The organism is Vibrio sp. 10N.222.52.C3 (assembly GCF_041474195.1).
Classification (GTDB): domain Bacteria; phylum Pseudomonadota; class Gammaproteobacteria; order Enterobacterales; family Vibrionaceae; genus Vibrio; species Vibrio crassostreae_C.
Map to the genome: position 1 here is coordinate 1 of NZ_JBFRTQ010000035.1, position 57,671 is coordinate 57,671.

A 57,671-nucleotide genomic window follows, 5' to 3' on the forward strand; every position below is an offset into this window, starting at 1 on the left:
TTTTTACTTTAATTGGTATGACGTGCTCTTCCCTTTTTTGTATTTAAAACAATGACGACTAGTCCGCTAAATATTTCCCTTCTGCAACTTGCCAGAACGCTCGAATTAGAGGGTTATCTAGCTGTGCTCGCTTACAACATACGCCTAACTCAAATGGCTTGATAGGTTCTATCTTTAAGCGGCTAACTTTATCTCTTACTGGACTGTTGTTTATGACCACATCAGGTGCGATGCCAACTCCACATCCTAGTGCCACCATACTTACAATCGCCTCATGGCCAGAAACTTGCGCGTATATGTTGGGTTTTATCTTCATCTTTTTAAACCATGCATTGGCTCGTTCACGCGCTGTTCCTGCTTCTGGGATGATAAAGGGCACTTCATTCCAGTTTGGCTTATCGGATTGCAGTTGTTGGCTAAAGCTACTCACACCAGATGGAATGATGACTGACAGTGGAATATCGCTGATGGTTTCGAATTCTAACCTTGAAGGAAGGATGTCTGGCTTTGCTGAAATCGCGATATCCGCTTCATCGTTTAAGATCTTGTCGATGGATTGAGCTGGATCACCAGTAGAGAGCTTAAATTCAATATACGGATGAATAGCCCTAAATTCGGTTATGAGTTCAGGTAGGTGACTGTAGCTAGCCGTTACTGAACAAAATATACGGATCTCACCTTTAAGTTCTTGCTCTCCGCCCTTCAGGTGAAGGTTATATTGCTGCCACTCTCCAACAATGCTCAATGCAACAGGTAATAGGTGTTTGCCTGCTGGGGTGAGATCAACGCTGCGGTTGTCTCTGATAAGCAATTCTTGCCCCGTCTCCTCTTCTAGTTTTTGTACCTGACGACTCAGCGCTGAAGGACTGACGTGCATAGCAGCAGCGGTTTTGCTGAAACTCTTGCTATCACATAAATGTATAAATAATTGTAGAGATTTTATGTTCATGTTCTGCGATCGTTTCCATGTTGCATTTATTGCAATAACTAATTGTGAATATATCACTTTCAGCAACGGAGTGTCTGTTTTAGTATGAAGTCATTCGATAGAGAGATATCGACCTTACGGACTTATTTTTAAAGGAGTGCCCTAGAATGGCTAACTATTTCAATACATTAAACCTTCGTGAACAACTTGACCAATTGGGTCGTTGCCGCTTTATGGATCGTGAAGAATTCGCGACAGAAGCTGAATACCTTGAAGGTAAGAAAATCGTAATTGTTGGTTGTGGTGCTCAAGGCCTAAACCAAGGTCTAAATATGCGTGATTCTGGTCTAGACGTATCTTACGCTCTACGCCAAGCGGCAATTGATGAAAAGCGTCAATCATTCAAAAATGCTGATGAAAACGGCTTTGTTGTGGGTAGCTACGAAACGCTAATCCCTCAAGCAGACCTAGTAATCAACCTTACTCCTGATAAGCAACACACAAACGTTGTTGAAACAGTAATGCCTCTAATGAAGCAAGGCGCTGCTCTTGGTTACTCTCACGGCTTCAACGTTGTGGAAGAAGGCATGCAATTACGTGCTGACCTTACTGTAGTAATGGTTGCACCTAAGTGTCCAGGCTCTGAAGTTCGCGAAGAGTACAAACGTGGCTTCGGTGTACCAACACTTATCGCTGTTCACCCAGAAAACGACCCTAAAGGCGAAGGTTGGGATATCGCTAAAGCTTGGGCTGCAGGTACTGGTGGTCACCGTGCAGGTTGCCTAGAGTCTTCTTTCGTAGCAGAAGTTAAATCTGACCTGATGGGTGAGCAAACTATCCTTTGTGGCATGCTACAAGCGGGTTCTATCGTATCTTACGAGAAGATGATTGCTGATGGCATCGAACCTGGCTACGCAGGCAAGCTTCTACAATACGGTTGGGAAACGATTACTGAAGCACTTAAGTTTGGTGGCGTAACTCACATGATGGATCGCCTATCTAACCCGGCTAAAGTTAAAGCGTTTGAGCTTTCTGAAGAGCTTAAAGACCTAATGCGTCCGCTTTACAACAAGCACATGGATGACATCATCTCTGGTCACTTCTCTAGCACAATGATGGCTGACTGGGCGAACGATGACGTGAACCTACTAGGCTGGCGTGAAGAGACAGGCGAAACTGCATTCGAAAACTACCCAGCTTCTGACGTAGAAATCTCAGAGCAAGAGTACTTCGACAACGGTATCCTAATGGTTGCTATGGTTCGTGCCGGTGTTGAGCTAGCATTCGAAGCTATGACGGCATCAGGCATCATTGATGAGTCTGCTTACTACGAATCTCTACATGAGCTTCCACTAATCGCAAACACAGTTGCTCGTAAGCGCCTTTACGAAATGAACGTTGTAATCTCTGATACTGCTGAGTACGGTAACTACCTATTCGCTAACGTAGCAACACCGCTACTACGTGAGAAGTTCATGCCTTCAGTAGCAACGGACGTCATCGGCCGTGGTCTAGGTGAGACATCTAACCAAGTTGATAACGCTAAGCTAATTGAAGTAAACGAAGCTATCCGTAACCACCCTGTAGAATACATTGGTGAAGAGCTACGTAGCTACATGAGCGACATGAAGCGTATCGCTGTTGGCGGTTAATCTTCCAGTTCATCACTGAATAAAAATAGCCCTGAACATTTGTTCGGGGCTTTTTTATGCTTGCAACTATTTTACCGGTGAAGGCTTGATAGATTGAGGAAAAAATAAAGGCTTACCCGAAGGTAAGCCTTTATTCGAACTTGAACTGATTGAAAAAAATGACTATTTGTCTGAAAGCTTTGCTTCTAGTTCAGCCAGTTTTTGTTCCATTTCAGTGAGCTTCTGGCGAGTGCGAAGCAGTACTTGTGTTTGAACATCAAACTCTTCACGGCTCACAACGTCTAGCTTGTTGAGTTGGCCTTGGATAACTTGGCGAACTTTTTGGTCTACGTCTGAACCAAGCTCTTTTACTGGTTGAGGCATAGAATCGTGGATCTGCTTAGCAATTTGCTCTAGTTTTTTTGGATCAAACATATCAATTAAAACTCCTGAATATTTATCACTATTCTATTTAATCACATCAAAGATGTCGCCTATGGCGTACAAAAAAAGGCCACCGAAGTAGCCTTTTTATTGTTAATACGACAGGGAAATTACTTATTGTTAGCTAATTCTCTGTGCGCCGCTTTTGCTTCATCAACACGGGCCAGCTTCTCGAGATCTTTATCTTCGAGGAAAACTGGAATTGGTTTATGTTTTTCGGCTAAGTAGCTATAAATAACCGGCAGAACAAACAGCGTAAACAGCGTACCAATCGCCAGACCAGCAACGATAACAATACCGATACTAAAGCGCTGAGCTGCACCTGCACCCGTGGCGTACATCAATGGGATCAGGCCTGCAATCATCGCCGCTGTTGTCATTAGGATTGGACGTAGACGTACCCTTGCCGCCTCCATAACCGCCTCTTTGCGTGATAATTTATTATGCAGCTGCTCTTCTTTTGCTACCTCACAGATCAAGATACCGTGCTTGGTAATCAGACCAACCAAGGTAATCAGCCCCACTTGCGAGTAGATGTTCATCGTCGCTGCGCCCCAAGCGAGCGCAATCAATGCACCACATATTGCGAGTGGCACCGACACCATGATAACCAATGGATCTTTTAACGACTCAAATTGAATCGCCAGAACCAAGAAGATGATCGCCAGTGCTAAACCGAACGTCACATACAGTGCGCTGCCTTCTGTTACAAACTGACGCGACTCACCCATGTAGTCATGGTTATAGCCTGCAGGTAATTTGGTTTGGGCAATGTTTTCAAACCAGTTTACCGCATCACCCATCGCCGCGCCCGGCATAGGAACCGCACCGACCGTCGCTGAGTTCAACTGGTTGAAGTGAGGAAGAGAGCGAGGCTCTGCCACCACATCAATTGTTACCAAGCTACCGAGAGGAACAGCATCACCATTGCTGGCTCGAACGTAGTAATGATTCATTGACTCTGGGTTTAAGCGGAACTTACGCTCAACCTGAGGGATCACTTCATAAGAACGACCGTTGAGGTCAATACGGTTAACGTAACCATCCGACATCATGGTGCTTAGGGTGACACCGATATCTTGCATCGTTACCCCATAAGCGCCCGCCATATCTTTATCAATTTGAATCTTCATCGTTGCTGAATCGTAGTTCAAATCAAGGTCAGAGTAGACAAAGAGAGGGCTATCTTTCACATCCGTTAAAATATCGGTTGCGATAGCGAATAAGCTCTCAAAGCTGCTTGGTGTGGTAATCACAAACTGGAGTGGTAGACCAGAACCGGCACCCGGCAACTCTGGCATTTGGAACGCGGTTACTGCCATGCCTGGGATATCTTGTAGCAATCCACTGATACGGTTCGTTACCTCAGATTGGCTAGCCGTGCGCTCACTCCATGGCACCATTGAGGCAATACCAAATGCTTGGTTTGAGTTTGGTACACCAGTGAAGGATTGAGCGTATTGGATTTCAGGCTGGGTCACCAAGATACCGCTCACGTCATCCATCGTGTTACTTAGGTAGTCTAGGTTAGCCGTTGATTGACCAGTACCAATCATCATCACCACCCCTTTATCTTCTGCAGGGGCAAGTTCACTTGGGATGAATTTAAACAGCATCGGCAAGCTTAAAAATACAATGACCGCAAAGCCAATGATAACCGGACGATGATCCATGATCGCATGCAGCATCTTAGAGTAACGGCCTGTCATACGATCAAGTACGCTGTGTACCTTCAGTTCAAACTTACTCGGCTGTGCATTTTCTTTTAGCAGCTTTGAACACATCATTGGAGACAGTGTTAAAGCGATGATTCCAGAAACAAATACCGCGCCAGCGAGGGTTAATGCGAACTCTTTAAACAGCGAGCCTGTGATACCACCCATCATTGCGATAGGGGCATAAACCGCGCCCAATGTCAGTGTCATTGCAATAACCGGTACTGCAATTTCACGGGTACCAATGATGGCAGCCCTGAAAGGAGATTCCCCCAATTTGACGTGTCGATCGACGTTTTCCAGTACTACGATTGCATCATCAACCACTAGACCGATTGCTAATACCATCGCCAGTAGCGTCATTAAGTTCCATGAGAAACCCATGACTTGCATCACCATCGCAACACCAACCAGCGATAAAGGGATGGTTACGATAGGAATGATAACCGCACGCAATGAGCCTAAGAATAGCGTGATAACCACTAATACAATCAGCGCGGCTTCAACAATCGTGTGTATAACCTCTTGAATGGATTCATTAATCGCAATGGTTGAGTCATACATGATATTCATGCTGATATTGCTTGGTAGGTTTCGCTCCAACTCAGGATACAGCTGCATAACATCAGCAGCAATGTTGATCGGGTTAGCACTTGGCGCTGCATTGATGGCGGTTACAACCGTTTGTTTGCCATTAGCACTTGCGCGAACCACATCGTGGCTTTTTTCTAGTGAAACCTTAGCAATATCACCTAAGCGAACAATAGAACCGCCATTTTGACTGGTTTTGACCACCAACCTTTCTAATTCATCGGTATTGGTTACTTGGGTATTGGCACTGCCGTTGTACAGCATAAACTCACCAATTGCTTGGCCAGTTGCTGATTGGTAGTTGTTTGCATTAAGCACCGTCATCACGTCAGTGGCTGTCAGGTTTAATGCTGCCATTTTGGAAGGATCAAGCCATACACGTAATGCGTATTTGATCCCGCCGTACAAGTCGACCTTTGATACGCCATTAACGGTAAACAGTTGTGGGTTAACCACTCGCTCAAGGTAGTCGGTAATTTGGCTTGCAGAGAGTTCATCACTCGTAAAACCAATGTAGAGTACCGCCGTTGTTGAACCGGTAGACATAGTTACGGTTGGATCTTCGGCTTCTTTAGGAAGCTGAGAACGTACCGAGTTAGTCTTGGCCAGTATGTCAGACAGCGCGGCATTCGGGTCGGTATTGAGCTTCATATTGACCGTAATAGTCGAGCTACCGAGTACGGACTGCGACGTCATATAATCAATATTATCGGCTTGAGCGATCGCTTGTTCTAATGGCTGAGTTATAAAGCCTTGGATCAGATCGGCACTGGCACCGTAATAGCTCGTCGTGACCGTCACGATCGTATTTGTCATGTCTGGGTATTCACGAACCTGCATTTTGAAGATTGCTTGGAAGCCAAGCAATGCGATCAAAAAGCTGATTGAAATAGCCAGAACTGGACGTTTAATAAAAACATCAGTAAAGCGCATGATTCCTCCAATTACAGCATTGGTGTTTCAGCTGGCGGCGTCGTTGCATCACTTTCTACAACTCGAACTTTAGCATTGTTACTTAAACGAACTTGACCCGTTGTCACGACAACATCGCCAGGCTCTACGCCTTCCAGTATGTGAGCAATACTTTCTGTACGTTCACCTACTTTCACCACTTGTTGTTTCACACGCTGCACACCATCTTCTTCACGTAAAATATAAACATTGTCACCGTAAAGTGTGAAAGTGATGGCCGTCTGAGGCAGTGTCACTTGGTTTGCTAGTTTAGGTAGAATGATGTTAGCGCGCGCAAACATACCGCTACGTAACTTACCATCGTTGTTTGGGATATCGGCTTGTACTTGGATAAGACCACTTTGGATGCTAACCGCAGGCTCAATGGCACTAATAGAACCTTTAAACGGTTTTTCTGGGTATGCATCAACGAAGATGTCGATCGCCTGACCAACCTCAATACGAGAGATGTCATTTTGAGAAATAGTGAAGCGTAGGCGCATAACACTGGTGTCTTCTAGGCGAACGATGTCAGTGCCAGATTGTAGGTATTGGCCTAGATACACATTACGAATACCGACAGTGCCGTCAAACGGAGCGCGGATCTCGCGACGGGCAATCGATGCTTTAAGGCTTTCAATATCAGCCGCTAACGATAAGAAATTAGCTTCTGCTTCATCGAAGGCTTCCTTAGAGATAGAGCCTTTCTTGAATAGCCCTTGGTAGCGCTTGTATTTAGCTTCAGCAGCCGGTAAGCGTGCCTCAGAGCTTTTTAGATTGGCTTTCTCTACATCAGAATCAAGGCGGATCAGTTGTTGGTCATTTTTAACCTCAGTACCTGATTCGAAAGAAATTTGATCGATAACACCGCTGGTTTCGTTCGCTAGTGTCACACCTTGGTTAGGTTCGATGAAGCCGATAGCTTCAATCACTGGAACCCAGTCGATCGGCTGAACTTCAGTTACCGTTACTGGAAACTCTGGTTCAGGGCGGTTGGCCATATACTCAGCAATTTTTTGTTGTTTGAACATGTTAAACCCAATAACGCTGCCGAAAAGTAGTACAGCGATGAGTAACATGAAGAAAGTCCACTTTTTCATTATGGTCAAAACTCCGATCTAGTGTTTAATTATTGCGTCCCAACTGGCTTCGATTGCAGATTCTAGTTCTGCCTCATCAAGTTGGTAAAATCCTAAAGAATGCTTGCGTGCTAGAGAAACACTAGCCGCCAAGCTCAATCCACCTAATACTTCATTGTTAAGTGGTTTAAACAATCCTTGTTCTTTCCCCTCATTAAATAGCAGCTCAACTTGGGCAAACATTTTACGTTCTAGTTCCCTGAAGTTTAGGCTATTTGTGATGGGTAGAGAGTCATACTGAACCCGATTTTTTATTGCGGCTAAATTCGTTCCTGCTAAGTTCCATATGTTCAACCACATAGTACGGTAGCGTTGTTTAATTGGATCCGAATCATTAACCCCTTGTTGAACAGCATCAGCTACTCTTTGAGTCACGAGCATTCGAACATCTTCTATCAAATGCTCTTTATCATCGAAGTAGCGATAGATAGTGCCTGCAGCCACTCCCGCTTCTTTGGCTAATTTTTGCATTGAAAGGCCTTGGAAACCGACCTCTGCAATTAGCTTTTCAGCTGCAGAAAGTATTTGCTGGCGTTTATCCCGAGGTGCATGAGTTGTCATATTTCAACCACCAATGAATGAACGTTCATTCATTATAGCCTAATAACCACACACATGTGCAACAAAGTTTTACATAATCAGCGTAAAAATCTTGTATAAGAGAACGTAGCATTCGTGTTGTTGCAGCATTATTATAGGCGCGCAATTGAATTCGCCCCTCTAGACCAAACTGAGAATCAAATGAAACTGAACCCAAGACAAGATGAAGCCGTGAAATATGTTTCGGGCCCCTGCTTAGTATTAGCGGGCGCTGGATCCGGTAAAACACGTGTTATCACCAATAAAATTGCTTATCTGGTTCAGGAATGTGGCTATAAGGCGCGTAATATTGCGGCGGTGACCTTTACTAATAAAGCGGCACGCGAGATGAAAGAGCGTGTTGGGCAAACTCTAGGTAAGGGCGAATCGAAAGGGCTGATTGTTTCGACTTTTCATACCATGGGCTTAACCATCATTCGCCGTGAATACAAAGCGCTGGGTTTGAAAGCGGGTTTCTCTCTGTTTGATGACCAAGACCAGTTAGCTTTGTTAAAAGAGTTAACAGAGAGACAGATCGATGGTGATAAGGATTTGCTACGCGCTTTAATGAGCACCATTTCGAATTGGAAAAATGACATGCTGACGCCAGATCAGGCGAAAGCACGTGCTCAAGGCGAACAAGAGCAGTTGTTTGCATTCTGTTTTGAGATGTACCAGAAACAGATGAAGGCATACAACGCACTCGATTTTGATGATCTGATCGCGATGCCTGTATTACTACTGAAAACCAATCAAGAGGTGCGTGAGCGCTGGCAGTCGCGTATCCGCTATTTACTGGTCGATGAATACCAAGATACCAACACCAGCCAATATGAGTTGGTTCGTTTACTGGTGGGAGAGCGTGGTCGCTTGACAGTAGTAGGTGACGATGACCAATCTATCTATTCATGGCGTGGTGCAAAACCGCAAAACTTGGTGTTGCTGGGTGAGGACTATCCGAATCTTCGTTTGATCAAACTCGAGCAAAACTATCGTTCAACCAGTCGAATCTTACGTGCGGCGAACATCTTGATCGCCAACAACCCACACGTTTATGAAAAGTCACTGTTCTCAGAGATCCCAGACGGTGAAAAGCTCAAGGTACTGAATGCTAAGAATGAAGAGCATGAAGCAGAGCGTATTACCGGCGAGATCATCGCCCACAAGTTTTTGAACCGTACTGAGTACAAAGATTACGCGGTGCTTTACCGTGGTAACCACCAATCGCGCTTAATTGAAAAAGCGCTGATGCAGAACCGCGTGCCTTACAAGATCTCTGGCGGTACCTCTTTCTTCGCGAGAGCCGAGATTAAAGACATCATGGCTTACCTGCGTGTGTTGGTGAACCCTGATGATGACAACGCCTTCCTACGTATTGTAAACACACCGCGCCGAGAGATTGGTCCGGTGACGCTTGAGAAGTTAGGCAGCTACGCCAATATGCGTGGCAAGAGCTTGTTTGAAGCCAGCTTTGAGATGGGCTTAGAGCAGACACTGACGGGGCGTGGTTTAGAAAATTTGCGCCGCTTCGGTGACTGGATTGTTCGTATCTCAGACAATGCCGAGCGTGGTAATACGGTTGAAGCCGTTCGTTCTTTGGTTCGTGACATCAACTACGAAGATTGGTTGTACGAAACCTCAGCGAGCCCGAAAGCCGCTGAAATGCGAATGAAGAACGTCTCTGATCTGTATAGCTGGATTGTGGCCGATCTTGAGGGTGACAACTACGATAAAGAAGAGAAAACCCTGCGCGAGGTGGTTCAACGTTTAACGCTGCGCGATATGATGGAGCGTGGTGAGGATGATGACGATGCAGATCAAGTCCAATTAATGACATTGCATGCATCGAAAGGTCTAGAGTTCCCATATGTATTCCTGATGGGTGCAGAAGAGGGCATCTTGCCGCACCAAACCAGTGTCGATGAAGGCAACGTAGAAGAAGAACGTCGTCTTATGTATGTGGGGATTACTCGAGCGCAGAAAGAGCTGACTTTTACTAAGTGTCGTGAACGTCGTCAATATGGTGAATTAATAAAGCCAACACAAAGCCGCTTCCTCGATGAGCTGCCGCACGATGATGTGGAGTGGGAAAGCGTTAAGAAGCCTCAATCCGCTGAAGAAAGAATGGAAAAAGGGCAGGCGCACATTGCGAATATTCGAGCGATGTTCAACAAGAAGTAATGCCCTACTTTAATCGCACTATATAGAAGCCAATAAAAAAGGTGACCATGAGGTCACCTTTTCTGAATCTGGCATTTTTAATTACAGACCGGCAATCATGTGCTCGATAGCATCTTTGATTTCGTCGTCTGAACAATCCATACATGAACCTTTCGCTGGCATCGCATTGAAGCCGTTGATTGCGTGGTCAGCTAGAATGTCGCGACCTTGAGCAATGCGAGGACCCCAGTCACCAGCATCACCTGTTTTAGGTGCGCCACTTACGCCAGATGCGTGACAAGCGATACAAAAGGTACCGTAAACTGCTGCGCCATCACGAGGGCCTGTTGGTTCTGCGGCTACTGGTTCGCTGCCGACTAGGTAAACTTGACCAACTGGTTTGATGCGTTCAGCAATTGCATCTTGCTCTGCTTCGCTAAGGCCTGAAGCCATTGCGCCAGTTGAAAAGGTTAAAACTGCGATGACAACGCTTAAAATTCGACGAGACATATCCATTAAACTCACTTTACATTCCCAAGGTAAGTACGTGCTTACCAATTTATAGTGTTGGAGGGTGTTTTGGCTTCACCAGCAAAGAGCAACTGTTAAACCAATGTAAATAATGGGTGATTATATCCCGATAAGTTGTTGCAATAAACAACAACTTATAAGCTGTGGCGGGTTGTAGTACTCAAATAAGGGGTTTATCACATATTAACTGTCGAAAAAGAGACCAAACAGAAAAAAAAGTTAAAAAAGTACTAGACGGCATTGGGTGATATACGTATTATTCCACTCCGCCGACAGGGCATGCGCCTGTAGCTCAGCTGGATAGAGCGTTGGCCTCCGGAGCCAAAGGCCGAAGGTTCGAATCCTTTCAGGCGCGCCATCCGGTCTCTTACTTCGGTAAGTGAGAAATTGGCAAAAAAGAAATAATGGTGGCTATAGCTCAGTTGGTAGAGCCCTGGATTGTGATTCCGGTGGTCGCGAGTTCGAATCTCGTTAGCCACCCCATTCTTTCTTTACAAAATATCGGTAGCTTCGGCTTCCAGTGTTGATTCATTATTCCCAAGAGTCGATACAAAATTAGTCGGTGAATAGCGCAGCTTGGTAGCGCATCTGGTTTGGGACCAGAGGGTCGGGGGTTCGAATCCCTCTTCACCGACCACTATTTCAATAATCGCTTGTTAAGCGGTTATATAAAAAATTAGTGGTGGCTATAGCTCAGTTGGTAGAGCCCTGGATTGTGATTCCGGTGGTCGCGAGTTCGAATCTCGTTAGCCACCCCATTAATTTTGGTAGCTTCTTTGAAGTTCCCAGTTTGAGAAATCAAACGAAACGTCTCGGTGAATAGCGCAGCTTGGTAGCGCATCTGGTTTGGGACCAGAGGGTCGGGGGTTCGAATCCCTCTTCACCGACCACCTTAAGAAGCCTCGTCAGAAATGACGGGGCTTTTTTACGTCTGAAACTTAGATAACTTGAACAGAGTGGGGTTCGCCTGATGTTCAAAGAATGTCTCTTCACTGATCACTTAAGAAGCCTCAACTAGCCGTCCGCGTCAGAAATGACGGGGCTTCTTACATCTATCTCCCCTTCTTATATAAGACAGATTCCTAACGATCTGCTTGATAATGGTGCTGCTACAGAGTTGCTTTCTTTATCAAATGTACAGTTCTATATCTAATTTTATATAAATGGAGTGCTCAATAATTCGACATATTAATGGGTTTGGTCTAAAGACTTTTATGAAAAGTGAAACCTGACCCTAAATTTGCTCACTAAGGCCTGAATTTGACAGCTTTGTACGCATTTGGTCGTTCAAAAACTCCTCTGATTTATTAGGCCTTTCGTTTGTCTGTTTTGTATTTACCAAAATAATACAGATGGTTAAATGTATGGCTAATTAACGTTTATCTGGTTGTTTTGTTTGTTCAAATTAACAAAATTAGCGTTTGTTTCTATAGTGTTAATTGTTTTTTGGAATAATTATTTGTTTTTAGTGACTGGTAGTGAGATCTGCTTTGAAGCACGGCTTTAACTCTACAAGTAAGTAGTGGTAAGGAGTTTGTGAGTATTTCTTGCCGATAATATAATGTTGATTTTTCTTACTATATGCTCTTTTGGTGAATAGTTATGTGGCACTTTTGCTTGCTAAGCGTTTAATGTCGACTTTTTATCCTATTTTTGTTGCTTTTCTGTGAATTATTTGCCAAATTGTCAACCGTATAAAATATCAGAACAATATTCTGGTAAGAATGGATTCAATTTTGCAGACAGGGCAGAAAGCTGCCAAAGCAGTAGAGGTCTGGTAATGTCACTTTTAGAAGTAAAAAATCTTCGTATCGAATACCCATCTCGTCATGGAGTTCACGCCGCAGTTAAATCACTTTCGTTCAACATTGAACGTGGTGAGATTGTTGGTGTTGTAGGCGAGTCTGGTGCAGGTAAATCAACAGTAGGTAATGCTGTGATCGATTTGCTGAGCCCTCCTGGCCGCATTGCTAGCGGCGAGGTATTTCTGGATGGCGAAAAAGTCTCTGGTTTATCTCCTGAACAGATGCGTTCTGTTCGCGGCTCAAAGATTGGTTTTATCTTCCAAGACCCAATGACTTCTCTTAACCCTCTATTCACAGTAGAACAGCAGTTAAAAGAGACGATTCATGCCAACATGAAGGTTTCGGATCAAGAAGCCTACCAGCGCTCATTAGACTTGATGAACCAAGTGGGTATCCCACAACCAGAAAACCGTTTAAAGCAGTACCCTCACCAATTCTCTGGCGGTATGCGTCAGCGTGTGGTTATCGCGATCGCATTGGCAGGTGAACCTGACCTAATCATCGCAGATGAACCAACAACAGCACTGGATGTTTCTATCCAAGACCAGATCTTGGGTTTGATTCGCGACCTATGTATTAAGAAGAACGTAGGTTGCATGTTGGTCACGCACGACATGGGCGTGGTATCTAACGTTACCGACCGCGTAGCCGTTATGTATCGTGGTGACTTAGTTGAGTTTGGCCCAACAGCGAAAGTTCTGGGTACTCCTGAGCACCCATATACACACAGTCTTATCTCTGCGGTTCCTCGTTCGGATCGTAAACTCGATCGTTTCCCTCTTGTTAGCTACATAGAAGAAGCACAAGAGATGGAACCATTGGATGTGAAGAATCACTGGTTAGGTCAAAGCCAAGATCACCGTGATTACACTGGTCCACTGTTGAATGTTGAGAACGTAAACTTGCGCTTTACCACCAAAGATTCTTTCTTTGAGAGCCGTCGTGAGTACGTTCAAGCATCAAACAACGTGAGCTTTGAAGTGCATGAGGGTGAGACGTTTGGTTTAGTAGGTGAATCAGGTTCAGGTAAATCAACGATTGCTCGTGTGATTGCTGGCTTGTACGCACCAAACTCAGGCAAGGTAACGTTTGAAGGCGTTGATCTTACTGGTCTGAAATCTGAAAAAGAACGTCGCCCTATGCGTCGTCAAATGCAGATGGTTTTCCAAAACCCTTACACATCAATGAACCCTCGAATGAAGATATTCGACATCATTGCTGAACCTATCCGATTCCATCAGCTTACTCGCAACGAAAATGAAACTCGTCAGATCGTGAACGACCTGCTAGAGCACGTGGGTTTAGGCAAAATGGCTGGGGTGAAGTACCCACACGAATTCTCAGGTGGTCAACGTCAGCGTATTTCTATCGCTCGCGCTTTGGCGACTCGCCCACGTCTTTTGATTTGTGATGAACCAACATCGGCACTGGACGTGTCGGTACAGGCTCAGATTCTTAACCTACTAAAAGACTTACAAGACGAGCTAAACCTAACCATGCTGTTCATCAGTCACGATCTACCGGTTATTCGCCAAATGTGTGACCGTGTTGGTGTGATGCAGATGGGGACATTATTGGAGGTTGCGCCAACGGAGCAGCTGTTCCAATCACCTCAGCATGAATACAGCAAACAACTGATTTCTTTAATGCCTGAATTTACAGGCTTAAGAGAAGAAAAAGCAGTGGCACAAGCCGCGGTATAAAAATCAGCAGGCTGGAGTTTAGCTTGCTAACAACAATAAACAGACGCAAATACAACAACTAGGGATCTGGATTCCCGCATGAAGGAGTTATGCAATGAAAACCATGAAAAGCAAATTAGCAGTAGCTTTAATGGCAGCTGGCCTAAGCTTTAGTGCAGCAGCAGCAGATATTACCGTTGGCTACGCAGCTGACCCAGTATCACTTGACCCGCACGAGCAGCTGTCTGGTGGCACACTGCAAATGTCTCACATGGTGTTTGACCCTCTAGTACGTTTCACTCAAGATATGGATTTTGAAGGCCGCCTAGCATCTAGCTGGGAGCGTGTTGATGAAACGACTTTCCGCTTCAACCTACGTAAAGGTGTGAAATTCCACTCTGGTAACGAACTGACTGCTGATGATGTTGTGTGGACTTTTGAACGTCTACAAGCTTCTCCAGACTTTAAGTCTATCTTCACGCCATACGAAAAAATGGTAAAAGTGGATGACTACACAGTTGAGCTAGTATCAAAAGCGGCTTACCCACTAGTACTACAAACAGCAACTTACATCTTCCCAATGGACAGCAAGTTCTACTCTGGCCAAACAGCGGAAGGTAAAGACAAGTCTGAGCTAGTTAAGCACGGTAACTCGTTTGCTTCGACTAACGTTTCAGGTACTGGTCCATTTATCGTAACGCAGCGTGAGCAAGGCGTTAAAGTAACGTTCGAGCGTTTCAACGATTACTGGGACACAGAAACTGAAGGCAACGTAGACAAGCTAACACTTGTGCCAATCAAAGAAGACGCGACACGTGTTGCAGCACTTCTTTCTGGCGACGTTGATATGATTCACCCAGTAGCACCAAACGATCACAAGCGTGTTAAAAACGCTAAGAACATCGATCTAGTGACGCTACCTGGTACTCGTATCATCACGTTCCAAATGAACCAAAACAGCAACGAAGCACTTAAAGATGTTCGCGTTCGTCAGGCGATTGTTCACGCAATCAACAACGAAGGTATCGTTAAGAAGATCATGAAAGGCTTCGCAACAGCAGCTGGTCAGCAAAGCCCAACAGGCTACGCGGGTCACAACGAAGACCTAGTTCCTCGTTACGATCTGAAAAAAGCGAAAGAGCTGATGAAAGAAGCGGGCTACGAAGATGGCTTTACGCTAACTATGATGGCTCCAAACAACCGTTACGTGAACGATGCGAAAGTAGCGCAAGCGTCTGCGGCAATGCTGTCTAAGATTGGTATCAAAGTTGATCTTAAAACTATGCCTAAAGCACAGTACTGGCCTGAGTTTGACCTATGTTCAGCAGACATGATGATGATCGGCTGGCACTCAGATACAGAAGATTCAGCTAACTTCAACGAGTTCCTAACTATGACTCGTAACGAAGAGACTGGCCGTGGTCAATACAACTGTTCTGGCTACTCAAACCCAGAAATGGATGCGATCGTAGAAGCTTCTAACACTGAAACTGACCCAGTTAAGCGTGCTGAAATGCTGAAAGGCGTTGAAGCAACACTTTACAACGACGCAGCATTCGTACCGCTACACTGGCAAAGTGAAGCGTGGGGCGCGAAGTCTAACGTAGGTGCAGCAGACGTAGTAAACCCAATGGTTATGCCTTACTTCGGCGACCTAGTTGTAAAATAATCTAGCTTGCTAGAATCGAGAGCCTGAAGCTTTTCAGGCTCTCAAATTATTAAGATATAGATTTAAGTTTCGGTATTTGGTCTTCCTTCAGTCTGGCTAAATACCTTTTTTAAGACTGAATTTTGTTATCTAGTCGCGGATTTCGACTAGATAGTCATGGATAGATAAGGGGCAAGGAATGGTTACGTTTCTGGTCAAGCGCCTGTTTCAGGCACTGATAGTGATGTTTGTGATCAGTTTGGTGGCGTTTGCCATTCAGGATAACCTGGGCGACCCGTTGCGTGAGTTAGTCGGTCAATCTGTTTCAGAATCGGAGCGTCAAGCGCTGCGTGATGAACTCGGCTTAAATGATCCCTTCATTACAAAATACACTCGCTTTGTGGGCGCAGCTCTACAAGGTGATCTTGGTACTTCATATTTCTTTAAACGCCCAGCTGTGGACGTAATCTTAGATAAACTAGTCGCAACGCTTGAGCTTGTGTTCGGCGCTTCTCTGATCATTGTTTGTCTGTCGATTCCACTTGGCGTTTATTCTGCAATACACCCAAAAAGCTTCTTCACTAAACTGGTGATGGCGGGCAGTAGTATCGGCATTTCTGTGCCTGTTTTCTTAACCGCAATCATGTTGATGTATGTATTCTCTATTGAGTTAGGTTGGCTGCCGTCGTTTGGACGTGGTGAGACCGCAAACTGGTTTGGCTGGGAGTCTGGTTTCTTAACGCTCGATGGCCTTGCACACTTAGTGCTGCCGAGTATTGCTCTAGCATCTATCATGCTGCCTCTGTTCATTCGTCTAGTACGCTCTGAAATGCTAGAGGTTCTTAGCTCTGAATATATCAAGTTTGGTAAAGCAAAAGGCCTAGCGCTGAACAAGATTTACTACCAACACGCTTTGAAAAACACAATGCTGCCAGTACTAACGGTAGGCGGTGTTCAAATCGGTACTATGGTGGCTTACACCATTCTTACTGAAACTGTATTCCAGTGGCCGGGTACCGGCTTCCTATTCCTTGAAGCGATTAACCGAGTGGATACACCACTGATTACCGCATACGTTATCTTCGTTGGCCTGATCTTCGTAGTAACTAACACCATTGTTGACCTGCTATACGGCATCATTAACCCAACAGTGAACATCACAGGGAAAGGAGCATAATCATGGAACAAACAACAACAGCTCCATCTCGTTGGGAGCGATTCAAGCAGTCAGACATTCTGTACTACTTCTTACGTGACAAAGTGGCAATGGTGAGCTTCGCTATCTTTGCAGCTTTCCTTGTTATGGCATTAGCGGCACCTATTCTAGCGCCAACAGACCCGTATGACGTGACGTCTATCGACATCATGGATTCTGAGTTGCCACCATCTTGGATGGAAGACGGCGAAGAACGCTTCCTACTGGGTACTGATGAGCAGGGTCGTGACATCTTATCTACGATGCTTTACGGCTCGCGTCTGTCATTGACGATCGGTTTCCTAGCGGTAGGTCTTCAGCTGACTCTCGGTATCATCATTGGCTTGTCTGCAGGTTACTTCGGTGGTCGTATTGATAGCTTCCTGATGCGTTTTGCCGATGTTCAGCTTTCGTTCTCAACCATGATGGTTGCGATCATTGTCTCGGCCATCTTTAAGGCGAGTTTCGGTAGTGACTTCTACGCGCAATATGCGGTTGTTATGCTGGTGGTGATCATCGGTATTGCTGAATGGCCGCAGTATGCTCGTACGATTCGTGCATCGGTATTGGCAGAGAAGAAGAAAGAGTACGTAGAAGCGGCACGTGTGATGGGCTTTAGAGCGCCTCGCATCATGTTCCGCCATATTCTGCCTAACTGTTTATCACCGATTTTGGTTATCTCTACGGTACAGGTGGCAAATGCCATCATGTCAGAAGCGGCACTTTCTTTCCTCGGTTTAGGTCTTCCGGTAGACCAACCGTCACTCGGTGCCCTGATCAGTACTGGTTTTAACTACATTTTCTCAGGAGCATGGTGGATCACAGCATTCCCAGGTGTGCTTTTGGTAACATTGGTTCTCGTTATTAACCTATTAGGCGACTGGTTACGTGACGTGTTTAACCCGAAAATTTATAAAGGGTGATAGCCCGGTTTGATTTTTAGTAAAAAAAGTCACTAAATTAAGAGCCGTAAGCAATTACGGCTCTTTTTTTGCTTAATGGATCTGGAACTTAGTATTATTGACAGTGTCAATAATAGTTAAAATGGAATTCATGTTTTATCGACATAGATTCGGTAATAATTAGCCCGCAAGGGTTTAAGTGGTGGTTATGAAATTGACAATGAATGCTGTATGTCGTGCTGTGACGAGAAATTATCGTATGGGACTTATCGCTGCATCTCTTTTGGTATCGAGCCAAGTGAATGCAGAGTCGGTTCTATGTGATGCAACTCAGGCAAGCACCAACCAATTACCACAGCTAGATCAATCATGTCCGATCGGTAAGGGCGTGTGGGGCAGTAAAGCACCAAAACGTCATTCAGATAACGAACTGTTTTGGGTTCAATGTGGCCTGCTGAACAAGCCTTTGTCACTGAGCCGAGCAAAGCCTCTGTATGAGAAGATCTCGACCAACGTTTGGATGAAGCCGGAAGGCGGAGACTACCGTTGCTTAATCGGACCTTATTCTACCTTCTCTGATGCGAGAAAAGACCTAGCTCAGGTGCGTAAGGTTTCTGGTTACGGTGAAGCCTTTATTCGTATGGTCGATAAGTCGAAAACCTCATCACAGCCTATTGTGGCAAAACCAGCAGAGCCAAAAGCGGTGACGCACAAGGCTCCTGCAAAAGTAGAAGCTAAGCCTGCACCGAAACCTGTGGCTACTAAGCAAGTGGCGGCGGTAGCGAGCGCTGCAGCAATTCAGACGCTACCAAGCGGTAACGCGAGTTCAGACAATGATCTAGAGATCGAGATTCGCGTGAAAGCAGACATTGCGGGTAGCCAATATGCTATTCCTTACCTTCTAGATCATCAACAACAGTTCTACATGGAGCAAGGTAAGCCTTGGAGCCGCCTAGATTACGATAGCGCTGAATTGGTGTGTAATCAGGTCAACATGAAGCTGATGAGTGAGAAGCAATGGCAAAGCATCTTGAGCTCAAAGGTTATGGAAAAACAGAACTGGCCAATGCATCTCCCTTATTGGGGCGCAGATAAGAAAGGTCTGTTTACCAACGGTAACGTCAACCAGTTGAAAGGTTCTTCATTGCTTAATGTGATGTGCGTTAAGTAACGACGACCGTTACCAAACCAAATAAGCCTCAGCCATTGCTGGGGCTTTGTTGTTTATACGCCTCTCTTTTTCGACATCGGTTCGACTTTTAGACACTCGTTCTTCAAGACGAATTTGATTAAAAATCGTTAAAAATTGTTCAAATAGCGCGGCTGATGCGTAGAAAACCATAACTCAAGCAATAAGGTGATTGAGATTATGAGTTTAAAAAAACGATTAGAAGACGTGGCTCCACGCTTTGAAGCCGGTGGTAAGTACGAAAAGCTCTACCCAGTGTATGAAGCTTTCGCGACAATATTCTATACACCCGGCAACGTAAACCGCGGCATAACCCATGTTCGAGACAGTATAGATCTTAAACGCATCATGATTCTGGTGTGGCTAGCAACTTTCCCCGCAATGTTCTGGGGGATGTATAACGTCGGACACCAAAGCGTTCTCTCACTAACCTCCAGCTATCAACTCAACGAACTTGCCTCTGTTATAGAAAGCAGCTGGCGTCTGTCTTGGGCATTTGGTGATGCGCAGTCATTGATGGCAAGTGGTTGGGCAAGTCAGATGTTGCTTGGTGCACTCTATTTCCTACCTGTTTATGCCACGGTGTTTGTTGTGGGTGGCTTCTGGGAGGTCTTGTTTGCTGTCGTTCGCAAGCACGAAGTTAATGAAGGCTTTTTTGTTAGCTCGGTGCTGTTTGCACTAATCCTCCCTCCAACTATCCCGCTCTGGCAAGCTGCATTAGGTATCACTTTTGGTATCGTTGTCGCCAAAGAGCTGTTCGGTGGTACAGGACGAAACTTCCTTAACCCTGCACTAGCAGGCCGCGCGTTTCTCTATTTCGCCTATCCAGCCAACATGTCGGGTGGGCTTGTGTGGGTTGCCGCTGACGGCTATTCAGGCGCGACACCGCTGAGTCAATGGTATGAAGGCGGCAGCACGTCACTCATCAATAACATGACTGGCGAGGCGATCACCTGGATGGATGCCTTTATCGGTAATATTCCAGGTTCGATGGGTGAGGTGTCGTCACTGCTGATCATGCTGACGGGGTTGATTTTGATTGTGATGAAGATAGCGTCTTGGCGCATTGTCGCCGGTGTGATTGTCGGCCTTGTCGTGACGTCGAGTTTACTGAACTGGATAGGGTCGGAAACCAACACGATGTTTTCGATGCCGTTCTACTGGCACTTTGTGTTGGGTGGTGTAGCGTTTGGTACCTTCTTCATGGCAACAGACCCTGTATCTGCCGCGTTTACCAATCAGAGTAAGTGGGCTTACGGGATCTTGATTGGTGTTATGACGGTCGGTATCCGAGTGCTCAATCCTGCTTATCCAGAGGGCATTATGCTGGCTATCTTGTTCGCCAACCTGTTCGCTCCGCTGTTCGACTTTGTAGTGAAAGAGCAGAACATTAAACGAAGACTTAAACGGACATCGCGCTAATCTAAGTGGTTAAAAGGGAAAGTCAATCCCATAAGAAAGGCTTGCATTGATGCAAGCCTTTCAATTTTTATCGCGATTGATTTGAGGTTGATTTAACTCCACTTCAAATCAATCTCGAAAGGTTGTGTGCTACCACAGTGTTCACCACACATTTCGTCGTAGGCGCTGTTATGAACCAGCATAGCTGATGCGACACCTTGGTCGCTAAAGTGATCGCGTGCTTGGTTAACACTCAAAAACTTCATAGGATGCTGGTGGTCATCTTTAATTAATTGCTTTTGCTCGCCAATAACTTGGTAAGCCAAGTAGATCCCGCCTTCAAATGATTCAATTAGTAGATTCATAATGAGCTCCGCTCTTTTAGTGTTGGTTTGTTTTCCGTACGCGGAATTTCCGCTGAAGGTTCAGATCGTACGCATAAAAAAGCCTTGTCGAGAGCGACAAGGCTTAATGTTAGTTAAATTATATGTTGAACTAATTCAACTTTATCTTGCGAAACTAAACAGGATGTCTGCAAATTTACCAAGTTTTTCTTCTTTCACTTCACCATGAATGGTTCTAATACCGCTCGTGATTGGAGTGATAGAAGTAAAATCGATACCACAGCTGTTATTTTTCGCAGAATCAAAGTACTGCACTTCCCAGGAAAACGGTGTTCCCGACATTGAGTACACGTCGAATGTGTAGTTTGCTTTTACTTCTTCACAGCTCATTTTAAGGTAAATGTCTGCATCTGATACACCACTCTCACACATGTTAGTATCAGTGCAATTGTCATCTACATCATTCATAGCTGCGTCAACATCCATATCATTAATGTTGCCATTTTGGTCAATATAATGAAGAGTACCTTCAACCCATACGTCATCAGTAACGCCATCAGTAATGCGTTGAGATATTAAGGCATTCAACTGTTGTGGAGTAGTATAGGCAGGGTGCATTTCCTCAAAAGTCATACTTTCTACTTTGTCGTCAATTGAATAGTCGAAAGTTTCTGTATTTTGGAACACAAAGTAGTCTTGGTACTTTTGAGCACTATAGCGAATAGTGAATGATTCATCACCATCATTGATATTAAGTACATACCCCCCACTAGCATCAATAGTGTATGAACCAAGTGACTCAAAATTATTGTTGTTAGCAGGAGACGACGAAGTATTAATCTCAGGGCAAGAAGTAAAGCTTTCTTGAGTACGAGTGTATGCGTAGAGCGTTTGTGTTTCTGAATCGAAATATCGAACCTCACAAGCTAAGCCTGTACCTTCATCATTGTAGTTTTCTAGTGCTGATTGATACAAATATTGGTCTTCGATAGATGTTGTGGGAGGTGTAACATCTCCTGGCTGAACGTTAGGCAACCTAAACGTTACCATTTCTGATTCAATATCATTTTCCTCACCACCCGAAAAGTTGATCCCCTGTGCGATATACAGAACAACATTATTGGTCTCTGAAGTTGGGCGCCCACTTAATGTTACGAAGCCCGAACTATCAACACTTACCGATACACCCGGAATCGGGTTGCTTGGCGCTTCATTATCATGTGGCGCATAGTGAGCGTAATATTCAATATCGCCCGAAACCTTTGAGCTAAACAGATTTGCAACGCTGAAAGCTTCTTCAAAGTCTTTACCAACAGTCAGTGACCATTGCGTCGTAATTTGTGCTTGTAGATCTGCTTCTAACTCTTCGTTAATACTGATGCTGCCAGCTTGCACTGGAGGCATTGTAAAGTTCGCAGGTGCAGACGCTAAGAAGGTTGAAGTGTGACCATCATCAGCATGAATGGTGAAGTTTACCTTGTTGCTATTAACCTTTTTTGGGTAACCCGTTATGTGAATTACGCCAGATACTGAATCGTACTCAGATTTAAGACCAGGAACTGCACTGTCGATATTTGTTGTGTATGTTAGGTGAGAATCTTCACGATCTTCAAACAACGTATCTACTGGGATCTCTCCGGTAAACTGGGCACCTTGGATTAGATTCCATGTAGATACAATTTCAGTCTGGATTCGTGTCTCTTCCGTATCCACAATGCTTGGAGGTGTGTTGAGTAGGTCAACATCGAATGAAAAAGTAGTACGCAGTGTACTGGTTACTTTCGCATCTTCATCTTGTGTATCTTTGTCTTCTGCTTCAAACGTAATTGTGTAACTGCGCTGCGGATTCTCCAATGAGCCTGAACTTGATAATGTTAACGTAGTACCAGTTTCGTCAAGCTCAGCAGTGATCTCTCCTTCTCCATCAATTTTAACTCTAGGCCTTACCGGAGTTAGAGCACCGTCTACTGAATACTTATCTTCAAAAAGATTGTTTGGTACTTCAATCGTTTCTAAAACAGTATCTGTTTCGGTAATTTTGAGTGTATGGATCTGTTTCTGGATCGCTGATGCTGCTGATGGATTAACTAACAACTTAAAGTTGCGAATAGCGGTCTCTGGCTCAGTTGGATCAATGATTGGCCTGTCGTTTACCAGGTTCTCATCGCCCATATTGTCTTCTGTAACGATTTCTTCTGATTTTTCAGTAGCCGTGTCCGTGATTACCTCAATTTGTTTTTCGTATTCTGAAGGGTTTTTCGCTTTTGACTCCGTAAGAATCTGCGCAGTTTTATGAAGTCGAGCACTTTGCAGGTTGCTCTTAGAGTCTTCGACAAAGTCAGAGAAAAGATCAATTGGTGCTTCTTCTGTGCCCCCAAGGTTGCTACTTACTGCTGATGCGGCAGCTTCAAGTGTGCTGTTATTTTTGCGCATCTCGATAGCGACTAGATCGGTAATTGGAGATATAACGACACCTTCACTGCCATCAACCTTTGGTGTGCGAAGTACGACAGCGTTGGACATAGGTTGGTCCGGAAGGTCCATATCTCTTGTATATAGATCTAACAGTTTATCCAGTGATTTTGTATTGTCAGGAAGAGTACTCAGTTTCTGAGCCAGCTCTGGAGTTACATCGCCAGGACGGAGCGTTTGTAAACCTAGGCTGTGTTTGACCTCTGTATTTTTCGGTAGTGTTAATTCACCGTTTTCGTCTGTTAGACCGAACACAGTATCGATGTCTAGATTCAGTTTCCCGTTGTCGTCCACATCGGCAAACACTACGGCGTTATGGAAGTAGCCATCAAATCCCTTTACTACAATGCTACTCGATTTATCACCTGAATCGCCGCCAGGAGGAGTACCATCATTGCCAGGGGTATTACTCGTATGGGGGCTATCACTCCCACAACCTGTTAAGCCTAGTGCCACCGCAGCCGCTAATAACGTTACCTTTTTCATTTTTTATCCTTACCCTGAAGAGTAATTATTTTTAGGTTAATTAAGATCTGCGGCGTTTTTACCTTTGTAGAGTGGATTTCACAAGACACGAAATTTGAGTGAAATACCGTAAATTATTTTCAATAAATTGGGTTGTGCTGCGTGTTTACTTTCCTCGTTAACCAACAGCGAGAGAACTTTAAATCCTTTTCAATTAGGCTGTCGCTACACGCTAGTAGCTGGCTAATTTCTTGAGTTTGAAGCCCCATAAGGTATTTCAGTTTGAATGCTTGTGATTGCCTTGGGTAATTCAAAGTAAAGTGGTCAACAGCCTTATCCATAATGATTAGCTGCTCGAAATGCCTTTCTTCTTGAGGGGGAACTTTTGTGGGGAGTTGGCGTTTCTGTGCTTGTTGACGTCGAGCGTTATCGATGAGTATTTGTCGCATGATTTTTGCTGCCATTAACAGAAAATCACGAGTGTCTTTTATTGATTGAGTATCAGCAAAAGAGAGCTTTAGGTAAGCATCGTGAACTAACGCCGTTGTGTTGTTGATGCTATTCCAAGACACCCAACAGTTTTGTTCATGCTTGGTTGTACTCCGTTTTCGCTCCTGTTGGGCGAGTGTGTAAAGGTGTGAGTAAGCGAAATGATAGAGTTTTTGTTCAGCCCCTTTATAGCCTGCTTTCCAATCGCTCACGATCGATTCGATGTCGGTTAGTTGGTTACTCATATTTAGCAGTTTCCTTTTTTTGATTCTGAGCGAACAGCCTGCGGGGTGATTATTTGTAATAGTTTCGCCTTTGTTTTTGTTGGTATGTCTGGGTCTCCTAAAACAGCTTTGTGCGTATGCTTGAGTACCGCATTGATCGATGCTTTTGATTTAGGGCTTTCTTTTATTAGAGACAGTGTTCGGACAAATTGCTTTGTGACCCTTTCAGAAGCGCGCTTTTCTATTTGAAGTTGCTGGCTTTTTTTGATCAAAGGAGTGTAGAAACCTACACCACACCAAATAAGCACGGTAGACAAAGCACATTGAACCGGACGGCGTTGGCATAGCTTCAGAGCAGAATAGAATGGTTGGTCTTGATATGCTGTGATTGGGCGGCAAGCGATTATCTGCTTAATGTCGTTGTAAAGTTCATTGGTACTCGAATAGCGCAGTAAGGCGTGGCGTCGTGTTGCCTTTTGAATTATGCAGCGAAGGTCACCCTGACTTATCGGTAGTTTAGGAAACATGAAAGTTAAGATCTTTCCTAGAGCGTAAATATCACATTGGACAGTGGGTGGACTTCCGTTGATTTGCTCTGGGCTAGCGTAGTCATGGCTGTAGGCATTGATTGTGATTGGGTAAGCAGACAATTGGTCATTGATTCCTCTCATTAAATTAAAGTCGAGTATCTTCGGGTGACCTTCACAATCGATTAATATATTTTCTGGCTTTAAATCGGTATGCAGAACTTGGTGTTTGTGTGCGTGTGAGATAGCAGCGCATATTTTTAAAAATAGACTGAGCTTCTTTGTTTTATTCAGTGAATACGTAGCAAGGTATTCATTGAGGGTACACCCTTTTATGTGTTCCATTACAATATAAACAGACCCTTCATGTGTCCCTCCATCGATCACCTTGGTTATATATGGGTGATTCAACGTCGCAAGCGCTTGTGCTTCTTGAAACAGATACTCTTTATCTATGAGGTGAGATAAAGCGGGTTGAATGAGTTTTATGGCAAGATCTTGATGGAATGTCTTATCCACTCGAGTAGCAGCATAGACAACACCAATACCGCCACGACCTATTTCGTAAGATAGGTGGTATTTATCAATGTATGTATCAGAGAAGTTAGCTTTTTTGTCGGTAGCTTGAAGTGCGCTTACACCAAAGATGTGTGTAAGAGACTCTAGATCTGACGAGAAGAGAAGGGGGTAAATCTTGTTATACAGTTCGACTTGGTGTGATTTTAATTCTTTTAGGTATTTTGTTTTTTCTGCCTCAGATAGGTCCAATAATTGATAAAAAAGATCGGTTATATGGGTGTTGGCTACTGACATTGTCGCTTGTTCAAGAATTATTATGAACGGGATTCTATAAGTACGAGCTATAGATTTTGCTGAGATTTGACAATCTTTTATAATTTTTTACATATCAGTACGTTGTGCGTTCTTTTTTTGTTCAAGCTGGTTAATAAAAAGCAGGCCTAAGCCTGCTTCTTTCTTCAATCTTATGATTTGCGATTAACGCATCGTCTGAAACTACTAACACAGGTTGGCTCTGTAAAAAATCTGGAAAGTTCTATGTGATAAGGTTTGGTGACCTTTTCCAGAAAAGTAGAGAAATATCTCCACTTTTCCTAAAATACTGAGCTGCAGTATACCACTTTCCAGAGTTTTATCTATTTGGCCTTAAGTCTAGCTGATCAATGCCTTCTAATGTTTGGACAACTTTTTCAACTTGTTCGCTATCAAAATCATCACGATCAGCTTCTTCATGCGTCCCTTTGTTAAGGTAAGTCCAAACTAAGTTATTTTCGGGAATGCCCAGAATATGCGTATAAGCTGTAATGAGAGGATCTTTGTTTGGATGTTCGAATGTTTTGGCGTCTCTTAGGTTTTTGCATATGGCATTGCACAGATCTCTTAAAGAAGGCTCAGCTCCTGCGCCAACAATCATCAGCTTTAGTACACCATGACCATGACTACCAAGCCATCTCCATACTTTTTCCGATATCATTTCTAAAGCTTGTCTTGACGCAGATAGAGCATCTCTATCATTTAAAACATCTTTTGCAGCTCTAGCCTTGGCAATGTAATTAGCGCTTGGGATATTACCTACAACTCTCGGCTGGTAGTTTCCATTGTGATGGCGGAGCACATAAACCTTACAGTCATTTCGTTTTTGGACGGGCAAGTGCTGTTGGATATCTTTAATAAACTCATTGCTATGGCAAGTAACAATCAATTGATGCTCTTCAAAGTTATCACTTTCAAATATTGTTTCTCGAATCCCACCTCTATGATCGTGATCTATTGCATTGATAGCATCATCAAACACAATTACAGGGCATCCTATGCTTTTGGCTTTCGCTAGCAAAATTGCTAGCCCTAAGCAGCGAATATGTCCTTCACTAAGGACATGTAGAGCATCGACACTGTTCTCTAGATTACCTCTAAAACAAATTTCAATCTTTCCATTTCCGTCTATTGGGAGGTGTAATGCTGCAAGCTTATCTTCCTCACGATCACTACGATTAAAAGAGTTGTATAACTCCATAGTAGCTTCATTTAGTCCTTCCATTAACTGAGCTGGAAGCTCTGACCTGTATGCCTTAAGTGCTTCAAGGAATTGGTCATAACAAGTTTTGTATGGGCGATCTCTTTCAATATTCGCTTTTTCTTGCTCAGCAAGAGCGATCAATTCAGCATTTGCTTCATCAAACTCTTCAATACGCCGTTTCGCTGCCTGTAATTCGTTTAAGAGTTGTTGTCGCTTAAGGTCTTGTGCTTGAATGCGAAGTTGATACTGGATTAATGTTTGGCGTTCCTCAATGTGTATTTGACGTTGTTGTTCAGCTAGCTGTGACTGTTCATCCTGCTGAGATATTAGTCCTACAATGCTATATAGTTGGCTTAGAAGGCTGTTATTTAGTCTGGCCTCCTCTGTTTTTGGGTAGATATCTAGCCACCATATATCTGTTGGTTCATCAGGAAGTTGTTCTAAATACTGCTTAAGTGGGGCAAAATCTTTACTTTCGCCGTTAAGGAATGAATGGACAGTTTTTAGTGTATTACGAAGTGTTCTAGAGGCTCGCTCTAGCTCAATTTGCTTTTCCTGCTTTTGCTCTTGCAGAAGTGTCAACTCCCTTAATTGTTCTAGCCCACTAGTCGCTTTTTCAAATGGGTTTTCTCGTACACTTGATTCTCCTGTTAAAGGTGTATTGCAAGCAGGACATCGGTCACCAGTTATTTCTTTAAGCTCTAGAATAGAATTGTAGAGAGCTTTATAAGAAACTTGGTCGCTCATTGTGTGGAGGGCGGTCGTGATCTCGTTAAGGCTATCACTTAGGGTCTGGACGCTATCTAGTGTTTCACTGATTTTTGGGAGTGTTAGTCCAATTTGCGCAGGAGGAATAGTTTCAATTAGTTGATTCAGTTCATGTATGCGACTAGGTTTTTCGTCTGAGCCAATCAGTAGCTTTAAAGATTCGTATGTTGTCTCATCACTATAGGTAAGTGCTAGAGCCTGTTCTTCATTTGTTAGGTTAGCAAGTGAATCTGCTTCATTTGCAACAAGCGCTTGGTCAGCAGTAAGAGTAGCTTTACGAGCGGTGAGCGTCGTTTGGTGTTCATTGGTGAGTACGAGCTGCCCATCAATACTCTCGTTGAAATGGCTTACAAAATCACTGAATTGATCCATTCCGAATAGAGTAGCTATCAACTCTGCACGCTGTCCGTTGGGGCGTGCTGCCATTCTAGAGAATGAGTCGATGCGATTTCTTTCAACAAAACAGAATCGGTAACTTTCAGGATTAGAAACGACGTTTATTTCCTCACCCTCATGATTGATGGCAGTTAGTTGCGGCACCTCGAATCTATTTTCAATGACATTCTTTAAATATGTATTTGCAGCAATACGTTTGCTACCAGCCTCTTCCACTTCACCCAGTAAAGCATACTCAAGTCCTTCACAAAGGCTGGTTTTTCCACTTCCATTTGGGCCATAGAAAAGGGTTATCTGCTTTGATAAATCAAATGGTTCTGGAGTACGAAAACCTCGAAATGGCCCAAGTGTTAAATTATTTAATTTAGCCCATGACCATTCACTTTCTTCGTTCTCAAGGGCGATTACTGGTTCATTATCTTCAGCCGCTTCAAGTGCGCCGCGCATTAGCTCTACAAGATAGATAGATCGGCTACTTCGGTGTCGTGTAGTTTGAGATAGCTCGTCAAAATTACGAAGAACAAGATTTGCTAGCTTACGCACGCTGCTAGGTGTATTTTTGTCTGGTTGGTGAAGCCATCGAACAAATTGCTCGAAGTCTTGCTGACTAGATGCCATTGTGAGTCCTATACTGAACGAATTTCATAATTCAGGTCAGTATAATTCTTCATCAATGGCGTATATACCTGTTTTAAGGGCTTTTGTGATAGTTGGCCTCATTTGACAATTGTTGTGACTCAACGAATATCGATATGTCTATTTGATAGATATCACCTGACTTCGTCTTAGTGTTGCAAGCTGCTCTCGAAGATCCGCATTCTCATACTCCAACTCATCAATACGAGCCAATGCCCGCACCAGCTTATCGTTCAAGTGATGCTGTGCCGCCGCAAAAAGAGCTAGCTTCTTGCGTTCTGCTTCGTACTTAGTCTTGTAGTTATCCTTGATGCGTTTCTGCTCTTTGAGCTTGGAGCGTACCATCTGGATTTCTGGTTGGACGATTTCACCTTTGCCTGTCGCAATTTCAGCTTTGGTTTGTTTAACTTTTTCAACAAAGTCAGGGTAGTAATAGCCACTGCCATTACCTAAATTTGCCTCTTCCTCGACAGCTCTTACGCTGAGCTTGCGGTGAGTAGGAATGCGCTTGGGCTTGCCCTGTTTAATACGCTCTAGGGCTGACTCTAATGCTAGCAGTGTGTTTTCGCTCTTACTCATAAGTTCGTTACCTTCAAATCACGTTCAAAGGGGGTGAAGGGCATATCAAAGTCAGCCATGACTTTCTCTGCGGCTCTTACTTGAGTGACATAGTGAGAATGCTCACTCACCGAAATTTCTTCTCCAGATTCCATATATGCCACTAAGCTGTGGTGTTTCTTCTGCCACCATTTAGCTTGTTGTTCATCAATGATGCTACCACCAGAGCCACAGTCGATACAAAACTGAGGTGCTACCACGCCATCCATATTGCAGTTGTAGCCATTTTTACAATAGCTGTGCAATGAGCCGTGCAGTGTTAACTTGCCGTCCTTAACCGCCCTATAGATGATCTCCCAAGAGCTATAGATACTGGGTATTTCGCCGCGCATTTTCATGATTGCTTTACCGTGAATTCCCGCGAGTTTTTCGTCCGAATGCCACTGTTTAAAAATCTTGTTCGCCGTTGATTCTGCATTGATGTCATTGAGCAGGTTTTTTACCTTTTCGTCTACCATTAAGTCCCGATAGCTCGCCAGCTTTCCGCCATTGGTGTACCACTCGGTCATGGCTAAATACAGGTGCTTAAATTGCTGTTTCAGTGCAACTAATGTACCAAAGCGGTTCTTAATGCAGTAAAACGCCAGTGTGCGCCTGAACTGGTGTGGAGTTAAGGGCCAAGGCTTACCAACCGCGACAGATTCTCTAATTCGCTCTAACGAGCGCGGGTTAGACTCAAGGCATTCCTGATAATCTTCTTCACTCACCACCATGCCGAATTGCCGACAAAAACGCTGTAAGCGGGAGGACCAGTCAGTAATTAATACTGGACTTTTAGAGCGATAGGTATGATTAAGCCAAATGGAGTCAGTATATTTGTCATTGGGATAAACGACCTCTGAGCGCCAGCGCTCTGTGAGTGTGGACATCAGTTCGATAGCTGCTTTTGAAGACGCTGCTGTCACCCAGGTTTCGCGTTTTTCTCCCAGCTTAAAGGTGTGAGATTGCAGCATGTGGTAGTCGCGACCTTCAAAGGTGTCCTTGTAGTAGCTGTCAGGAGTGAGCTTGTCTAATTCGGAGTCCCGCATTCCGCTGAACCCGCCACATACGATGTAGCTACTGGTAATCAGTTGCCCAAGGTAACGTTTGAAATCAGTTCCGTTGCTCAACTTAACATTCGGCAGTTTTTCGGCTAATGGTGCAATGATATCGAGAACGGAGTTGGGCTGATTTTCTTGAAGGGCCGACGCAAATTTGTGGTTATCAATCCCTCCATCAGTTTTTAAAAACGTGAACATGGCTCCTTGCGCAATCTTTTCATCGAGGACACGCCTACCTTCTAGATAGTTGTCTTGCATGGCATTTTCGGTTTGGGCAATTAGCGCCCGAAATGGATGGGCTTCTTCGATAAGTTCAATCGCTTTACCATAAATCTCATCACATAAGCGCTCAGGGATAACCAGAGTTTGCTGCTTGTGTAGGTCGCAAAGTTTTTTTGCCTCAACAGATGCCTTAATCGGCGCGGTAAAGCCTAGCGCTAATTGATGCCACGGTGCGAACTCGATAGCTTTGTTGATAGCAATAAAACATTGCTCAATAGTGCTTTGTGCGTACCCGTTGTTGATAAGATATGCCTCAAAAGATTTCCAGTGACTGGGTTTAGAGAGCGCTTGTAATGAACTGAGGCAGTTTTGTATTAGGAAGCGATAGGCGAGTTTTATGCTTGCCTGTCGAGTTTTAGTGCTAGAGAAGGAAGTTGCTTTTCGTTGTTTCGGGTTCTTGTTAAACAGCCAACCAAAAGTGAGCAGTTTTAGCTCCCGTTGCAGTGCCGGTGACCGTTCGAACTCTGCAAATGGTAAATTATTTTTGCTTTTTTTTCGGGAGAACGGCAGGCAGTTCCAGTCGCTATCGCCGAAGCTTGCCGTGACCGCACCTTTTTTATCCCTGCAGACGATAACCGCATCCAGTTCATCAAAGCGTTGTTCATGATACAGCCTGATCAAATCAGTATCTTGAATTTTGTGCGCTGTTGGAAAGCTGGCTTCATAAAGGTGGTCGGTTTGCATTATTTTGCCCCCTTAGCAACGCGAGGAATGAGGTTGAGAATGGAATCGACTTCGCCCCACGCTGGGTGCAAGCCATCGTCATTCAGACGCGCTTCTGCTTGCTTAAGTACCTTGGCATGGAGGTTGGGTAGTATTTTCTGGTCGATGAAGGAAATAATCGCCTTGAAGTTGTTGCGATAATGACTGGCATCTAAATGCAGGTATAGCGACTCTTCGATGCAGGCTTTAAACGAGAGCAGGCACCAGATATCTGCCACCGACTGAACAATGACTTGCTCTGGACAGCCAAAACACGCTAACAGGTCGGCGCACGCTAATCGCTCCCCCTCTTTGGCTAATCCGTGGCGTCGGGCTTGTTTGGTATATTTCTCCGACTTTTCACCAAACGGGTTGTTACAGCTTGACCCGCTTGATGTTCGACTGAGGTTAGGCAGTTTGATGCTGTTTTCTTGTTCAATCACTAGCACATCAATTGCCAGATTCTGCCTCGCTTGCGAGGTGTTAACCTTACTTTTGGCCTGCTCCTCTCTTATCGCCATGGTATCTTGCATCATGCCATTATTGGTTGTTTTATTGCCTTCACTGTAATGCTTCTTGCGGGTGTTGGGCGTGTTGTTCAGCATGATGTCGTTCGCCATGTCGCCCTGATGAAATGCGGTTAATTGGGCACCGGTTTCGCGGAATCGGCTTATCATCGGACGCAATCGACGACCCGTTTGGTCAGTAAATGAAAAGTGCGCTTCCATCCAGTCTGCAAAGCTACGGAGTGTTGTAGCCTTTATTGGCTGTACCTTATTGGCAGTGACCGTTTGCAGCAAGAGGGGCTGTTCACCAGTATCAACTAGCATGGATGCTTCACGCAACTTATCGAAAAAATCTAAGGCGTATTTTGGAATATCTAACTCATGGCCACACATTTCCACCTGAATCGTTTTAAACGCACGGCGTTTAAAGGCAGGCATGGTGTACCATACCTCGTCCAGTGTGGTTGAAGCATTGTCTGGTTGGCGGAGTTGCAACAAGTTTCCGGTATTGCTATGGGTGTAATAGGCCAGTAGGAACGCTCCTGCGCACATCATCTTGCTAATTCCACCATACAAGGGGTATTGTTTACCCTGCCAGTGAAAGGTCATGGTGGACACGTTTTTGTAGGCATCAAAATGCTTTTCTGGGAATGCAATAAATTGCTTTTGCGTCTGCTTAAAGACTTGTCGTAAAAATGGAAGCAGTTGGTTTAAATCGCTGCGGGTGTAGGCTTCGTAAGGTTCTGTATCGCTGGAATCCCTGACCACCACGTTATCGAAGTAGTGATGCGACAGGTCAAGATATTTGATAAACAGGATACTCATATCTCCGCGTATCCGCGCGTAGGTCGAGTTTTTCATCAAACCTAACATCACTCGGTCATTTTGGTGAGACATATAGCCTTCAATAGAGCATTGGGTGAATGCTTTGACGCTCTGTTTATCGCACCACCTGAGATACAAGGATGCGGTAGAAAAGACGTTGTACAGGGTGAAATGACTGCCACCTTCTTCAATCTCTTTATCGAAGCTTTGTTTTAACTGAAGAATAACGCCCTCTCGTTCAGCGTCTTCAAATTGCCCGCCCTGTTGCAATAACTGCGTTGAGGGAAAGTGCTTGACCAGAAAACGGTTAAAGTCCGCTTTTTGAACACTATCTCTGTCTAATTGGATACACAGCTCTGGCTGCCAACCGCTGAGATATTCCACCTTACTCATTGCTACCTCCCTGTTCGTTATGCAATACGCTGTGCATGATGCTATCGAGGATGCCAAACTTGACCTTGAAAGCCTTTTTCCGTCTTAGAAAGCGCAAATACTTCCAGGTGGTCGATTCATTTTTATGTCCCATCCAAGCCATCAGCAGTTCCATGCATTCAAGGTCAAGGAGTCCAGCTTCAAGCAGGTCACTGAGGCGGTAAGTGCCATAGGTCGAGCGAAAATCGTGGAAACGGTGCATAAAAGTGGGGTGCGACTTTTTGATTACGCTGCGCAACTCTGACCATCTGGCTTCAATGGACTTTGCGCTGACCGGATTACCTTGCTCACTGACAAAAACGGGTTCGTGACTCTCACAACGCTCTAGTGCATCAACTGCTTCCTGCTTCAGCCCCAATGCCACTTCAAATAAGTTATCTAGTTTATGATTTAGCTTTGTCACACGCTGTAGGCGCCGCTCAGAGGTGCGGTAATCATTTAACTGGGCTAGTAGCTCAGCTGATATTTCAATGGTTCTTTGCTTGGCATATTTGGTTTGAACACCATACAACTGCGGTGAAATCGTCAGTTCATAGCGGTGCTCACTTTCAGCAAGGGGGATCGCAGTCTTTAATGCATCCAGCGTGAGTGTGGCTACTTCATTGATCCGCATTCCGGTATCAATAGAAAGCAGCACCTGAAGGCGTAGTTCAATGGATGCTTGAGGCAGATACGAGGTTAATATGTCCAGCGAATCGTTACTCAGGGGAGTAAGCGGCCTGATGTTCTTGCTGCTGCTGTCCCTCGGCACTTTAATTCGTAGATCACTGGTCTGCACGGTAAACGTTGGCGATATGTGTGCCAGCATCCCAGTGCTTTGAACGGATACGAACTCCATCTTAAAAGGAGCCTCTTTTTCGTTCTTGATTTTCAAGCAACCATCATGCATTAACCACTTGTAGTAGTTAACAATTTGATTCATTCGGACGCTTGCTGTGCTGTGAGCTAATTCACCATTCTTGATTTGTTTTAACAGGTGAGAACGAAAAAGATAAGTTGGTTTTAGTCTTTTGACGGGCGGGAATTTATTCCATGCTAATTGTTTATCTTCAAGGAATTGGTAGTAAGCATGTAACGCTTGAGCGCAGGGGGATAGGTCTTTAGCTGCTTTGATGGATTTTTGGTAGAAGAGGTAACTATTTGCTTCGTGGTTGAACGAACCATCTTGATTAAACAGTGTAGGCAGTGAGCCAATATTCCCCTCAACAGGAGAGCATTGACAGTTGTTATCACTGACTGATAACTCTGTCTGTTTGTAGACATTGCTTGATTGTATGAGATACATAAATTTACCTAGAAAACCACTGACCATACATACAGTATGGTCAGTGAGTAATTATTTTCCAGATTTATTTATGTGTGTAAGATGTTTTTCCTACACTAACCTGTCATGGTAACAAATTCTTCGCTGCCAGTTGGGTGAATCGCCACAACAGAGTCGAAATCTGCTTTGGTTGCGCCCATTTTCATTGCAACGCCGAAGCCTTGAATCATCTCATCAACCGTGAAACCGATGCCGTGTAGGCCAACGACAGTCTCTTCTTCGCCAGCACATACTAGCTTCATCTTACAAGGTTGACGGTGCTTGGTTACCGCTGTGTACATAGCCGTGAAGCCAGACGTGTAAACCTTGATGTTGTCTTTGCCGTATTGCTCTTCAGCTTCTTGAGTCGTTAGACCAATAGTGCCGATAGGTGGGTGGCTGAATACAACAGTAGGAACGAGCGTGTAGTCCATTTTTGCGTTTGTTTGACCGTTGAATAGACGCTCAGAAAGCTGACGACCGGCTTTAACAGCAACAGGTGTTAGTTCGATACCGCCTTCCATGATGTCGCCAACACAGTAGATGCCAGGAACGTTGGTTGCTTGGAATTCGTCTACTTTGATGTAGCCACGGTCGTTCGTTGCAACGCCAGTTGATGCTAGGTTGATAGCGTCAGTTGCTGGGTGGCGACCGATAGCCCAGATTAGGTGGTCAACGTTTTGAGTGTTGCCGTTCTCTAGGTGCAGAGTCAGTGTGCCGTCTGCTTCTTTCACTACTTCTTTTGGAACAGAGTGTGTATGCAGTGTTGGGCCTTCCGCTTCCATTACTTCAACCAATGTCTCTATGATCATTGGGTCGAAGCTACGAAGTGGTGACTCTTTACGACAGAACAAGTGTGTTTCTGTGCCAAGTGCGCTTAGTACGCCTGCGATTTCAACTGCGATGTAGCCAGCGCCGATAACAGCAACACGTTTAGGTTGCTCCATTAGGTCGAAGAAGCCATTTGAGTCGATGCCGTATTCTGCACCTGGGATGTTTGGAATGGTTGGACGACCACCTACCGCGATCAGGATGTGATCTGCTGTGTAGTGTTCACCGTTCACTTCAACTGTCTTTTCATCAACGAACTTAGCAAAGCCTTTGATTACGTTTACTTTGTTGTTACCTAGTACGCGGTCGTAAGATTGGTGGATACGACCAATGTACGCTTGGCGGTTTTCAATCAGCTTGCTCCAGTTAAAGCTTTTTACTTCAACGTCGAAGCCGTAGTCCTCAGAGTATAGGTTGATTGCTTCAGCGACTTGAGCGCCGTGCCACATTACCTTTTTAGGAACACAACCAACGTTTACACAAGTACCACCAAGGTCTTGAGCTTCGATAAGTGCAACTTTTGCACCGTGCATAGCTGCGCGGTTAGCCGATGCGATGCCGCCTGAACCGCCACCGATACAGATGTAATCAAAATGAGTCGCCATTACTTTCTCCATTTATTGAAGGTTGTAGTCACAGTGAGAGCACTGGATACCTACGTCCTATAGATTCTTAAATTGTCTAATTATTATATTGAGGGCAGATCGGTTGAACTCAATCTCCCTGTTTAAAATTTATTCGTCCACATCACAGTCTGTTGAAGATTCTTCAGTCTATGATGTGGACTCGAGATTACTCGGGTACGATCCACTCTACTTTGAAGTGACCGGTTGCTGGTGCAATTGCTTCCTTCAAGAATGGAAGAATCTCGTTCATTTGGCTTTCTAGCTTCCAAGGTGGGTTGATAACAATCATGCCTGATGCTGTCATGCCACGCTCGTTGGTGTCTGGTGATACGCCAAGTTCGATCTGTAGAATCTTGTTGATGCCCAAGCTTTCTAAGCCTTCGATCATGTCTTCGATGTCACAACGGTTCACTACTGGGTACCAAATGGCGTAGATGCCGGTTGCCCAGCGCTTATGGCTTTGAGCAATGGCTGTCACTACATCACGGTACTCTTTTGCAAGTTCGTACGGTGGATCGATCAGTACTAAGCCGCGGCGCTCTTTTGGTGGAAGGCTTGCTTTCAGGCGCTTAAAGCCATCTTCTTTGTAGATCGATACCTGACGATCGCGGTGGAACTCTTGCTCAAGCAGCGGGTGATCAGCTGGGTGAAGCTCGGTCAGTACCATACGGTCCTGGTCACGCAGGTGGGCACGTGCAACACGTGGCGAACCTGGGTAGTAGCGCAGCTTGTCGCCGTTGTTTAGCGTTGAGATAGACTCAAGGTAGCTTTGAATGTCTTCAGGAAGGTTTTGCTGTTCCCAGACGCGAGCGATACCTTGTTTGTATTCACCGGTTTTTTCAGACCATTCATGCGTTAAGTCGTAACGACCTACACCAGAGTGAGTGTCATGGTAAACAAAAGGCTTATCCTTCTGTTTCAAAGAATTAAGAATAAGGCTCTGTACGATATGCTTTACTACGTCGGCATGATTGCCTGCGTGGAAGCTGTGGCGATAACTTAACAAATTAAACTCTCGTAACACTCTCGTTTTAGAGTGTGGTTAGTGTAGGTGGGTTAATCTGATTATTATAACCCTCAATGGACCATAAATTCTCGAACAATTCGGGGACAGTCGTCAGCTATCTGCAGTTAGTTATTGGTTCTACTATTGAAATTTGCCTTATTGGGCACTATTTAATAACTATTCGCAGGTGATTTTTTTAGGGCGAACCTGAGCCTGATGACTGTAAGACGACCTCATTACAAAAAAGACGAAAGTCTCTAAAGCCAAAGGAATGTTTATATGTCTAATCCGCTATTAACCTTCACGGACTTACCTCCGTTTTCACAAATCAAACCTGAGCACGTTAAGCCAGCGGTTGAGCAAGTGATTGAAGCGTGTCGCAACAAGATAGAACAAGTACTTGAAGGTAATACTTCACCAAGCTGGGACAACCTAGTTGCTCCAATTGAAGAAGTGGATGATCGTTTAGGTCGCATTTGGTCACCTGTAAGCCATATGAACTCTGTCGTGAACAGTGACGAACTGCGTGAAGCGTATGAGAGCTGCTTACCTGTGCTATCTGAATACGGCACTTGGGTTGGCCAACACAAAGGCTTGTTCGAAGCGTATAAAGCGATCAAGGCGAGTGAAGCATTCTCTGCACTGAACCGAGCTCAACAAAAAACTATTACCGACGCACTGCGCGACTTTGAATTGTCGGGCATTGGCTTACCTGCAGATGAACAGCATCGTTACGGCGAGATCAGCAAGCGCCAGTCTGAGTTAGGCTCTCAATTCTCAAATAACGTGCTTGATGCAACCATGGGTTGGAGCAAGCAGATCACAGACGTAGCTGAGCTGGCAGGTATGCCTGAATCAGCACTGGCGGCAGCTCAAGCGGCGGCTGAGTCTAAAGAGCAAGAAGGCTACCTACTGACTTTAGATATCCCATCATACCTACCTGTGATGACCTACTGTGATAACCAAGAACTGCGTAAAGAGCTTTATGAAGCGTACGTAACGCGCGCTTCAGATCGCGGTCCAAACGCAGGTAAGTGGGACAACACTGAGATCATCACCGAGCAACTTAAGCTGCGCCACGAGATCGCGCGCATGCTTGGTTTCAGTACTTACAGCGAAAAATCACTGTCGACTAAGATGGCAGAAACGCCAGACCAAGTGCTTGGCTTCCTAAACGACCTAGCAGTAAAAGCCAAACCGCAAGGTGAGCGAGAAGTTGAAGAGCTACGCCAGTTTGCTGAGAAAGAATTTGGTGTCTCTGAGCTAAACCTGTGGGACATCGCTTACTACAGTGAGAAACAAAAACAGAAACTGTTCGAGATCTCTGATGAAGAGCTTCGTCCTTACTTCCCAGAATCTAATGTGGTTTCAGGTCTGTTTGAGGTACTGAACCGCGTGTTTGGTATGTCGGTAACAGAGCGTCAAGGCGTAGACACTTGGCATGAGTCAGTGCGTTTCTTTGATATCTTTGATGCGACTGGAACACTGCGTGGTAGCTTCTACCTAGATCTATACGCACGTGAACACAAACGTGGTGGCGCTTGGATGGATGACTGTCGTGGTCGTCGCATTACCGAATCTGGCGAGCTACAGACCCCGGTTGCTTACCTAACGTGTAACTTCAATAAGCCAGTTGGTGATAAGCCAGCACTGTTTACTCACGATGAAGTGGTGACCTTGTTCCACGAATTTGGCCACGGTATCCACCACATGCTAACGCAAGTAGAAGCGGGCGCAGTTGCGGGTATCAATGGTGTGCCTTGGGATGCGGTTGAGCTACCAAGTCAGTTCCTAGAAAACTGGTGTTGGGAAGAAGAAGCGCTGTCGTTCATCTCTGGTCACTTCGAAACGGGTGAAGCGCTACCAAAAGAGATGCTAGAGAAGATGCTAGCGGCGAAGAACTTCCAATCTGCGATGTTTATCCTGCGTCAGCTAGAGCTTGGTTTGTTCGATTTCACGCTACACACAGAATACGACCCTGAAGTGGGTGCTCGCGTACTAGAAACGCTAGCGGATGTTAAGTCTAAGGTGTCGGTACTGCCAAGTCTAGATTGGAACCGTTTCTCACACAGCTTTGGTCACATCTTTGCTGGTGGTTACAGCGCGGGCTACTACAGCTACCTGTGGGCAGAAGTGCTATCGGCAGATGCGTTCTCAGCATTTGAAGAAGAGGGTATCTTCAACACTGAAACGGGTAATCGCTTCCTGAACAACATCCTTGAAATGGGTGGCAGTGAAGAGCCAATGGAGCTGTTCAAACGCTTCCGTGGTCGTGAGCCACAAATCGACGCAATGCTGCGCCACGCGGGAATCAACGCATAATCACGGTAACTATCTAGTTTATTGCGAAAAGAGCCTCTAGTTAGAGGCTCTTTTTTTGTCTGTGCGTTATGCCAAGCAAGGCGAATCAATGTTATGGATTCACATTGCGGTTGATAGGGTTCTGCAATGAAATCAGTGTCTCTGTCGACTGAACTTCATCGATCGCTTGCAGCTTATCGATCAATACAAACTGCAGCTCTTCTATCGACTTACACATCAGCTTTACAAAGATATTGTAAGCACCAGTGGTGTAGTACGCCTCAACCACTTCGTCTAAGGCATTCAGCTTAGCGATCGCCGAGTGGTAATCTTTGGCAGCATTAAGGTTGATGCCAATAAAGCAACACACGTCGTAACCCAGTTTTTTGGTGTTTACCACAACTTCCGTTCGCTCGATAATGTCTGCCGATCTCATCTTTTCGATGCGAACGTGAATCGTCGCAGGGCTGACATCGAACTGCTTTGCCATTTCAGCGTAAGGAGTTCGTGCATCTTCCATCAAGGTTTTGAGAATGGCACGGTCTAGATCATCTAGACGAGCTGTGGTTGTGGACATGCATAATCCTTAGGTTGAATGAAAAACATACCGGCTTGAGTACACATCATAGCCAAGGGTGATAATATTAGCAGTAACTATAGGGTTAGGGTGAATTCAGTGCGATTTTCGTTATTTTTTATTGTGATGTGTTGGAGTGTTTTTGCTTCAGCTCAGGCAAAAGATGTGTTGGTTATTCACTCTTATCATCAAGGCTTTTTCTGGACAGATGATTTCCATAAAGGACTATCTGATGAGCTCGATCGCGATGGGTTATCTTACCGGGTTGTTTATCTCGATACCAAGCGAACTCAAAACGCTGAATACTTAGAGCGAATTTATCAGCTATACCGCACTAAGCTGTCGCATGAAGAGTTTGCCGCTGTAGTCGTCAGTGATAATAACGCCCTCAATCTGATGAAACGCTTAGCGCCCGAACTCAATGGCACGCCCGTTATTTTTGGTGGCATCAACAATTTTTCTCCGCAAATGATTGAAGGCTTGCACGCAACCGGTATCACTGAAGATATTGATATGGCGAGCAATATTGAGCTGATCAATCGACTTCAATCGACGGTTAAAAAAGTTTACGTGGTTACCGATCACTCGGTAACGGGTGAAGCTATTCGCGCTCAAGTGGATTTATTTCTACAAAAACGCCCTGAGTTTTCTGGGATGGTGGAGCAATATACGCCTGATTCTTATCAAGAACTGATGACGTTCGCGCAACGCGCTGATCTAACTAAAAGCTTGTTGTTCTGGGCCTACTACCGCGACATCAATGGTCGGGTCAGCAGCAAAGAAGACTGGCGTCAGCTCAACAAAAAAACTCAGATGCCATTGTATATTGTGCATGATTTAGGACTTGGGTTTGGTGCGATTGGTGGCGTGATCCACAGTGGAGAAACGCAAGGTCGAGACACGGGGCGCGTGCTGTTGAGCGTGCTGAACAATCCTAAGGCTCCATTGCCATTGGTGGTTGCTGGCGCGCCAGAAATCAAACTCGATTACCAACAGATCTCACGTTGGGATTTGGGTGCAGAGAATGAAGCCTCAGTAACCTTCCTCAATAAGCCGAAGTCATTCTTAATGCGCTATCGCGATGAAATTCGCACCATCGGTTTAATGTTCTTGAGCATGTCGTGTGTTATCGCGGTGTTGGTGTATTACCTTAACCGTCTGAAGAAGAGCGAACGTGCAAGTCGCCAAAGCCAACGACTGTTGGAGTCGATATTTGATCAGAGCCTGCAATTTATGGGCATCATTGATAAGGGTGGCGTGCTGCTGTCGAGTAACAGCAAGTTACATGAGCTGCTTTATAATCAAGGCTATAAACTGGGAACGCCGCTGCAACAACACCAACATTGGGAAAGTTCTGCGCGAGAAGTGCTAGCCGAATATTTCATCGCAAAAAGTGAGCACCCAGCCTTACGATTTGAAGCCGAGGTGTGGTGTCGAGATCGCGGTGCGATGGTGTTGGATATTTCATTGAAGCCGATGCCGGGCAGTGAAGACGAAGACATTCAGTTTCTCTTTGAGGCGCGCGACGTGACCTCACGTAAGCTTGCTGAGAATAAGCTGTTCCAACGTGAAGCAAACTTGAAGCTGTATTACGACAAACAGCCGGTGATGATGATTACGCTCGATGGCAATAATCGCATTCAACAAGTGAACCAGTTTGCCGAAGAGCTTTTGGGATACCCTCTCGATCAGTTGTTGGGCCATCGCCCTAGAGAATTCTATGTTGATGAGAACGCGATGATTCCTCGTCATATCTTGCTGCAACCTCAGCATAAGATTCGTGGTGTGTGGCGTCGTGATATCGAATATCGCCATGCCGACGGCAGCAAGAGCTGGATTCGTGAAAATATCCGCCCGTTGGTGGAGTCTGATCAGCTGTTGATTGTGGGTGAAGACATCACCGAAACGCACGAGCTTTCTGAAAAGCTAGAGTATCAGGCTCGCTATGACCTACTGACTGACACCTTTAACCGCAACCACTTTGAGCAAGAGCTGCAAAAGGCGCTGAAAGAGGTTGAGAGCCACATGCGAACTCACGCAATGTTGTTCCTAGATTTGGATCAGCTGAAAGTGCTGAACGATACCGCAGGACATGAAGCGGGTGATGCTGCGATCTTGTTTAGCGCCAAACTGCTAGAAGACGTACTGCCTTACAATGCGGTGTTAGCGCGAATGGGTGGTGATGAGTTTGCTGTGCTGATGAAAGACTGTACTGAACGAGATGCGGTGAATGTGTGTCGCAGTATTATCTCGATGATGAGTGAGAATCCATTCTTGTGGGATGATATTCGACTCAACCTGACGTGCTCTATCGGTATTCGATTGATCGACCATACAGCAGCTTCACCACAGATGGTGCACGCTCAGGCGGATGCAGCTTGTCATGCCGCTAAAGAAGAAGGTCGCAATCGCTATCATCTTTACCATCAAGATGATGAAGACCTGCGTCGTCGCCATCTTGAGATGGAGTGCGTTAACCTAGTGCATGAGGCCTTGGCTAACGATCGCTTAGAGTTGTTTGCGCAGCGAATTCTTGGCCTAGATGAAGACAGCGATAAAATGCACTTTGAAATCTTGGTCCGCATCAAGAACATCCAAGGGGAATACATCTCCCCGGGGATCTTCATGCCAGCCTCAGAGCGTTATAACATCGCGCATTTGATTGACCGCCAAGTAGTCAGTCAAACCTTGGGTTGGTTGGAGCAACGCCCTGAGGTTATTGAGGAACTGGGGATGTGTTCAATCAATCTTTCCGGTCACTCGATGGGTAACCGTGAGTTTGTCGAATTTTTGATAGATAGCCTGAGCGATTCATCGATACCGTGTCATAAGATTTGTTTAGAGATCACCGAAACAGCGGCCATGAGTAACATGAAGCAGGCGATCAAGTTCTTCACTCGAATCAAAGAGCTTGGCTGCATGATTGCATTGGATGATTTTGGCTCAGGGCTATCGTCATTTGGCTATCTGAAAAAGCTGCCTGTCGATATTGTGAAGATCGATGGCTTGTTTGTACGTGATATTGATGTGAATGAGATGGACCATGTGATGGTTCGCTCGATCAATGATCTTGCCAAGCAGATGGGCAAGCACACCGTGGCTGAGTTCGTTGAAAATACCCAGATTATCGACAAGCTTATCGAACTGGGTGTGAACTACGCGCAGGGCTACATCATAGGGCGACCTAAGCCACTCGCAGAGCTTGTTGAAGAGTTAAGACAAGAGCGAGAGACAGAGCCATTGGTTTAGGTAAGCCGACTTTAGCTGGGAATACTTTTCACCGCTAATATGTATTGTTGAGGCAATCAGGTAAACTGGTTGCCTCTTTTGTTTTGAATACTACTGTCTGTTGGAGACGACCTTGCAACTACAACTGATTTGCGAAGATGCTACCCAAATCGATCATTTGAATGACTTAGCGACCCGCTGGAACTTATCTCATGATGAAAGCAGCGATTTTGCTTTGGTACTGACTAGTGAGCGACTTGAGCTACGTAAAGTCGATGAGCCCAAGCTTGGCGCTATCTTTGTTGATTTAGTGGGAGGCGCAGTTGGTCACCGACGTAAGTTTGGCGGTGGTAAAGGTCAGGCGATTGCCAAAGCAGCTGGTTTAAACAAAGGCGCAACGCCAACTATTCTTGATGGTACTGCAGGCTTAGGGCGCGATGCGTTTGTGTTGGCTTCTCTAGGTTGTAAGGTGCAAATGGTCGAGCGTCATCCCGTTGTGGCTGCACTGCTTGATGATGGCTTGCAGCGAGCGCAACAAGACCCAGACATCGGTGGTTGGGTAAGTGAGCGTATGAAGCTGATTCACGCATCCAGTCACGATGCGTTGGATAAGCTCAGCAACGATCCTGACTTCGAACAGCCAGACGTGGTGTACCTCGACCCAATGTACCCACACCCAGAGAACAAAAAGAAATCGGCTTTGGTTAAAAAAGAGATGCGCGTATTCCAATCTTTGGTGGGTGCCGATCTGGATGCTGATGGTCTATTTGAGCCGGCGATGAAATTGGCATCGAAGCGAGTTGTGGTTAAAAGACCGGATTACGCTGCTTGGTTAGACGAACAAAAACCGAGCATGGCGATTGAAACCAAAAAGAACCGTTTTGACGTCTATGTGAAAGCATCAATGACTTAATTGAAGCATCAATAACTTAGATACACGCTAAGAAAATTTCCCGTCATAAATACGATAAATTGCCATTTAACACTTGCGATAGTCGCGTTACAGATGTATATCTAACTAAGAATCATTATTATTCTTAGCTGGAGTTGAAGCATGGCTAAACGCTTTTGTAAGTTAAACCGTCGAGATATCACCGAACACTTGGGCGAGATCCACAGCTTGGTGACTGAACCTAAGTTCGTGTGTCGTTCTTGCGCGCGTTCTTCGGCGGATCAAGCGAATCTATGCAAACCCACCGCAATTCCACCTCTTGGTTGTCAAAACAAACCCGTTGAAGAGAAAGTCGCATGCGGCCTGCTAGCGGAAACATTACCTGCACCAGAACTGTCGCTTGCGGAAATCAACGAGGCAATTGAACCGAGCGTACAAATGTTCGATCCAGCCGCCGCTGATATGGCCCCTGAGCTTGCCAAAAAAGAAGCCGCACAGAAAAAAGCCAAGCTGAAAAAACTGATGGCGAAGGCGAGCGGCGATGAGAAAGCTGAACTCAAACAAGCGAAGAAAGCGGCGAAGAAACAAGAGAAGTACAACAAAAAGCTCGCGAAGATGATTAAGAAGCAGCAAAAGCTGTTTAAGAAAAGTCAGAAGCTGGAAAGTGAATTGGAACGAATCAACCTACAACTTGATGATGTTGCCTTCACTGAAACCAAGACTCAGGTAGTGAGCCACAATCAAATTCACTGAAGTTGATTTGAATGGTTTATTGCTACAGCGATGATTTAAAAAGAGCGACCTTAGGTCGCTCTTTTGCTTTTTGGGGTTATCCGAGCTGACTCATGTAGCTCGTTCAAATCAGCTAAGCGTTGCTTGCGGATCTTGCTACGCGCTTCTTCACCCACGTCTCATTGACGAATAAAGAGAATAAGATAACGGCGCCACCAATAGACAAGCGAACCAAATCGACATCTCTGTTCCAAATCAGGATATTCACCACCAGACCAGCAGGAACCAAGGCATTGTTCATCACTGCCAGCGCGCCAGCATTCACCATGCACGCGCCTTTATTCCACATAAAGTAACCCAGCCCCGACGCAATCAAGCCAAGGTAGATCAGGATTCCCCATTGAAGTGTGGTGGTGGGCAGTTTCTCTGGGTTGCCTAGTAGCATGAAAGCCACTGACGCGACGCATAACGCCCCTAAGTAGAAGTAACCAAATACGGTTCGCTGAGGTAATTCAGTCGATTCCTTCTCCATCACTACCTTGTAACTCACCTGACCGATAGCAAAGCACAGGTTCGCGCCTTGCACGACGAGGAAGCCAACTAAAAAGTTCTCATTGATGCCTGCAAATTTAATGAATACCGCGCCCAATACCGCAATTGCCGCAGTCACTAAGTACCACGGAGAGAATTGCCCTTTGAGAAAGTCATAAATAAGCGTGACGTAAATTGGGGTAAAGACAGTAAACAAAAGGACTTCAGGAACGGATAGCAGTAAGAAAGACTGATAGTAGAAGCAGTACATCAGGCCAAGCTGGATACCACCAATTGCCATCAATTTAGCGATCAGCTTACGCGATACGCCGCGAAACTTTAGGAAAGGAAGAAATACGACGCCAGCAAGGGCAACACGCATTAAAACAGAGAACCAAGAATCAACCTGACCCGCAAGGTAAACGCCGATCAGGCTAAAGGAGAAGGCCCATAGGAGGGTAACACCAGCTAAATAGCTCATAGTAAAACTTCGTTAATAAGATATGAGCTGTATGTTACCTAACCTTAAATCATTAGTCTTCTGAATCTCTTAGAGGCACGACCAGCATATCAACCGGAGAGGCGTTGATCAGTTGGCGTGTTGAAGAGAGCAGCTTGCTCCAAAAGTCTTGATGGTGACCGCAAACCACGAGATCAACATTGAACTCGTTGATGGTGTCACACAGCTCATGACTCAAATCACCACTGCCTACTAGGGTATGGGTGATCGGGTATTGGGCGTGCTCCGCAAAATTTTGCAGCTGAATACGAGACGCTTCCATCGCGTTGTGCTGGGTTTCGGCCATGTTGATATCAATCAGGCCGGTATACAGCTCTGCGTAGTTAATATCGATATGGATAAAAGAGACTTTGGCTTCCAATGGCTTAGCCAATGCTACCGCTTTATCCACAATTAATTTGCTGTCTTCTGATAAATCGACCGCGACCAAAATATGTTTGTAACTCATATCGCTACCTCCTTTATTCATTGTCTGATTTAAGATTAGCACTATGCGATGGTTTTTTTTGCTGAAGTGATCTCATATCCACTGTCTTGCGTAATGACAGCTCGAAATATTGGTTAACTAATGGCCTGCGAGATATTCATTAAATAGTGATATAGTAGAGAAAATTGAGGATGTAATTAGGAGTCTTAAATGCTGTCAAAAACTATGGTTGAGCAACTGAATGATCAAATTAACCTAGAATTTTTCTCATCCAATCTATACTTACAAATGAGTGCTTGGTGTGAAGACAAAGGATTTGAAGGTGCAGCAGAGTTTCTGCGTGTTCATGCAGTAGAAGAAATGGAACATATGCAGCGTCTTTTCACTTACGTAAGTGAAACAGGTGCAATGCCAATTCTAGGTGCGATTGAAGCGCCAAAACATGAATTTGATAGCCTTGGTGCTGTGTTCCGTGAAACTTATGAACATGAGCAAATGATTACTCAAAAGATCAACAAACTGGCTCACGTTGCTTTCAGCACACAAGATTACTCAACCTTTAACTTCCTGCAATGGTACGTTGCAGAGCAACACGAAGAAGAGAAGTTGTTTAAAGGTGTATTGGATAAGCTAGAGCTTGTTGGTGAAGACGGTAAAGCACTGTTCTTTATTGATAAAGACCTAGCGCAATTGGCAAAAGATGGTTCATCTTCAATTATGGAAGCTCCTGCCGTTTAGGTAGTACGGGAAAGACACTGATTATCTTTTTCTTTTGAGTTTTCTTATGAAGATGTAGGGAGGAAAGGATGATCAGCGGCGACACTATTCTATTTGCACTAATGGTTGTGACTTGCGTGAACTGGGCGCGATATTTTACTGCGCTAAGAACACTCATTTATATAATGCGAGAAGCACATCCTCTACTTTATCAACAAGTAGACGGAGGTGGATTCTTCACAACTCATGGCAATATGACCAAGCAGGTTCGCTTGTTTAGTTACATCAAAAGCAAAGAGTACCACCATCATCACGACGAAGTGTTTATGTCGAAGTGTGATCGCGTAAGACAGTTGTTTATACTTTCTTCCGCTCTGCTGGGTGTAACGTTGCTGTCTTCTTTCATCGTCTAAGTTATTTAGTACGTGTGAAGTAGAGTTTAGGTTTTGGTGTAAAGCTTCGGTTGTTGGTTCGCTAAGCCAAGTAGTGGTTTTGCTGCTGTCTGCAAATTGTACAATTGAACATCAATTGCAAAGTTTAAAATTGCCGCTAGAATAGCGAGCAATTAGTAAGGATGTGCTGTTTATGCACATCCTTTTTTATTGATGGCATTTCGAGAACAGGGCGTACTCGAGGTGCAAAAGTGAAGAAAGCAGAACCCCAATGAGTGAAAAGTTTGATGTAATCGTAATTGGTGCGGGCGCCGCGGGCTTAATGTGTGCTGCGGAAGCGGGTAAACGTGGCCGACGAGTGCTGGTGGTTGATCATGCAAAGAAACCAGGCAGAAAAATTTTAATCTCAGGTGGCGGCCGTTGTAACTTCACTAACTATGATGTTTCAGCCAACAACTTCCTATGTAACAACCCTCACTTCGTGAAGTCAGCCTTATCTCAATACACCAACTGGGATTTTATCTCGATGGTGAGCAAGTACGGTATTGAGTTCGAAGAGCGAGACCACGGCCAATTGTTCTGTGTGAATGACCACACTGCAAAAGACATCGTGAGCATGTTGCTTGAAGAGTGTAAGCAGGCGAAAGTTGAACAGCGCTACCGTTGTGATGTTCACTCCATCGAAAAAACAGACGCTGGCTTTAAGATGCACCTTAATACCGACGAAGTTGAGTGTGACTCACTTGTCGTGGCGACGGGCGGTTTATCGATGCCGAAACTAGGCGCGACGCCATTTGGCTATAAGATTGCCGAGCAGTTTGGCTTGTCTGTGATGCCGACTACAGCCGGTTTGGTGCCATTTACTCTGCATAAAGAAGACAAAGAAGCCTTTGCTGAGCTTTCAGGAATCGCGATTCCTGCCGAGATCACCGCGCAAGACGGCACCTTATTCAAAGAAGCGTTGCTGTTTACCCACCGCGGCTTATCTGGTCCTTCGGTATTGCAAATTTCTTCGTTCTGGAAAGCGGGTCAATCGGTTTCGATTAATCTAGTACCAGAAGTGGACGTTGCTGAACTACTTGAAAACTCTCGAGAGAAACACCCAAATCAGAGCCTGAAAAACACCTTAGCGAAAGCATTACCAAAGCGTTTTGTAGAAGTACTGATTGACCGCAAAGAGCTTGAAGACAAGCCGCTCAAGCAGTTCAATGAAAAACAGCTGAATGACATTGTAGAGCATTTAGAGAACTGGAAAATTGCGCCAAACGGCACGGAAGGTTACCGAACAGCGGCATTCCTAACACACTAAGTTGTCAAAATCATAGTCAATACTATAGTTAAGTTATTGGTTTTAAATACCATTAACTTTATTTTAAATGTTGATTTTTGATAAAAATAATGACAATGAGGTGAAATCGTGAAATATCATATCAAAGATGGTAAACCTGGCTTTAACTACACTTGCGATCAAGGGGTAGATCGATTTGCTTCCCTTTCAAAGTATCATATTAATCTTCAAGACAGGGATGTGCTGTCTGACTTATTTATTCTCTATTGTGAAGGCAAAAGATCTAAGACTGTAGTGTCTTGGCTTAAGCGTATGAACAATACATTATATGTAGCACTTGAATATTTATGCATAGATCATTTGCCTACCGATACAAAGGGATGGCGTGAATTAGTCAAGACTGCATATTCAGTTCCCCTTGTATCTAATACTAATAAATCACTATCAACACGAGTGGACGAGTGGAATAAGAACCTAAAACCATTTTTAGTGTTTCTACAGGATCGTGATGTTATACCTCCAAATATCATCATTCCAAAAATGAAAAAAACTGATGAAGTAACTAAAAACAGTAGCTTTAAAGATACTTTGATAGGTGAAAGACAAGCGGCTGAAGTTAAAGTTGATCACACTATTAACAATGTCCTAGTACCTGTATCGTTGTCTAGAAATGATGCTGAATATCTTGATGAGTTCGAGTTTGATTTAAAGAGAGCACGGGATGCATTGCATGATAGCTTGATGAAATATTGGAAAGCTATCAAAACACATTATGACTTTGCTCAATCTTTGATGGAAGACTTTCCTAAGAAACACCCTCTATTATTGGAACGCTATAAAAATGGTGATCTGTATGATTACTTCTATGACAAGAATGATCTAGGTAAAAATGGTAAACCAAAACCTCCGCGCAGAAAACATATAGCTAATCCAACGTCATTATTTGGCTCAATGCTGCTTATGTATGTAGTGGGGTCTGAATGTAATGGCATTTTCAATATACATGAGCTTCCCAAAGTGAAGTTACCCAACAAGATATCTGATTCCGCAATCACAAGTGATGATGTTGTGTGTTTACCTGAGTTGGGTTTTGAATCTTCCGAGAATATAGACCTCTCTCATCGATTTGATTGGTGCTTCGGTTACCTGCGCAACGCAGATATTGGTTGCTTGATAGCGTTATTGATGATGCTTAATCCCAAGTTTACTTACATCTCACTGCTGCAAGCTAAGGTAAAATATACAGATGGACAACCTTTACTGGAACTTGACGATTTAGGGGTATCTTTTTCTATTGAAAAAGCACGTGCATCAGATATGAAAAAAGAACACCTTGATGACGTTAGCTTAGAGATAGTTGAGTTTTTACATGAAATTCGTGAGAAGCATCAGCATCTAATAAAAAACAAAAAACAACATAACTTTCTGTTTTTGGCCTACTCTAAAAAGATAAAAGGGCTAGTAAATCCTGACTCTTGCAAGGTTAGTAAAATCATAACAGGAGTTGAAGATGCACGCTCAATTGAACGAGGTCATAGACGAATTCACCTATCAAGCCATTTTTCTTCCTTACTTGATGTAGAGTTAGGCCCCGGTGCGCTAACTCACTCTAAAATTCGTACAACTGAAGGTGTTTTAGAGTGGTTTAGAACTGGTTCGATAACGTCAGCGTCTCGAGTTTTGGGAAACACTAAGAGAGTCGCACTTGAGCACTACATACCAGCGCCTTTAATAGCCCAATACAATACAAGGTTAGTTCGGCGATTTCAGAACTTGCTCATTCTCGCAGCTACATTTGAGGAGAAATATTGTCTTGAAGCTGTAGATTTTAATTCTTGGCAAGAAATCCATCGCTTCCTTATGACTATCCTTGAAGATGAGGATAATAAAAGCCCTCTTGTTGAGCACCTGCGTAAGCTGTCTGTGAAAAGCATAGATGATGAGGTGAAAGGAAATTTAGATGTTCCACTTTCTGAAAATACCCTAACAGCACTTTACTTATATAGACTAGCGGCACTAAATAGTTCTGTAAGTTCAAAAGACTTGTCGAAGGTAGATGATGCTACGCAGTTATCACCACTTGCTTTTATTACACTTGCAAATCACCTCATAAACTCGCTTCCTTCAAATAAAGAGTCACGCATAGTTGAAATGCACATACGAGCCTCTAAACAAGCTAATTCGTTACTTAACATAACAAACTGGTGTGATCTTTTTCTATCCAAGGGGGAAGTGTTATGAAGCATTTAAATCCTCTTATAGATTCAAACCAAGCACATTTTAACTCTGAGGTTGTAGATTTTCTTTCGGCGTTTGATGCTATAGATAACTTTGTTGATACCGATTACAAAGCTAGATGGTTGCTTTCGGATGTTCATTCTGAAAAGTGGATAATTCGAACCCCAAAAACAGGAAAAAAGAAGAAAGCTAATGCTCAAGAGAGCGGCGAAGAATACACCTATACTGTTAGTGTTAACTGGTGCCGGGAGTTACCTGACGGATCTTTTCTTACAGATAAAGTTAATCAATCGTTCCTAACTCAGTTACAAAAGCTATTCTTTTTAATCGTTGATGACCCTATTGAACAAGATACTATGGCATCAAAATCGGTCCAAGATATGGGGTCGAAAGTATTAACTTTTGTAAGCTGGCTCTATCTTCATAAGGAAAGGTTTGATCCTAATAAGTATGGTTTATCTAAGCTTTCACAGTCTGATATAAAGCAGTTTTGTAAGGAAGTTATAGGTGGAGGGGTATTTGGTGCACTTCGATATGGCCATCGTTTTATGTCTGAGGTTGGAATTAACTTGGAAAGTCAAGTTGACCCTTTGAATCTTGATGCTAATACAGTAGAAAAAGCCATCTTACTCTTTAAAAAAAATGGGTTCTATAAGGAAAATATTCAAGGAAAGAAAGTAATTAATAGAACGGAAGTATACAAGATTAGTGGACTTTCTAAACATGGTTTTTATGGGCACTCTGGAACTTGGTTCTTTAGGCAGTTTGAACCAGAATTGCTTGAACAAAATGGTCAGGTTTTATTACCTGTCAATCAATATAGTGACTTTCCATCCCATAAAACTCCATTGATTAAAGATATAAAAAACAAGATATATACTGATGCAGGAGCGAAAGGGGTTGTTAAATTTTTCAAAAAAGGATTCCTATATTGGGAAATGTTTGTAGATTTTTTTCCCAATCCAGACTCGATAAAAATTGGGGAAATTTCATCTTATATTTCCAGGAAAGCATCTCCCACTAGTCACACACCTTGGATACCTTTAGAAACAAGTTTGCTTACTCTAAATAAATCTATTGATATGATTTTGAATCATGCTGATAAGATAGTTGAACTTTATGAGGATTTATTGGAGGAGCTTGATGCTCGAGGACATTTGGATAAAGATAATAATTATAAGTACAAAAAGTCTGACGTGTTGAAAAAAACCATTCCTGATGAGATTAAAAATAAATTTAATGTTGTTAGTTTTTCTCGATTAGATGAAGAGTTTAAAAAATCCTCTAGTAACGAAGATTCTGATGATAAAAAAGGAATATCATTTGTTTGTTTGTTGGAGATATTGAAGGCATCTTGCTTTATTTTAATTGCTGGTTTAAAACCTATTAGAATGGAAGAGATAGTTCGTTTGCCTTATAACTGCTTATTTCATAAGGAGGGGGATGGGTATTGGATGGTTCATGACCTTATGAAATCTGGTACTAATGATGAATTACCTGAGACAGCAAAGCCTATTCCCAAAGTTACAGCAAAAGCAATTCAAACATTACAAAAAATCAATCATATTACACAAGCGTTTGCTAATAAACCAAGCAAACATGAAACTGGTTATCTGTTATATCAACTAAACACAGGTTCAAATAATAGAGAGGGAAGCATTCTTGATTCTGATGCTATCATCGGAACATTAGAGCGATTTTGTGACTTCTATCGAACAGCAGTTGATGAGCATGGTCGACGTTGGTATATCAATATCCACGAGATGCGCAAAACATTCCTTCTAACTTTCTTTTGGACTTTTAAGCATTCATCAATCGATGCATGTCGATGGATCGCTGGTCATGCTGATCCTGAGCATGTCCTTGCTTATATCGAGTCAAACAATCCAGGCGCAGAAATGACGGAGATCGAGGCTGATTATGCACGTCAACAAATAGCGTATTTCCATGAAAAAAGTGCTTTGCTTGAAATGCAAAATACTGAGGAGTTATACCAGCTTGCTTGTAAGCATTTTAAAGTTAAAGACTATACTTCAATCCCAGAAGATGAGCTTGCAGAATATATAAAAATCCGTTTGATAAAAGGTAAGTTTTCTATTGTTTTTTATAGTGTTAGTGAACGCAATGGATTGATTGAAAAAGCAAAAGTTGCTTTTAAAGTTGTCAAAAAAGATGGGGAGAGTAATGATGGTAAATAAAAAAGCCCATTCTGTTAGCAACTTGCACAGTGAAATGGAAAAAGCTCTCGTCGATAATACTGATGATTATGCCTGGCTGCTCTCTAAGTGTGATAGACAAGAAAATCTTGCAAAACTTAAGCGTAGAAAAAAAGGGGTAGAAGGAATGTCTCTAAATTCCTTCAAAAAGTACTGTAAAGACCATATTCAGAGTGTAGGAAGCCTCAATGGCTATGAGGTAGTTGACAATCTAAGAAAGGAGCTCTACCAGAGACATAAAAATAAACCTCTAGAGCCAAGTAGTGAAGGGGCAAGCTTGACTCCGCTAGAGGATGCTAAGCAACAGATAGATAACCTGCGGCGCAATCAAGCGATATTAGTTAGAGCTTATAACGATCTTAATCGACTGACTCTTGACTTGATAGCTAATTCGAACGGTAATCAACTCGAATACAACAAACATAAAAAGTTATATGCAGATTATTTTGGCTTGAAGATAAAGGTTGATAATGAAGAATAAGAAGCAACTATACACTTTTATCCCTGATGTTGAGTTTCCCTCTGTACTTCGCTTTGATGAGAACACCGGTGAAGTTTTAACGGATAAAGATATATCTAAAGGTGTTTACTTGTTTCATTGGCCAGATGGAACAACTTGCTTTCCTGTTGAAATGTATCTTGCGTATTTAGTATCGGAAAGTGAGGTAACCATCACCAAAGAAGATGGAGGAACAGTTGGAACATATGCATCTTCACTATCTCATCTTGTTCGTTACTGTTACCAGCACAATGTTGAGTTTTGGGAATTAACAACCTCGCATATCGATGAATTAATTAGCGAATTGGTCGCTGAGAAAAAGTCTGATGGGTTAACCCGTGCTCGAACTAATGACACAATCACACACACGATTCTTCCTAAATGTGTAGCCTTTCTAAAGTGGTTTCAAACAGAACATTGTCCTACTCAATATTTGATTGGCGTCGATGCGCCTAAAAAAAGATACCAAATTAAGCTTAAAGTCGTTCAAAAAAGAGGTAGGAATGGGCGGAACTTTGGGCCGTCAGAAGTGTTCCCTACGCGTTTGCCTACATCTGCAACTAAGTCCAAAGCACCAATTGCAGCTTCGGTTATTAAGAGGTTATGGGATACTTTGAATGATACTAGAGAGGAAATGCAACTCAATAGTCGTTTGTCCCAGAAGTTTGATGAGGAGGATCAAAAAGCACATCTCGACTATATGTATCACAGAAGGCGCATACAACTTGAGTTGCTTGAAGCTACAGGGCTAAGGCCAATAGAACTAGTTCGCATTCCCTATAGTTCAAATGTAGAACACATTGAAGGAGCAAGGCTTGAAATTCCTACATACAAACGTGAAGAGGCACGATTTCGCGTAATTCCTCTAGAGCGTAGTGTTGCGATGAGGCTTGATTTATTCATGTCTCTTCATCGTCAGAATCTCATAAAACGCCTGCTGAAGTATGATCTAATATCTAGTGAGTCTGAGATAGATGATGTCATTTATCTTAATCCAGAAACTGGTAAGTCAGTCAAGCAATCAGCAGCTTATATGGACTTCAGAAGGTTAAGCAAGCGTGCAAATATCGAGACAAAAACTTGTCAAAGTATGTTTAGGCATCGCTTTATTACCAATATGGTTAAACTGCATCTAGTTTCTTTTATGGACAAGAGCCCATTGAAGAATGCACATAACTTCAACGATAAAGACTATGAAACAATTCTAAAAAAGGTAGCTACCTTTACAGACCATAAGGACCCCAAAAGCTTAAATGAGTATATTGATTTAGCATGGGAAGAGCTCGATGTATTTGAATATGCTTATGAAGTCAGAAACTTACATAATCGTTTTAATGCAATATCGAAACTGGTGAGTGATGCTAGAGCGCAGATAAATAAGCTAAATTATAATGAAGCTGATTTAAAACCTATAATAGAAAACCTGAATGCGATTGAAGAAGAGTCGAACCTTCTAGTTGATAAGTAACTAGGTGTGTTGATACCTGCGTGAGCTTGTTGCTGGTGAATGCCTTTTTCCGTACTATGTCGCTCTTTTATTTATCACTTCATAGCCCTAAGAGTCTTATTTCATGTCAGCTATTCAGTCAGATGTTATTGTTATTGGAGCAGGCGCTGCCGGTTTAATGTGCGCAGCTAGTGCAGGTCAACGCGGGCGTTCAGTTCTTGTGCTTGATCATGGTAAACGGCCTGGTCGTAAGATTCTTATTGCTGGAGGTGGGCGTTGTAACTTTACCAACTATGATGTCACAGCAAAAAACTTTTTAAGTCAAAACCCCCACTTTGTTAAATCTGCACTGGCTCAATATACCAATTGGGATTTCATTTCGATGATCTACAAGCATGGTATTGAGTTTGAAGAGCGTGATCATGGGCAATTGTTTTGTGTTAATGATCATGACTCGAAAGATATCGTAAAAATGCTAATTAATGAGTGTGATGAAACTGGTAATGTGAAATATAAGTACCAATGTGAAATTACTTCAATTGAACGTTTAGCAGATAACAATTTTAAAGTAGAGACTTCCAATGGAATTTTTAATTGTAAGTCTTTGGTTGTCGCAACGGGTGGACTTTCAATGCCACGTTTAGGGGCAACCCCTTTGGGCTGGAAAGTCGCTGAACAGTTTGGTTTAGGGGTTGTTTCTCCTCAAGCAGCCTTGGTACCGTTCACATTAGATGGTAGAGAAAAAGGGTTAACAGAATTAACTGGAACTGCTCTCCCTGTCCGAATTAGCTGCAACAATCAAGAGTTCCTAGAAGCTCTTTTATTTACTCACCGAGGTATCTCTGGCCCATCAGTATTGCAAATTTCTTCGTATTGGAACTCTGGCGATGTAGTTCAAGTTGATTGGCTACCTGGTTTGAACTCTATTGAACTGATTGAAAAAGCAGCAGAAAACAACCCTGCACAAGAGGTTAAAACAACGCTGTCTAAAGTATTACCTAAACGCCTTGTCGAGTATTTTATCGAACTTAATGTGTTTGAAAATAAACCACTTCGCCAATTGAATAAACGGGAGATAGAGAATATTAGCTCTGCTCTTCACTCTTGGGAAATTAAACCTAATGGGACTGAAGGGTATAGAACAGCAGAAGCGACCATTGGTGGTGTTGACACCAATTATTTATCGTCTAAAACAATGGAAGCTAGAGATATACCAGGGCTTTACTTTATTGGTGAGTGTGTTGATGTGACAGGTCATCTTGGAGGGTTTAACTTCCAATGGGCTTGGTCGTCTGGTTGGGTCGCAGGCCAAAACGCATAAGACTTATTTACTTTCAATATCTTGAATGTTTTCACCTATAAGGCTGATGAGCTTCTGCTTTTCAGCCTTACTCATTTTTGCTATCAGGCAAACTAGTTCTGCTGAGCTTTCATCCTCACAAAAAAAGTAGTTTAAAGGTACGCCAAGTTCGTCAGCCATTTTCTTTAATGTACTGATATCTGGAGTGTGTTTCCCTTTCTCATACTGATTCATTCGCGCACTAGCCGAACTTTCATCGATACCAATACGCACCCCCAATTCTTTTTGGGAGATCTTTGCTTTTTTGCGAACTTCTTTGAGCCGCACAGGAATAGGGTTGTCGATCGACATTTAGAATTCATATTAATAGGCTCTATGTAACTAAGATTTTCTTAGTTTTACTGATTTCTGTATACTAAGCAATCCTTAGTATTTTTGAATGGTGTAGGCAGTAAGTGAAACGTTCTACTAGAATCAGTGCGGTAATGTTTAAGCTGTTGATTGAAAAAAGAATGGATGGTTTTTCTGTTATAGAGGCAAGGGATGCTTCATTAAATGATGGGGATGGTACACAAAACCTTGATGAAGCTCGGAAGAAGGTTTATCGGCAAATATGGCAATATCAACAAAGGGGTTGGTTGCGCAGTGAAGGAGAAGGAAGAAACAAAAGATACTTTCAAACCGAGCAATTTATGGATCTTGAAGCCGCGCCCCGAAGAAAAGCTGAACGAGAAGCTTCTAAAAAACAGACTACACCGGATTATTCCGTGTTATTTCGAGAGAGTAACGAATACAAAGGTGAATTGGAGCTCGTGCTTGGTGAAATAGATGAATATCAATCATTGAGGTGCCGTTTCCCTGAGCTCGAGAGTCGATTAATGCCATTGTTACAACATGCAAGAGAACGCTCAGCGCACTTGCTTGGAAAGATGAATGGATTAGAGAATGTTCTTAAAACTCTTTCAGAGGGCAACCAACCGTGTTGAGGCAGTGGCAGGTTGAATGTTCTGAACATGCGTTGCAGAAGTTTAGAGAAAATCGACAACACTTCTTTTGCCAAGCAACACCTGGCTCTGGAAAAACGGTGCTTGCTGCAACTGTCGCATCAAGGTTACTTAATGATGATATGGTCGATCTTGTATTGTGCTTCTCTCCATCTTTAACTGTTTCAGAGGGAATCAAAAAAACCTTTTCTCAGACTCTTAATTGTACCTTTAACGGTGGCCTAGGCTCTATTGGGCAGTCGTTAACATATCAATCCATTCAATTCCTTAACGATGAATTTTGGGAGACGTTACGTAATCATCGAGTGTTTGTTGTATTTGATGAGATTCACCATTGTTCTGGG

General features: G+C 43.8%; 41 protein-coding genes, 5 tRNA genes and 2 pseudogenes (1 of these 48 running past the window's edge). 27 read left to right on the forward strand and 21 right to left on the reverse strand.

Going from position 1 to position 57,671, the window contains the following annotated elements; translation table 11 throughout:
* Window positions 1–58: 58 nt before the first annotated feature.
* A complete protein-coding gene (ilvY, locus tag AB4517_RS06325; RefSeq protein WP_268663829.1) occupies window positions 59–949 on the reverse strand; it encodes an HTH-type transcriptional activator IlvY in 891 nt (296 codons plus the stop codon).
* A 146-nt stretch (window positions 950–1,095) separates the two neighbouring features.
* Between ilvY and ilvC the strand changes: the two genes are divergently transcribed.
* Entirely contained in the window at window positions 1,096–2,580 is a 1,485-nt protein-coding gene (gene ilvC, locus AB4517_RS06330; protein ID WP_017061965.1) for a ketol-acid reductoisomerase, read from the forward strand.
* A gap of 162 nt (window positions 2,581–2,742) precedes the next feature.
* Here ilvC and ubiK read toward each other — a convergent pair whose 3' ends face one another.
* The 4 genes from ubiK to AB4517_RS06350 form a co-directional block, all read right to left on the reverse strand.
* Entirely contained in the window at window positions 2,743–2,994 is a 252-nt protein-coding gene (gene ubiK / locus AB4517_RS06335) for a ubiquinone biosynthesis accessory factor UbiK (protein ID WP_017061964.1), read from the reverse strand.
* Window positions 2,995–3,113: 119 nt separating this feature from the next.
* Complete coding sequence (locus AB4517_RS06340; RefSeq protein ID WP_017061963.1) at window positions 3,114–6,242, reverse strand: multidrug efflux RND transporter permease subunit; 3,129 nt, start codon at window positions 6,240–6,242, stop codon at window positions 3,114–3,116.
* Between the two features lie 11 nt (window positions 6,243–6,253).
* Window positions 6,254–7,360, reverse strand: a complete 1,107-nt coding sequence (locus AB4517_RS06345; RefSeq protein ID WP_017069625.1) for an efflux RND transporter periplasmic adaptor subunit — start codon at window positions 7,358–7,360, stop codon at window positions 6,254–6,256.
* A gap of 18 nt (window positions 7,361–7,378) precedes the next feature.
* Window positions 7,379–7,960 carry a TetR/AcrR family transcriptional regulator gene (locus AB4517_RS06350; RefSeq protein WP_017061961.1) on the reverse strand — a complete coding sequence of 194 codons (582 nt, stop codon included), beginning with the start codon at window positions 7,958–7,960 and terminating at the stop codon, window positions 7,379–7,381.
* A gap of 180 nt (window positions 7,961–8,140) precedes the next feature.
* On the opposite strand from AB4517_RS06350, the gene rep reads away from it, so the two are divergent.
* Window positions 8,141–10,159, forward strand: a complete 2,019-nt coding sequence (rep, locus tag AB4517_RS06355) for a DNA helicase Rep (protein WP_017061960.1) — start codon at window positions 8,141–8,143, stop codon at window positions 10,157–10,159.
* An 81-nt stretch (window positions 10,160–10,240) separates the two neighbouring features.
* Here the strand turns inward: rep and AB4517_RS06360 are convergent, their stop codons facing one another.
* A complete protein-coding gene (locus tag AB4517_RS06360) occupies window positions 10,241–10,654 on the reverse strand; it encodes a cytochrome c5 family protein (RefSeq protein ID WP_009848079.1) in 414 nt (137 codons plus the stop codon).
* Window positions 10,655–10,950: 296 nt separating this feature from the next.
* On the opposite strand from AB4517_RS06360, the gene AB4517_RS06365 reads away from it, so the two are divergent.
* From AB4517_RS06365 to AB4517_RS06415, 11 genes are all read left to right on the forward strand, one after another.
* Window positions 10,951–11,027: transfer RNA gene (locus AB4517_RS06365), tRNA-Arg, on the forward strand.
* 49 nt (window positions 11,028–11,076) lie between these two features.
* A tRNA-His gene (locus AB4517_RS06370) sits at window positions 11,077–11,152 on the forward strand.
* 77 nt (window positions 11,153–11,229) lie between these two features.
* Window positions 11,230–11,306: transfer RNA gene (locus tag AB4517_RS06375), tRNA-Pro, on the forward strand.
* Window positions 11,307–11,351: 45 nt separating this feature from the next.
* Window positions 11,352–11,427 (forward strand) — tRNA-His (locus AB4517_RS06380).
* A gap of 55 nt (window positions 11,428–11,482) precedes the next feature.
* Window positions 11,483–11,559 (forward strand) — tRNA-Pro (locus tag AB4517_RS06385).
* A gap of 890 nt (window positions 11,560–12,449) precedes the next feature.
* A complete protein-coding gene (locus AB4517_RS06390) occupies window positions 12,450–14,177 on the forward strand; it encodes an ABC transporter ATP-binding protein (RefSeq protein WP_102428490.1) in 1,728 nt (575 codons plus the stop codon).
* 94 nt (window positions 14,178–14,271) lie between these two features.
* Window positions 14,272–15,825: an ABC transporter substrate-binding protein gene (locus AB4517_RS06395; RefSeq protein ID WP_372148068.1), complete on the forward strand. Its 1,554-nt coding sequence runs from the start codon at window positions 14,272–14,274 to the stop codon at window positions 15,823–15,825.
* Window positions 15,826–16,003: 178 nt separating this feature from the next.
* Window positions 16,004–16,981: an ABC transporter permease gene (locus AB4517_RS06400; RefSeq protein WP_017060134.1), complete on the forward strand. Its 978-nt coding sequence runs from the start codon at window positions 16,004–16,006 to the stop codon at window positions 16,979–16,981.
* 2 nt (window positions 16,982–16,983) lie between these two features.
* A complete protein-coding gene (locus AB4517_RS06405) occupies window positions 16,984–17,922 on the forward strand; it encodes an ABC transporter permease (RefSeq protein WP_017060135.1) in 939 nt (312 codons plus the stop codon).
* A gap of 187 nt (window positions 17,923–18,109) precedes the next feature.
* Window positions 18,110–19,072 (forward strand): SPOR domain-containing protein, encoded by a 963-nt coding sequence (locus AB4517_RS06410; RefSeq protein WP_372148069.1) that lies wholly within the window; start codon window positions 18,110–18,112, stop codon window positions 19,070–19,072.
* A 198-nt stretch (window positions 19,073–19,270) separates the two neighbouring features.
* Window positions 19,271–20,512, forward strand: a complete 1,242-nt coding sequence (locus AB4517_RS06415; RefSeq protein ID WP_372148070.1) for an NADH:ubiquinone reductase (Na(+)-transporting) subunit B — start codon at window positions 19,271–19,273, stop codon at window positions 20,510–20,512.
* Window positions 20,513–20,604: 92 nt separating this feature from the next.
* Here AB4517_RS06415 and AB4517_RS06420 read toward each other — a convergent pair.
* The 11 genes and pseudogenes from AB4517_RS06420 to AB4517_RS06470 form a co-directional block, all read right to left on the reverse strand.
* A pseudogene (locus AB4517_RS06420) lies at window positions 20,605–20,865 on the reverse strand (DUF6482 family protein); the annotation flags it as partial.
* Between the two features lie 132 nt (window positions 20,866–20,997).
* Window positions 20,998–23,793: a hypothetical protein gene (locus AB4517_RS06425; protein ID WP_372148071.1), complete on the reverse strand. Its 2,796-nt coding sequence runs from the start codon at window positions 23,791–23,793 to the stop codon at window positions 20,998–21,000.
* Between the two features lie 119 nt (window positions 23,794–23,912).
* Window positions 23,913–24,506: an ECF-type sigma factor gene (locus AB4517_RS06430; protein ID WP_372148072.1), complete on the reverse strand. Its 594-nt coding sequence runs from the start codon at window positions 24,504–24,506 to the stop codon at window positions 23,913–23,915.
* A 2-nt stretch (window positions 24,507–24,508) separates the two neighbouring features.
* Window positions 24,509–25,825 (reverse strand): serine/threonine-protein kinase, encoded by a 1,317-nt coding sequence (locus tag AB4517_RS06435; RefSeq protein ID WP_372148073.1) that lies wholly within the window; start codon window positions 25,823–25,825, stop codon window positions 24,509–24,511.
* Between the two features lie 337 nt (window positions 25,826–26,162).
* The gene (locus AB4517_RS06440) at window positions 26,163–28,829 is read right to left on the reverse strand and encodes an AAA family ATPase (RefSeq protein ID WP_372148074.1); all 2,667 of its coding nucleotides are present in this window, start codon (window positions 28,827–28,829) and stop codon (window positions 26,163–26,165) included.
* 138 nt (window positions 28,830–28,967) lie between these two features.
* On the reverse strand, window positions 28,968–29,426 hold the full coding sequence (locus AB4517_RS06445) for a hypothetical protein (protein ID WP_372148075.1): 459 nt from the start codon (window positions 29,424–29,426) through the stop codon (window positions 28,968–28,970).
* Complete coding sequence (locus AB4517_RS06450; RefSeq protein WP_372148076.1) at window positions 29,423–31,471, reverse strand: hypothetical protein; 2,049 nt, start codon at window positions 31,469–31,471, stop codon at window positions 29,423–29,425. Before AB4517_RS06450 ends, AB4517_RS06445 begins: the two co-directional genes overlap by 4 nt.
* Window positions 31,471–33,213, reverse strand: a complete 1,743-nt coding sequence (locus AB4517_RS06455; RefSeq protein WP_372148077.1) for a hypothetical protein — start codon at window positions 33,211–33,213, stop codon at window positions 31,471–31,473. Before AB4517_RS06455 ends, AB4517_RS06450 begins: the two co-directional genes overlap by 1 nt.
* Window positions 33,206–34,537: a tyrosine-type recombinase/integrase gene (locus AB4517_RS06460; RefSeq protein ID WP_372148078.1), complete on the reverse strand. Its 1,332-nt coding sequence runs from the start codon at window positions 34,535–34,537 to the stop codon at window positions 33,206–33,208. Before AB4517_RS06460 ends, AB4517_RS06455 begins: the two co-directional genes overlap by 8 nt.
* A 95-nt stretch (window positions 34,538–34,632) precedes the next feature.
* Window positions 34,633–35,991: a glutathione-disulfide reductase gene (gene gorA / locus AB4517_RS06465; RefSeq protein WP_372148079.1), complete on the reverse strand. Its 1,359-nt coding sequence runs from the start codon at window positions 35,989–35,991 to the stop codon at window positions 34,633–34,635.
* 187 nt (window positions 35,992–36,178) lie between these two features.
* Window positions 36,179–37,018, reverse strand: coding sequence for a 23S rRNA (adenine(2030)-N(6))-methyltransferase RlmJ (locus tag AB4517_RS06470; RefSeq protein ID WP_086711565.1), 840 nt, complete (start codon window positions 37,016–37,018; stop codon window positions 36,179–36,181).
* Between the two features lie 279 nt (window positions 37,019–37,297).
* Between AB4517_RS06470 and prlC the strand changes: the two genes are divergently transcribed.
* Window positions 37,298–39,340 (forward strand): oligopeptidase A, encoded by a 2,043-nt coding sequence (prlC, locus tag AB4517_RS06475; protein WP_017071475.1) that lies wholly within the window; start codon window positions 37,298–37,300, stop codon window positions 39,338–39,340.
* Window positions 39,341–39,431: 91 nt separating this feature from the next.
* Here prlC and asnC read toward each other — a convergent pair whose 3' ends face one another.
* Window positions 39,432–39,896 carry a transcriptional regulator AsnC gene (asnC, locus tag AB4517_RS06480; protein WP_008218581.1) on the reverse strand — a complete coding sequence of 155 codons (465 nt, stop codon included), beginning with the start codon at window positions 39,894–39,896 and terminating at the stop codon, window positions 39,432–39,434.
* 126 nt (window positions 39,897–40,022) lie between these two features.
* On the opposite strand from asnC, the gene AB4517_RS06485 reads away from it, so the two are divergent.
* From AB4517_RS06485 to AB4517_RS06495, 3 genes are all read left to right on the forward strand, one after another.
* Window positions 40,023–43,145, forward strand: a complete 3,123-nt coding sequence (locus tag AB4517_RS06485) for an EAL domain-containing protein (protein WP_372051201.1) — start codon at window positions 40,023–40,025, stop codon at window positions 43,143–43,145.
* A 112-nt stretch (window positions 43,146–43,257) separates the two neighbouring features.
* Window positions 43,258–44,037: a class I SAM-dependent methyltransferase gene (locus AB4517_RS06490; RefSeq protein ID WP_017060146.1), complete on the forward strand. Its 780-nt coding sequence runs from the start codon at window positions 43,258–43,260 to the stop codon at window positions 44,035–44,037.
* 141 nt (window positions 44,038–44,178) lie between these two features.
* Window positions 44,179–44,769: a hypothetical protein gene (locus AB4517_RS06495; RefSeq protein ID WP_017060147.1), complete on the forward strand. Its 591-nt coding sequence runs from the start codon at window positions 44,179–44,181 to the stop codon at window positions 44,767–44,769.
* 112 nt (window positions 44,770–44,881) lie between these two features.
* Here AB4517_RS06495 and AB4517_RS06500 read toward each other — a convergent pair whose 3' ends face one another.
* A complete protein-coding gene (locus AB4517_RS06500) occupies window positions 44,882–45,760 on the reverse strand; it encodes a carboxylate/amino acid/amine transporter (RefSeq protein ID WP_372148080.1) in 879 nt (292 codons plus the stop codon).
* Between the two features lie 52 nt (window positions 45,761–45,812).
* Window positions 45,813–46,247, reverse strand: coding sequence for a universal stress protein UspA (gene uspA, locus AB4517_RS06505; RefSeq protein ID WP_017060149.1), 435 nt, complete (start codon window positions 46,245–46,247; stop codon window positions 45,813–45,815).
* A 189-nt stretch (window positions 46,248–46,436) separates the two neighbouring features.
* Here uspA and ftnA point away from each other — a divergent pair, with 189 nt between their 5' ends.
* The 8 genes and pseudogenes from ftnA to AB4517_RS06545 all read left to right on the forward strand — a co-directional run bounded on the left by ftnA (window position 46,437) and on the right by AB4517_RS06545 (window position 56,344).
* Window positions 46,437–46,964 (forward strand): non-heme ferritin, encoded by a 528-nt coding sequence (gene ftnA / locus AB4517_RS06510; RefSeq protein WP_004735556.1) that lies wholly within the window; start codon window positions 46,437–46,439, stop codon window positions 46,962–46,964.
* 68 nt (window positions 46,965–47,032) lie between these two features.
* Window positions 47,033–47,356: a universal stress protein UspB gene (gene uspB, locus AB4517_RS06515; protein WP_004735557.1), complete on the forward strand. Its 324-nt coding sequence runs from the start codon at window positions 47,033–47,035 to the stop codon at window positions 47,354–47,356.
* Window positions 47,357–47,606: 250 nt separating this feature from the next.
* Window positions 47,607–48,626, forward strand: a pseudogene (locus tag AB4517_RS06520) (NAD(P)/FAD-dependent oxidoreductase); the annotation flags it as partial.
* A 126-nt stretch (window positions 48,627–48,752) separates the two neighbouring features.
* Complete coding sequence (locus tag AB4517_RS06525) at window positions 48,753–50,864, forward strand: hypothetical protein (protein ID WP_372148081.1); 2,112 nt, start codon at window positions 48,753–48,755, stop codon at window positions 50,862–50,864.
* Window positions 50,861–53,059 carry a hypothetical protein gene (locus AB4517_RS06530; RefSeq protein ID WP_372148082.1) on the forward strand — a complete coding sequence of 733 codons (2,199 nt, stop codon included), beginning with the start codon at window positions 50,861–50,863 and terminating at the stop codon, window positions 53,057–53,059. Before AB4517_RS06525 ends, AB4517_RS06530 begins: the two co-directional genes overlap by 4 nt.
* A complete protein-coding gene (locus tag AB4517_RS06535) occupies window positions 53,046–53,558 on the forward strand; it encodes a hypothetical protein (protein WP_372148083.1) in 513 nt (170 codons plus the stop codon). Before AB4517_RS06530 ends, AB4517_RS06535 begins: the two co-directional genes overlap by 14 nt.
* A complete protein-coding gene (locus AB4517_RS06540) occupies window positions 53,548–55,044 on the forward strand; it encodes a tyrosine-type recombinase/integrase (RefSeq protein ID WP_372148084.1) in 1,497 nt (498 codons plus the stop codon). The genes AB4517_RS06535 and AB4517_RS06540 overlap by 11 nt, the downstream gene beginning before the upstream one ends.
* Before the next feature lie 103 nt (window positions 55,045–55,147).
* The gene (locus AB4517_RS06545; RefSeq protein ID WP_372148085.1) at window positions 55,148–56,344 is read left to right on the forward strand and encodes an NAD(P)/FAD-dependent oxidoreductase; all 1,197 of its coding nucleotides are present in this window, start codon (window positions 55,148–55,150) and stop codon (window positions 56,342–56,344) included.
* A gap of 3 nt (window positions 56,345–56,347) precedes the next feature.
* Here AB4517_RS06545 and AB4517_RS06550 read toward each other — a convergent pair whose 3' ends face one another.
* Complete coding sequence (locus tag AB4517_RS06550; protein ID WP_102481664.1) at window positions 56,348–56,674, reverse strand: helix-turn-helix domain-containing protein; 327 nt, start codon at window positions 56,672–56,674, stop codon at window positions 56,348–56,350.
* Window positions 56,675–56,778: 104 nt separating this feature from the next.
* Between AB4517_RS06550 and AB4517_RS06555 the strand changes: the two genes are divergently transcribed.
* Both AB4517_RS06555 and AB4517_RS06560 read left to right on the forward strand, forming a co-directional pair.
* The gene (locus AB4517_RS06555) at window positions 56,779–57,309 is read left to right on the forward strand and encodes a hypothetical protein (RefSeq protein ID WP_032498339.1); all 531 of its coding nucleotides are present in this window, start codon (window positions 56,779–56,781) and stop codon (window positions 57,307–57,309) included.
* Window positions 57,303–57,671, forward strand: partial view of a DEAD/DEAH box helicase gene (locus tag AB4517_RS06560; RefSeq protein WP_372148086.1) — the 5' end (the start) only. The gene runs 1,011 nt beyond the window's last position; 369 of the gene's 1,380 nt are visible here — the first part of the coding sequence; it begins with the start codon at window positions 57,303–57,305; its stop codon lies beyond the right edge, outside the window. The genes AB4517_RS06555 and AB4517_RS06560 overlap by 7 nt, the downstream gene beginning before the upstream one ends.

Coding starts and splice junctions, on each gene's coding strand:
- ilvY (WP_268663829.1), bottom strand. CDS start 949: ATGAACATAAAATCTCTACAATTATTTATACATTTATGTGATAGCAAG.
- ilvC (WP_017061965.1), top strand. CDS start 1,096: ATGGCTAACTATTTCAATACATTAAACCTTCGTGAACAACTTGACCAA.
- ubiK (WP_017061964.1), bottom strand. CDS start 2,994: ATGTTTGATCCAAAAAAACTAGAGCAAATTGCTAAGCAGATCCACGAT.
- AB4517_RS06340 (WP_017061963.1), bottom strand. CDS start 6,242: ATGCGCTTTACTGATGTTTTTATTAAACGTCCAGTTCTGGCTATTTCA.
- AB4517_RS06345 (WP_017069625.1), bottom strand. CDS start 7,360: ATGAAAAAGTGGACTTTCTTCATGTTACTCATCGCTGTACTACTTTTC.
- AB4517_RS06350 (WP_017061961.1), bottom strand. CDS start 7,960: ATGACAACTCATGCACCTCGGGATAAACGCCAGCAAATACTTTCTGCA.
- rep (WP_017061960.1), top strand. CDS start 8,141: ATGAAACTGAACCCAAGACAAGATGAAGCCGTGAAATATGTTTCGGGC.
- AB4517_RS06360 (WP_009848079.1), bottom strand. CDS start 10,654: ATGGATATGTCTCGTCGAATTTTAAGCGTTGTCATCGCAGTTTTAACC.
- AB4517_RS06390 (WP_102428490.1), top strand. CDS start 12,450: ATGTCACTTTTAGAAGTAAAAAATCTTCGTATCGAATACCCATCTCGT.
- AB4517_RS06395 (WP_372148068.1), top strand. CDS start 14,272: ATGAAAACCATGAAAAGCAAATTAGCAGTAGCTTTAATGGCAGCTGGC.
- AB4517_RS06400 (WP_017060134.1), top strand. CDS start 16,004: ATGGTTACGTTTCTGGTCAAGCGCCTGTTTCAGGCACTGATAGTGATG.
- AB4517_RS06405 (WP_017060135.1), top strand. CDS start 16,984: ATGGAACAAACAACAACAGCTCCATCTCGTTGGGAGCGATTCAAGCAG.
- AB4517_RS06410 (WP_372148069.1), top strand. CDS start 18,110: ATGAAATTGACAATGAATGCTGTATGTCGTGCTGTGACGAGAAATTAT.
- AB4517_RS06415 (WP_372148070.1), top strand. CDS start 19,271: ATGAGTTTAAAAAAACGATTAGAAGACGTGGCTCCACGCTTTGAAGCC.
- AB4517_RS06425 (WP_372148071.1), bottom strand. CDS start 23,793: ATGAAAAAGGTAACGTTATTAGCGGCTGCGGTGGCACTAGGCTTAACA.
- AB4517_RS06430 (WP_372148072.1), bottom strand. CDS start 24,506: ATGAGTAACCAACTAACCGACATCGAATCGATCGTGAGCGATTGGAAA.
- AB4517_RS06435 (WP_372148073.1), bottom strand. CDS start 25,825: ATGTCAGTAGCCAACACCCATATAACCGATCTTTTTTATCAATTATTG.
- AB4517_RS06440 (WP_372148074.1), bottom strand. CDS start 28,829: ATGGCATCTAGTCAGCAAGACTTCGAGCAATTTGTTCGATGGCTTCAC.
- AB4517_RS06445 (WP_372148075.1), bottom strand. CDS start 29,426: ATGAGTAAGAGCGAAAACACACTGCTAGCATTAGAGTCAGCCCTAGAG.
- AB4517_RS06450 (WP_372148076.1), bottom strand. CDS start 31,471: ATGCAAACCGACCACCTTTATGAAGCCAGCTTTCCAACAGCGCACAAA.
- AB4517_RS06455 (WP_372148077.1), bottom strand. CDS start 33,213: ATGAGTAAGGTGGAATATCTCAGCGGTTGGCAGCCAGAGCTGTGTATC.
- AB4517_RS06460 (WP_372148078.1), bottom strand. CDS start 34,537: ATGTATCTCATACAATCAAGCAATGTCTACAAACAGACAGAGTTATCA.
- gorA (WP_372148079.1), bottom strand. CDS start 35,991: ATGGCGACTCATTTTGATTACATCTGTATCGGTGGCGGTTCAGGCGGC.
- prlC (WP_017071475.1), top strand. CDS start 37,298: ATGTCTAATCCGCTATTAACCTTCACGGACTTACCTCCGTTTTCACAA.
- asnC (WP_008218581.1), bottom strand. CDS start 39,896: ATGTCCACAACCACAGCTCGTCTAGATGATCTAGACCGTGCCATTCTC.
- AB4517_RS06485 (WP_372051201.1), top strand. CDS start 40,023: ATGTGTTGGAGTGTTTTTGCTTCAGCTCAGGCAAAAGATGTGTTGGTT.
- AB4517_RS06495 (WP_017060147.1), top strand. CDS start 44,179: ATGGCTAAACGCTTTTGTAAGTTAAACCGTCGAGATATCACCGAACAC.
- AB4517_RS06500 (WP_372148080.1), bottom strand. CDS start 45,760: ATGAGCTATTTAGCTGGTGTTACCCTCCTATGGGCCTTCTCCTTTAGC.
- uspA (WP_017060149.1), bottom strand. CDS start 46,247: ATGAGTTACAAACATATTTTGGTCGCGGTCGATTTATCAGAAGACAGC.
- ftnA (WP_004735556.1), top strand. CDS start 46,437: ATGCTGTCAAAAACTATGGTTGAGCAACTGAATGATCAAATTAACCTA.
- uspB (WP_004735557.1), top strand. CDS start 47,033: ATGATCAGCGGCGACACTATTCTATTTGCACTAATGGTTGTGACTTGC.
- AB4517_RS06530 (WP_372148082.1), top strand. CDS start 50,861: ATGAAGCATTTAAATCCTCTTATAGATTCAAACCAAGCACATTTTAAC.
- AB4517_RS06535 (WP_372148083.1), top strand. CDS start 53,046: ATGATGGTAAATAAAAAAGCCCATTCTGTTAGCAACTTGCACAGTGAA.
- AB4517_RS06540 (WP_372148084.1), top strand. CDS start 53,548: ATGAAGAATAAGAAGCAACTATACACTTTTATCCCTGATGTTGAGTTT.
- AB4517_RS06545 (WP_372148085.1), top strand. CDS start 55,148: ATGTCAGCTATTCAGTCAGATGTTATTGTTATTGGAGCAGGCGCTGCC.
- AB4517_RS06550 (WP_102481664.1), bottom strand. CDS start 56,674: ATGTCGATCGACAACCCTATTCCTGTGCGGCTCAAAGAAGTTCGCAAA.